The sequence below is a fragment of the Alkalimonas collagenimarina genome, assembly GCF_030717845.1.
GTDB classification, from domain to species: Bacteria; Pseudomonadota; Gammaproteobacteria; order Enterobacterales; family Alteromonadaceae; genus Alkalimonas; species Alkalimonas collagenimarina.
Genome location: NZ_JAUZVZ010000002.1, coordinates 115343 through 173013 on the forward strand (window position 1 = coordinate 115343; position 57671 = coordinate 173013).

Sequence of the window (57671 nt, forward strand, 5' to 3'; positions counted from 1 at the left end):
TTTTGGCAGATGGGCCAATCCATTATCGGTTTGTATCAAGCCAAGCAGTTGTTAGGGGTTGCTTGTGTAGTCAAAGCGGATTCTGGTTTGGGCGGTCACCGTTTCTGGCATTGGCGCTTGAAAATGTTACTGACAGCGGGTTTTGTATCGACCAAGCAGCTGCTTGAAAAGGAAGAAAAAATTCACGAAGCCATGCCGGCTAAAAATTACCATATGCTGGCTTTTATCGCGGTATTGCCCCGGCACCAGCAGTTGGGTTTAGGCCAGCATTTATTGCATGTGGTGGATCAGATGGTGGATGAAGACGAGGGCTCGGCTGGGGTGGGTGTTTTTGTGACGTTAGAAAAGTACTTGGCTTTTTTTAGTGAAGACGCTTATCGAGCGGTCACTGAGCTGACCTTTAACACGGTGCAAGGCAAATTGTTGTTTCGGCCCCGCCAAGAGATAGCAATAGCAGTGAATAATTAGGTCAACAAGTCCTGAATCAATCCGGCAATCGGTAGGCAGGCAGATCAAAAGCGGCATATTGCATGGCTGCCATGGTTAAAGTGGCCTGATAGCGGCTTTCACCATCGCTGCTGAAATCGACACTGTAATGTGTGACTAAGCGCCGCTTACCATTGATGCGTTCAATCCGATGTGCTTTGCGGCCACAATCGAGATACTGCAACTCATGTTTCTTGCATAAATGTCGAGCCAGCATGATTGCTCGTTCATCCTGCTTACGTTGTATCCAGAACACATAACAAATGGTCAATAAAAGAATAATGAGCCAGGTGGTCGCCATAAAACAAGGATCCGTTACTGCAGTGAAGGCAAATAGTACTGCGAAAGCAAGTGCTGGACAATCTCTTCATATCAAAAGTGATGGCAACATGCAGATGGGTTTAGTTCTGAGGCGAGCATCTTGAAGGCACTTGGCATCTTGCAGTATGTTATGATCATTCCAGTATGTGTGTATACCGTTATTGAGGAGAACTCATGTCAGACTCCGTAGCCTGGGTACTACAGGAAATGACTGCCGAGCTGAAAGCCTTAAACATGTGGAGCGCACAGCCGCCATCTGCTGAGGCCATGGCGAGCACTGCTCCATTTTGTTGTGATAGCATGGTATTTGAACAGTGGTTGCAGTTTGTACTGATCCCGCGGATGCAAGCTTTGCTGGATGGTGATTTACCACTACCCACCGATGTCAATATTTTACCGATGGCCGAATACGCCTTGGCCAATCGGCACGAAGATGTACGTTTACTGTTGTTTATTATAGGACGGTTTGATGCCTGCTTTCAGTCAAACTAATGCCGAATGCGCCACTGAGCCTGCTACTGCACTGTCTACTGAGCTAACCATCCTTTATCAGGATGCGTATTTGGTGGCGGTGGATAAGCCCGCAGGTATGCTGGTGCATCGTTCGTTTCTGGATAGACACGAAACCCGCTTTGTCATGCAGACATTGCGCGATCAAATTGGTCAGCATGTGTTTCCAGTCCATCGATTGGATCGGCCAACATCGGGCGTGTTGTTGTTTGCCCTCTCCAGTGAGGTGGCTCGATTGTTGAGTGAGCAAAATGCTCAGCAGCATTGGTTTAAAGGCTATCTGGCGGTGGTGCGGGGTTATGTTGAGCAGGCAGGGACACTGGATTACCCACTGAAAGAGCAACTGGATAAACTGGGCGATAAGTATGCTGATCCTGATAAGGCCGCTCAGCAGGCAATTACCGATTATCGTCCACTGGCTACAGTGGAGTTGCCCATTCCAGTCAGCCGTTATCCTGCAGCGCGCTACAGCTTGGTTGCTTTGTCGCCACGAACGGGTCGTAAGCACCAACTTAGGCGCCATCTGGCGCATTTGCGTCATCCGATTGTCGGCGATACCAGCCATGGTGATGGCAAACACAACCGCTTGTTTCGCGAACACTTGCATTGTCATCGCATGCTGCTGGTCGCTAAAGAGTTGCAATTTAATCACCCTATCACTGGTGAAGTGATAAACATCCGCTGTGCGCTGGATGAATTGCAGCCACTGTTTCAACAATTAGGCTGGTCGGTTGATGAGTCGATGATCCAATACGCATTTGAACAATTAGCCAAGGAGCAAGCATGAAGAAAATCGCCCTAGTGGTCGGTACTGTTTATGGTGGTGCGCAATATGTTGCCGAACAAGCCGATGCTGAGTTGCAGCAGCGCGGTTATGGCTGCCGTTTATTTTTAGACCCTAAGCTGGATGATGTACTGGCTTACAACGCAGATATTTGGCTGGTGATCACTTCGACCACAGGGCAGGGCGATATTCCAGATAATGTGCAGCCCTTTTTCCTCGAGGCCCGTGATCGCTTTCCATTGCTTACCGATAAGCATTATCTGGTGATTGGTTTGGGTGATAGCAGCTATGACACCTTCTGCGGTGCCGGTAAGCAATTTGTCGAACTGTTGCAGGAGCTGCAAGGCAAGCCATTGGCCGAACCATTATGGATTGATGCCTGTGAAACGCTGGAACCAGAAGGGATAGCACTGCCGTGGTTAGCGCAGCATTTGCCAGCTCAATAGTCTTGTAAGGCAAAAGACCAGCGATTGCTGGCCTTTTGTCAAAATGTTGCCTGGCTTACTTAGTCAATATTTCGCAGCAGGGCATTGATGCCCACTTTGGCGCGAGTTTGTGCATCAACCTTTTTCACGATAATGGCGGCATACAGGCTATGGCTGCCATCTTTGCTTGGTAGACTACCAGGCACTACCACAGCGCCAGCTGGTACCCGGCCATAAGTGACTTCGCCGGTTTCGCGGTCATAAATACGGGTGCTTTGGCTGATGTAGACGCCCATCGATAATACAGCGCCTTCTTCAACGATCACGCCTTCGACCACTTCTGAACGCGCGCCGATAAAGCAGTTGTCTTCAATGATGGTTGGGTTGGCTTGCAATGGCTCAAGGACACCACCAATGCCAACGCCGCCGGATAAATGTACATTTTTACCAATTTGGGCACAAGAACCTACTGTGGCCCAGGTATCGACCATGGTGCCTTCGCCAACATAAGCACCAATATTGACATACGACGGCATCAGGACGGCATTTTTGCCAATAAAGCTACCACGACGAACGGCCGCTGGTGGCACTACGCGCACACCCTCTTCAGCAAAACGGGCGGCATCGTAGCCTGCATATTTCATTGGTACCTTGTCATAAAACTGGGTTTCACCACCATTCATCACTTCATTGTCGTTGATACGGAATGACAATAAAACGGCCTTTTTAAGCCACTGGTGCACCACCCATTCGCCAGCCAGCTTTTCAGCTACCCGGGCCTGACCGCTATCAAGCAGAGCGAGTGCTTGCTCAATGGCATCACGGATTTCAGTTGAAACCGTGGCTGGAGTGATGGATGCACGTTGTTCAAATGCTTGTTCTATGATGGTTTTTAAGTCTGTCATCTTACGTATTTAGCCTTCTGTTACTTGAGTCAAATGCTCGATTAAAGTGCGTTTTAACTGACTTTGCTGGTCAAAATCCAGCGCGGTATCCTCTGCGGTTGAAACCATAAAGAAATCTTCTGCCCGTTCCCCTAAGGTAGTGATTTTGGCGGCATGAATTTGGATGGCGCATTGCTGGAATACATCACCAATACGAGCCAGTAAGCCTGGTGCATCAAGTGCAGCGATTTCTACCATGGTGCGGTTTTTACTGTTGCCTTGCAAAAAGCTGACTTTGGGTGGCACATTAAACTGACGCATCTGCCGTGAAATCCGGTTTTGCTGCCGGTGTTGTTCTGGTTTGCCCTGAATGTGTTGCTCTAATGCCCGCTTGATGCTTTGCACCCGCGATGGCGAGCTGACCGGCTGACCATTTTGTTCAAGGATGACAAAGGTATCCATGGCATAGCCGTCTTTGTTGGTCATGATTTGAGCATCAAAGATATCGACTTTTTTACTGTCGAGTGCGGCTACCATGCGGGCGAATAAATTGGGCTGATCCGGGGTATAAACGAACACCTGAGTACTGCCACGAATTGGTGCTTTGCTCACTAGAACCATCGGCTCTTTCGGCTGTTTATGCCGCAGAATATGCTCGCAATGCCAGACGATTTGCTTGGCATTGTAACGAATAAAATAGTCGGCCTTGATCCGGCTCCACAGATGTTGGATTTCGGTTTTGGTAAAGGTTTGTCTGAGCAGTAAGCGCATCGCTTCGGCTTGATTTTCCCGGATCTGATCGCGCATATCCATTGGCTTTTCGAGCCCACGGCGAAAAGCTTTCTGGGTGGCCAGATAAAGCTCTCGAAGCAATGAGCCTTTCCAGTCGTTCCACAAGTTGTCGTTGGTGGCACGAATATCCGCTAAGGTCAGACAATACAAATAATTGAGCCGGGTTTCATCCCGTACCTGTTCGGCAAACTCAGTCACCACTTGTGGATCGTAAATGTCTTTGCGCTGCGCGGTAACCGACATCAACAAATGATGCTCGACCAGCCAGGCAATTAGCTTGCTGTCGAAGTCGCTTAGCTTGTGTAGCCGGCAAAACTCACGCGCGTCCATGGAGCCAAGCTCGGAGTGATCACCGCCACGGCCCTTGGCAATATCGTGAAAGATACCGGCTAAAAACAGCAGTTCAGGTTTTTCCATGCGCCGGACAATGTCGGAGCAGAGCGGGAATTCATTATCATGCTCTGGCAGAGTATAGCGATAGAGGTTTTTCAGTAGCCGGTGGGTATGCTCATCGACGGTGTACGCATGAAATAAGTCGAATTGCATCTGGCCGACAATATTGCGCCACTGCGGTAAATACGCCGCCAGAATACCGTACTTATGCATCAGGGTGATGGAGGTATCCATGCCGCGTGGGTGACGCATTAGGGCCAGAAAAAGCCGGCGACAAGCTTCGTAATCCTGCAAGTCACCCATTAACCGACGACGCACCTGACGCAATAAACGTAAGGTTTCGGAGTGAATGCCGGTGATGTTGGAGTTATTGGCTATGTGCCAGAATAATTTGAGCAGGTTATCCCGCCTGGCAAACACGCTGTTATCCATTGCTTTGATCAAGTGGCCGTGCAGCTCGAAACTATCATCCAGCGCATGCACTTTGGCGCTTTGATGGTTATTAAGAATACTGCCCTCAAAGTGCTGCAGCAGCATTTCGTTTAACTCGCTGACTCGTTGCACCGTGCGGAAGAAACGTTTCATCATTCGTTCAACCGAGGCTTTACCATCATCGCCAAAACCAAGACGCTCAGCGGCGGCGGGTTGATAATCGAACAAAATACGGTTTTCGTTGCGACCGGCTTCCAGATGCAAGACAAAGCGCATTTGCCATAAATACGACTCACATTCCATCAACTCCTGGTATTCATCTTCAGTCAGATACTGATAGGCCACCAGCTCGCGCATGGTTCGGGTTTGGAAGTGTCGCTTCGCCACCCAGCCAATCGTCTGGATATCCCGTAAACCACCAGGATTCGCTTTGAGGTTGGGTTCCAGATTGTAGGCGGTACCATGGTACTGAGCATGTCGTTGTTGCTGCTCGTGTCGCTTGGCTTCAAAGAACAGCTGGCTACTCCAAAAGCTGTCTTCGGTAATGGCCTGCTGCAACTCTTGGTACAATACTTTATTACCCAGCAAGCGCCGCATTTCCATCAAGTTGGTGGCAATGGTAATGTCTTCTCGCCCAAGCCCAATGGTTTCATCCAGCGTGCGAACACTGTGGCCGACTTCGAGTTTCAAATCCCATAGCTGGGTGATAAAGGCAGATAACTTATCTTGCTGTTCAGGGGTAAGCTTACTCTGGTTAAGGATCAGCAAGTCTATGTCGGAGTATGGGTGTAACTCGCCGCGACCATAACCACCAACTGCTATAAGACAAAGGGTATCATCAAGGTGCAAGCCATGTTGTTGCCACAGCGTTTGCAGCAGCTGATCGATAAAACGAGCGCGCGCTTTGACCAGACTTTGCACCGATTGCTGTTCAAACGACATTTCAGACCAACGAGTAAACTCACTGATGTGTTTTTTATAACTGTCCAAACTAAAGCTGCTGGGCCAGTTTTTTTGAAAAGCAATGGCGTCGGTCATGGTCAGATCCCTGTTGGTTGGGTCTTAGTCGGCAGTGACGATGCGATCAATGGTGTCGTCGGAGCGTAAGGTCAGTATTTCACAGCCGGTATCGGTGACCAGTAAGGTGTGCTCATACTGCGCCGATAAACTGCGATCTTTAGTCACTACGGTCCAATCATCTTTCAATAACTTGCTGTGTCTGGCACCGGCATTAATCATCGGTTCAATGGTTAGGCACATGCCAGTGCGCAGTACTTCGCCTGTGCCTGCACGGCCATAATGCAGCACCTGAGGTTCTTCGTGAAATTCGGCGCCAATGCCATGGCCGCAGTACTCACGCACCACCGAGTAGCTGTGTTTTTCGGCATGCTGCTGGATAACCTGACCAATATCTCCTAAGCGGGCGCCATCTTTGACTTTTTTGATGCCCAGATACATGGCTTCCTGGGTGACTTTAATTAACCGCGCAGCCATGATACTGGGCTCTCCGATGACAAACATGCGCGAGGTATCACCATGGTAACCATCTTTAATGACGGTGATATCAATATTGATAATATCGCCTTTTTTCAGTGGTTTATCATTGGGTATGCCGTGACAAATAACATGATTGACCGAGGTGCAGATGGATTTTGGAAAGCCATGATAATTTAAAGGTGCAGGGATGGCTTGCTGCTCGTTGACAATGTAATCGTGGCAACGACTGTTTAATTCATCCGTCGTGACGCCAGCCTGTACATAGGGCTCAATCATTTCAAGAACTTCAGCAGCCAAGCGGCCTGCAACACGCATTTTCTCGATTTCTGCCGGGGTTTTGATGATGGGTGTCATCCAGTCTCTCTCTGTTTGAATGTCCAGCTGCAAAACAGCATAAATATTGTATTTTCCAGGTGGCTATGGTATAAAGCGCGCCGCAAATTAGCAAATAGCTTTGTGCTTTTCTTCAAAGTATTTCGTTATTGCTTATGCTGCGAAATGTCAAAAAATGACAAATAACACACATACATCGACACATACGCCGGGGTGCCTGCCAACATATGCAGGTCGGACTATGGGATGTATGGAGGCCTAACCCCCTAAATTACAGGTATTTAATCATGGCAAAAGTTTCAATGCGTGACATGCTCCAGGCGGGCGTACACTTCGGTCACCAGACCCGTTACTGGAACCCAAAAATGAAACCATTCATTTTTGGCGCGCGTAACAAAGTACATATCATCAACCTGGAAAAAACTGTTCCAATGATGAATGATGCACTGAGTTTCATTCAGCAAATTGCTTCGAAAAAAGGCAAAATTCTGTTTGTAGGTACCAAGCGTGCGGCTTCTGAAGCCATTAAAGAAGCAGCAAAAAGCTGTGATCAGTATTATGTTGATCACCGTTGGTTGGGCGGTATGCTGACCAACTGGAAAACAGTGCGTCAATCCATCAAGCGCTTAAAAGATCTGGAATCTCAAAGCCAGGACGGTACTTTTGACAAGCTGACCAAGAAAGAAGCGTTGGATCGTACCCGCGAAATGGACAAGCTTGAAAAGAGCTTGGGCGGTATCAAAGATATGGGCGGTCTGCCTGATGTATTGTTTGTAATCGATGCCGATCATGAACACATTGCCGTTAAAGAAGCCAACAACCTGGGTATTCCGGTAGTTGCTGTGGTTGATACTAACTCTGATCCTAAAGGGGTTGACCATATCATTCCTGGTAACGATGATGCGATCCGTGCCATTCAGTTGTATCTGTCTGCAGTAAGTCAGACAGTTATTGAAGGTCGTGATAAGACCATCGAAGTTCAGGCTGAAGCCGAAGGCTTTGTGGAAGCTGAGTAAGGTTTTTCATTCTACGCTAGTGGAATGATCGCCTGAATGAAACAGCAACAGAGGCTTCGGCCTCTGTTTGTTCAAACCGATTGATAACGAGGATGCTCTGATGGCTGTTACTGCTGCCTTAGTAAAAGAACTGCGCGATCGTACTGGCGCAGGTATGATGGATTGTAAAAAAGCTCTGCAGGAAACTGGTGGAGACGTCGAAGCGGCAATTGATGAAATGCGTAAAAGCGGCTTAGCCAAAGCGGCAAAAAAAGCCGGCCGTGTTGCTGCTGAAGGCACAATCATCACTCGCGTAGCCGATGGCTATGCTGTGGCGGTTGAATTTAACTGTGAAACGGACTTCGTTGCCCGTGATGCTAACTTCCTGGCATTTGCCAACAGCGTTGCTGATTTGGTTCATGCCAACAAACTGTTTGTCGTTGCTGACTTATTAGCCGCTGACCTGAACGGTAGCTCAGTCGATGAAACTCGCGCTGCGCTCGTGGCAAAAATTGGTGAAAACATCAATGTTCGCCGTATTGCTGTGGTGGAAGGTGACACCATCGGTCAGTACGTTCACTCTGGTCGTATTGGTGTGTTAGCTGTATTGACTGGCGGTAACGAAGACATTGCTAAAGACGTTGCTATGCACATTGCAGCGAACAACCCTGGTTTTGTGAAGCCAGATGATGTTCCTGCTGAAGTGGTAGAGCGTGAGCGTGCTATTCAGATCGATATCGCGGTAAACAGTGGCAAGCCACAAGAAATCGCTGAAAAAATGGTTGCTGGCCGTATGGCCAAGTTTACTGGTGAAGTAAGCTTAACCGGTCAACCTTTTGTCAAAGATCCTTCTGTGTCTGTTGGCGATTTCCTGAAACAAAACTCAGCCGATGCTGTGTCTTTTGTTCGTCTGGAAGTTGGTGAAGGCATCGAAAAGAAAGAAGAAGACTTTGCTGCTGAAGTAGCTGCGCAAATCGCTGCTGCTAAGAAGTAAATTTACGCTTTGAGCCTACGGGCAAAAAACGCTAGAATAACCGCGGCCAGAGGTCGCGGTTTTTTTATGCCCAAAAGTTGCCTTGTAGCAACAGACCAAAGCCATTGAAACTTGCCAGATCAATAAACCGGCCTGCTGAGCAAACCGAACAGCCAGATAAATGGAGCACACATGAACCCAAAACCCGCATACAGACGAATTTTACTGAAACTGAGTGGTGAAGCCCTGATGGGGGATGAAGGCTTTGGTATTGATCCCAAGGTACTGGATCGCATGGCTCAGGAAATTAAAGAAATTGTTGAGCTTGGCATTCAGGTTGGCATTGTCATTGGTGGGGGCAATATTTTTCGTGGTGAAGGCTTAGCCAAAGCCGGTATGAATCGTGTGGTTGGCGATCATATGGGTATGCTGGCGACTGTGATGAATGGTTTGGCCATGCGGGATGCGTTGCATCGCGCTTATGTCAATGCGCGCATGATGAGTGCAGTACCGCTTAACGGTGTCTGTGACAATTACAGCTGGGCAGAAGCCATTAGCTTGCTGAAGTCCGGTCGTGTCGTTATTTTCTCTGCCGGTACCGGCAATCCATTTTTCACCACCGACTCGGCAGCGTGTTTACGCGCCATTGAAATTGAAGCCGATGCGGTGCTCAAGGCAACCAAAGTAAACGGCGTTTACTCAGCTGACCCGGTGAAAGACCCGGCAGCTACCATGTACAACACTCTTAGTTACAGCGAAGTGCTTGAGAAAGAACTAAAGGTGATGGATTTGGCTGCTTTTACGCTGGCCAGAGATCACAGCATGCAAATCCGCGTATTCAATATGAATACAGCTGGAGCACTCAAGCGTGTGGTGATGGGAGAGTCCGAAGGAACTCTGATCGACCACGCGGAAAATTTACAGTAAACTACCTGCATAACCCTGCTGATTGCTTACAAGGATACCCAAGGTGATTAACGATATTATCAAAGACAGCAAAAACCGGATGGAAAAAAGTGTCGAAGCACTAAAGTCTCAACTATCCAAAATTCGAACTGGCCGGGCTCACCCAAGTATATTGGATAGCATCATGGTACCTTACTATGGTGCGGATACCCCATTGCGTCAGGTTGCCAATGTCTCTATTGAAGATGCTCGTACGCTCAGTCTTACTGTGTTTGACAAAAGCGTAGTTCCTGCAGTGGAAAAAGCCATCATCAACTCTGATCTTGGTTTGAACCCGATGAGTGCTGGTACCAATATCCGTATTCCATTGCCACCACTGACAGAAGAACGTCGTCGTGATTTAGTCAAAGTGGTGAAAGCGGAAGCGGAGCAAGGGCGAGTTTCAATTCGAAACATTCGTCGCGACGCCAATACTGATTTTAAATCGCTGTTAAAAGACAAAGACATTACAGAAGACGATGAACGTCGTGCGACCGATGAAATCCAGAAGCTCACCGATAGTTTTGTCAAACGCATTGATGAAGTGCTGGCAGATAAAGAAAAAGAACTGATGGAAGTTTGAGTTTGACTCAAACGTTTTAAACGCCGTGTTCTTGTTAACTCACGGCGTTTTTTATTGAAATAGGTTTTGCATGTCAGCACCAATAGAACTAGAGCCTTCTGCGTTACCTCAGCACGTTGCTATCATCATGGATGGCAATGGTCGTTGGGCTAAGCAGCAAGGCAGGCCTCGGGTGTGGGGTCATAAGAAAGGTGCTGATTCAGTACGCCGAAGTGTTCGCTTTTGTCGTGAACTAGGTATTCCCGCTCTAACTTTATTCGCGTTTAGCAGTGAAAACTGGCAACGACCTGCTGATGAGGTCAGCAGCTTAATGCAGCTCTTTAAGCTGATGTTGAAAAGTGAAGTGAAAAACCTGCACAAGAATCAGGTTCGCTTGCGGGTGATCGGCGATTTGTCTGCTTTTGATGAACCATTAATTGCACAAATCAAAGCTGCAGAACAACTGACGGCTCAGAATGAAGCATTGACACTGAATATCGCCGCGAATTATGGTGGACGTTGGGATATTGCTCAGGCTGCACGTCAAGTCGCGCTGCAGGTAAGTCAGGGCGAATTAGTGCCTGAACACATTGATGAGCAGCTGCTGGGTCGTTATATGCAGCTGTCTGACTTGCCGGAATTAGACTTACTGATCCGTACCGGAGGCGATGTTCGCATTAGCAACTTTTTGCTTTGGCAGGCCGCCTATGCTGAGTTGTGGTTCACCGAGACCTTATGGCCTGATTTTGATCAACAGGTTTTTGCTGAGGCCATTGCTGCTTTTACCAGCCGTGAGCGGCGCTTTGGTTGTACCTCAGAGCAGGTTTTCGCTTTGGCAAGTAGCCAGTTGAAAGGATAATAAATTTGTTAAAACAACGCATTATAACTGCTCTTGTACTAGCACCGCTGGCTTTACTGGCGGTCTTTTTTCTTCCATTACCCGGATTTTCGTTTTTTGTTGCTGCAGTCGTTCTGCTTGGTGCATGGGAGTGGAGCCGCTTTTGTCATTTAACGAGCCACACCAAACGCATGAGTTATGTCGCTATGACGGCTGCACTGATGGCTGTGCTTTATTTGCTATTACCACCGATTATCAACTGGCCATTAACGGACTCATGGTTGATTAAAACCGTTTTGTTGATGGGCTTTTTATGGTGGTTACTTGCTTCAGCATTGGTTTTGAGCTTTCCGCGTAGTAAAACATTCTGGGCACACAGTCTTTGGTTGCGTGCGGTGATGGGATGGTTAACGCTGATCCCTGCTTGGTTGGCGCTGATCCTTATTCGTAGTGTTGATAACATACATAATCCCTTTACTGGGGCCTATTTGATCTGTGGTTTGCTGGCGTTAGTGTGGGCGGCAGATATCGGTGGCTATCTGGTGGGTAAACCGCTTGGCAAAACGAAGTTACTGCCTAATGTCAGCCCGGGAAAGACGGTAGAAGGGATGCTAGGTGGTTTGGCTATGGTTTTACTTCTGGTGCTGTTACTTGCCGCCTGGCTCGGCTGGCCACCACAAACAGGGATACTTTTTGTGGCCGCGGCTGGATTGACGTTGCTGTCGGTGTTTGGTGATCTAACCGAGAGTATGCTGAAACGTGTCGCAGGGGTCAAAGATAGTGGCAGCATGCTACCTGGTCATGGCGGTATTCTTGATCGCATCGATAGCTTAACTGCGACAGCTCCATTGTATGCTTTGTTGGTTGCTATCCTTAGTGGCGCTTTCTAATGCAGCAACTGGTTATTTTAGGCGCAACAGGTTCTATCGGTCTGAGCACGTTAAAGGTCGTTAGTGAACATTCAGAGCGCTATCAGGTGCTGGCGCTAACGGCGGATACCAATGTTGCCGGTATGCTGGAGTTATGCAATCGTTTTCAGCCCAAGTATGTGGTGATGGCTAACGTCGAAGCTGCCGCTGAGTTACGACAACGATTACCTTCACATTTAAAGGGGATTGAGGTCTTATCAGGCCAAGCTGCCTTAGCTGAAATCGCTGGGCATGGCGATGCCGATATCGTGATGGCAGCCATTGTTGGCGCAGCAGGTTTATTGCCCACGTTGGCTGCTGTTCGCGCGGGTAAAACGGTGTTGTTAGCCAATAAAGAAGCATTAATTATGGCGGGTTCTCTGTTTATGCAAGAGGTTCGTCACTCAGGTGCGCGGCTACTTCCCGTTGACAGCGAACACAATGCCATTTTTCAATGCTTACCAGCATCGTTACAGCAGGCGGTGAGTAGGCATCAGTTGCAAACCGATAGTCTGTCGAGTCATAGCATTAGCAAATTGATGTTGACTGCCAGTGGTGGTCCATTCTTACAGCGGCCGTTGCATGAATTCGCTACGATTACTCCGGCCGAAGCTATTGCTCACCCCAATTGGGATATGGGGCAAAAAATATCCGTCGATAGCGCGACCATGATGAACAAGGGGTTGGAGTTTATTGAAGCTCACTGGTTGTTCCAATGCCCCGTCGATGCAATTGAGGTGGTTATCCATCCGCAAAGTGTCATCCACTCGATGGTGCAATACACTGATGGTTCGGTGATTGCTCAACTGGGTCAGCCAGATATGTGCACTCCCATTGCGTACGCCTTAGCCTATCCAGAGCGTATCAGTACCAGTGTCCCCGCGCTCGATTTTAGCCGTATGAGCGAACTGAGCTTTAGTGGTGCTGATAAAAAACGCTTCCCTAATTTGTATCTTGCCATCGAAGCTTGCCGTTATGGTCAGGCCGCAACGACAGCATTAAATGCAGCCAATGAAGTGGCCGTAGCGGCTTTTTTACAACATCGGCTCGCTTTTAATGATATTGCACGATTGAATGAGCAGGTGCTGGAAAAAATGGCCACTAACTCTGCAAAAGATTTAGAGCACATTCTTGCCATTGACGAGCAGGCTCGCCAATTGGCACAGCAGCAACTAGGAGCTTTATCGAAGTGAGTGCTTTAGTGTGGAACCTTTTCAGCTTTATTCTGGCGCTTGGTATTTTAATTACCGTGCATGAATTTGGGCACTTTTGGGTGGCTAGACGAAATGGTGTCCTGGTCAAACGTTTTTCTATTGGTTTTGGTAAGGCACTGTTCCGTTGGCGTGACCGGCAAGGCACGGAGTTTGTTATTGCGATGATCCCACTAGGCGGCTATGTGCGCATGCTGGATGATCGTTTTGACCCGGTGTTACCACAATTCAAGGACTTAGCCTTTAATCAAAAAAATGTACGACAGCGCATGGCGATTATAGCGGCTGGGCCTTTAGCGAATTTTTTGTTTGCTATCCTGGTTTTGTGGTTCATGTACATGATCGGTGTACCCGAGGCACGCCCTGTCATTGCAGATATTCGCGCAGGCTCGATTGCGGCGGAAGCCAGAGTTGGTGAGCAGCAGCAAATAGTAGCAGTCAATGGACGAACCGCTAGCGATGTCAGAGCGGTGAATTTGTTGCTGGTAGAGCAACTTGGTCGGAATGAAATTACGCTGCAGCTTGAGCACCGGCAAACTGGGCAGCAAACTGAAGCCACACTAAATACCACAACGTGGCAGTTTGATCCTGATCGGCAAACTATTTTTGATAGTTTGGGCATTGAACTGATGATGCCAAAAATATTGACCAGCTTGGCTCAAGTCGAAGCGAGTTCTCCTGCAGAAAATGCTGGCTTGTTGGCAGGCGATACTATTGTAGAAATTAACCAACAAATGATAAATAACTGGTCAGAGTTAACCGAATGGATACAAAATAACCCCGGTGAAGCACTTGACTTTAGCATTCTTCGCCAAGGTGAACGGCTAACCTTGACAGTTACACCCGGACAACGGCAAACTGCCGATGGTTTTAGCCAAGGCTATATCGGGATTGTTCCTGAAGTCAGTGATTGGCCAGAAGGCATACGGTATGTTCAGCGTCATAATCCACTGGCCGCATTGCAGGTCGGTGTCCATCAAACCTGGCAACTGACCCGACTCAGCTTTAGTATGATCGGCAAGTTTATTTTTGGCGATGTATCGGTTCGGCATTTAAGTGGCCCTATTTCTATAGCTCAGGGCGCTGGAACCACTGCCAGCATTGGTTTGATTGCTTTTTTGTCTTTTTTGGCATTGATCAGCGTTAATCTTGGCGTGATTAATTTATTACCGTTACCCATCCTTGATGGTGGGCATTTAATGTATATGGTTGTGGAACTAATACGAGGCAAACCGGTCTCTGAAAAGGCGCAGGAGATAGGTTTTCGTATTGGAGCCATGGTTCTGCTGTTATTGATGGGAATTGCGCTACTTAACGATATTTCTCGTTTATAATCACTAATCAAAAGTTGTTCACAGAATGATAATGAAACGATTAGCAGCTGCAATGCTGCTCGCTGGAATCAGTCACACCTTACATGCAGAAGAACCATTCACTGTACAAGATATTCAGGTGGAAGGCTTACAGCGAGTTGCGCTGGGTGCTGCATTAAATAATTTACCGTTCAGTGTCGGTGACTCTGTTACGGACTTCACCTTATCCCGAAGCATCAAATCTTTGTTTGCAGCAGGTCATTTTGACGATATTCGAGTGTATCGTGATGGCCAGACGGTGATTTTTCGCCTGAAAGAGCGGCCTACCATCAATGCCATCGAATTTGATGGCAACAAAGATCTAAAAGATGAACAGTTGAGCGAAAGTCTCACCGCACAACGTATTGAAGTGGGTGAGCCACTGGACCGTACTTTGCTTCGTAGTATCGAGAATGGCCTGACCGAGTTTTATCATGGCGTGGGCAAGTACCAGGCAGAAGTTGAAGTTGAGCTGGTGTATTTGCCGCGCAACCGGGTCAATGTCAAATTAAAGTTTGATGAAGGTGATGCTGCCTCTGTCCGTCAAATCAATATTGTCGGTAATGAAGTTTTCGATAATGAGACCTTGTTGTCTGTCATGGAGTCCCAGCAGGACATGCCATGGTGGCGCTTCATGTCTTCAGACCGTTACCAAAAACAAACGTTGCAAGGCGACTTCGAAAGTATTCAGAGTTATTACCTCGACCGGGGTTATTTGCGCTTTGCCATTGAGTCGAGTCAGGTATCGGTGAGCCCGGATAAAACATCCGTCTATGTCACCATGAATGTCGATGAAGGTGAGCAGTACAAAGTGACTGGTGTTCGGTATGCCGGCGATCTAATTGGTCAGGATGCATTGATTGAACGGTTGACTCCAATTCAACCCGGTGAGCTGTACAACGGAGCCTTGGTAACATTTACTGAAGAGAATATCGCCAGAATTTTAGCCCGCTTTGGTTATGCCAATTCGAAAGTCACCACCATTCCAGATATTGATGACGAAAATCGAGAGGTTGAGCTCACCATAAACGTTGATCCGGGCAAACGCATTTATGTGCGTCGTATCGATATTGCTGGCAATGCCAATACCAAAGACGAAGTATTTCGCCGTGAGTTGCGGCAATTGGAAGGTGGTTGGTTATCCAATGATGCTTTGGAATTATCGAAGCAACGGCTGCAACGTTTACCATACGTGGAACAAGTTGAGTTTGAAACCCGGGATGTTCCTGGTATCGAAGATCAGGTTGATATCAGCTTCAATGTGCGGGAGCAGCCGTCAGGCAGCTTTAATGCCGGGGTGTCTTACGGTAACTTCCAGGGCTTATCCTTTCAAATTGGTGTAGAACAAGCTAACTTTCTTGGCTCTGGTAATAGCGCTGGTGTGAATTTAAATACCAACAAATACCAGAAAACCATCTCATTTTCGTATACGGATCCTTATTTCACTCTGGATGGCGTGAGCTTGGGTGGACAGATATTTTACAGTGCTACCGATTACAGTAGTTTAGGATCTAACTTAGAAGCCTACAAACAGAAGCGCTACGGCATCGGCGGTACCATGGGTATTCCGATCAACGAAACCAACCGGCTAAATTTTGGTGCCACTATTAGCGTCAGTGATTTAAGTTTACTGCAGGATTATGATCAGTTGCGACATTTCAAAAATGTGCTGCTGGATGGCAATGATCCTGATGGACGTTTGAAGTACATCAACTATGAGTTGACGGCTGGTTGGGTGCAAAGCACCTTAAACCGAGGTTTATTTCCCACAGCAGGCCATTATTTTGGTTTAAATACCCGTATATCGACGCCAAACTCCGATTTAAAGTTTTTCAAAACCAACTTTGAAGCCAGAAAATACATTCCGCTTACTCGTAACCATGCGTGGTCGTTGATGGGTAAGGTGGAATTGGGCTATGGTAATGGCTATGGCAGTAGAAATGGTTATGATTATACATTGCCATTTAATGAAAACTTTACCGCTGGCGGTTATAATATGCGTGGTTTTGAGCACAGAATCATTGGCCCTCGTGCGGTCTTTCGAATTCCTGCTTCAATTCCAGGGTTACCTGACCCTATCGCTGGTGGCAATTCACCATTGCCTGGGGATCCCTTAACAGATCGTTATAGTGTATCGCAGCGCTCTATTGGCGGTAATGCCATGGCGGTCGCTACACTGGAACTGATTACACCAACGCCATTTTTAGGTGAGGACAATCGGAATTCGGTGCGTACCAGTGTCTTTGTCGATGCGGGTAATGTTTGGGATACCGAGTTTGACTTTGATCGCTACGCTGGCTTGACACAACAGCGTCAATTTCAGCGAGAGCCTACCTTGGTTGATTACTCCGATCCAACGTTGATCCGGGTTAGCACGGGTGTTTCCGTGCAATGGATTTCGCCAATGGGCCCTTTAACGTTCAGTTTGGCGAAAATAGTGAAGAAATATGAAGGTGACTTGCAAGAGAACTTCAGTTTTAATATTGGCACTACTTTTTAATGACAGCTACTAAAGGACGATAACCTTGAAAAACTTACTTATGAAAACCGCTGCAACTCTGGTATTTGGTGCTTTCTTAATGGGAGCTGCTACTGCCAGCGCCGCAAAAATTGCATTTGTTGATGTGCAGGCTGTTGCTAGCCAGCTGCCTCAAGCCCAACAAGTTCAGGAAACCATTATGGCTGAATTTGGCGAGCGAATTGAAGCTGTGGGTCAGTTAGAGCGCGATATCAACTTCAATGTGGAAAAAATTCGTCGTGATGGCCCTACCATGAGCGAATCTCAGCAACAAGAGCTGGCTCAGCAAATTCAGCAACAGCAACGTCAGTATGAAGAGCTGGCTCGCCCACTGGATGAGCAAATGCGTCAGCGTCAAGCTGAAGAGCGTAACAAGATTATGGCTTTAATTAAAAATGCTATTGATCAAGTTGCTGCAAGTGGTGATTACGATATCGTACTGAACTCTGGTGCTGCGGTGTATGCAAAAGATAGCTACGATATTTCTGATGTAGTCGTACGCCAGTTGACACGTGGTAACTAAATGAAACGTTTGACCGCACGACAACTAGCTCAGCATATTCATGCTGAGTTAGTTGGTTCTGAAACAATCGAAATCAGTAGTGTCGGTACCCTTGAACGTGCCACTGCAGATCAGATTAGCTTTTTAGCGAACCCAAAATTGCGACACTTGCTGGCAGATTGTCAAGCAGGTGTGATGTTATTAAAGCCAAGTGATCGCGAGCAATGGCAGGGAACTGCTTTAGTGGTCGAAGACCCCTATGTTGCTTTTGCTAAAATTGCACAATTACTGGATTCAACACCGGCACCAGCGCATGGTATTCATGCTTCGGCGCAGATTGATCCTACCGCGACTTTGGGTAAGGACGTGCACATTGGCGCTTACACGGTTGTGAGTGCAGGGGCAGTGCTAGGTGATGGCGTTCAGCTGGGGGCTCACTGTTTTATTGGCGAACAGGCAAAAATAGGCGCTCATAGTCGGATCCTGGCTCAGGCGACCGTGCATCATCGGGTTGAGATAGGGCAACGCTGTATTATTCATAGCAGTGCTGTGCTTGGAGCTGATGGCTTTGGCTTTGCTAATGAAGCAGGACGTTGGCTCAAGATCCCGCAAGTTGGGACTGTTATTATCGGTGATGATTGCGATATTGGCGCTCAAACCTGCATTGACCGTGGCGCTATTGAGAATACTGTGATCGGTAACAATGTCATTATTGATAATTTGTGTCAGATTGCCCATAACGTTCGAATTGGTGATCACACCGCCATAGCAGGTTGTACCACAGTCGCTGGAAGTGCCACTATAGGTCGTTATTGCATCATTGGTGGTGCTGCGGTCATTAATGGTCATATTGACATCTGTGATGGTGCCCAAGTCAGTGGTATGGCGATGTTAATGAAGCCGGTTACGGAAAAAGGCGTCTATACTTCAGGTATACCTGCGACCAACAATGCCGAATGGCGAAAAAATACAGCGCGCTTGCGGAAAATTGAACAGCTTTATCAGCGAGTTAAAGAGTTAGAGCAGCAAATGCAGGATCTGACTGAAATACCACTGTCAGATGGCAAGCAAGAATAATACATACAGAGGATTGACCTTGGCTAATTCGTTGAACACCCTGGAAGTCCAGGATATCATGGCATTGCTGCCTCACCGTTATCCATTTTTGCTGATTGATCGAGTGCTGGATTACACACCAGGTGACTCATTAACTGCCATTAAAAATGTCACCATCAATGAGCCTATTTTTACCGGACACTTCCCGCAGATGCCCATTTTCCCTGGTGTTTTAATTCTTGAGGCGATGGCGCAAGCTACGGGTATCCTTGGCTTTAAAACGGCCACAGAGCGAACAGAGAATGAGCTTTATTTGTTTGCTTCTATTGATAATGCGCGTTTTAAACGTCCGGTCGTTCCGGGCGATACCATGGTGCTGGAAGTCAAGTTTTTGAAAGAACGGCGCAATATGTGGAAGTTCTATGGTGAGGCCAAAGTAGCTGGCCAAGTAGTGTGTTGTGCTGAACTGATGTGTGCCAGGAGAGAATTATAACGTGATCCATCCATCTGCAGTGATCGAGCCTAGTGCTCAAATTGGCAACAATGTTACCGTAGGCCCCTTTAGCTACATTGGGCCTGATGTGGTCATAGGCGATGATTGCATTATTGAATCCAATGTGGTGATTAAAGGACCGAGCTTTATTGGTCGCGGTAATCACTTCTTTCAGTTCGCCAGTATAGGTGAAGCTTGTCAGGATAAAAAATACAACAATGAGCCGACTGAGCTGATTGTTGGCGATGGTAACGTATTTCGGGAAGGGTGTACTGTGCACCGTGGCACCATTCAGGATGAAGGCAAAACGGTCATTGGTAGCCACAACCTGTTTATGAACTACACGCATGTGGCACATGATTGTGTGATAGGCAATAACGTTATTTATGCTAACAATGCATCGACAGCGGGACATGTTCATGTCGGTGACTGGGTCATCTTAGGTGGCATGAGTGGCATTCATCAGTTTTGTCATATCGGCGCTCATAGTTTTATTGGTGGTGGTTCCATCGTGTTGAAAGATGTGCCTCCATTCGTCATGGCCAATGGTAGCCCGGCTGTGCCTGCTGGTATCAACTCTGAAGGGTTAAAGCGACGGGGTTTTACTGCAGAGTCAATATTACAAATTCGTCGTGCCTATAAGCAAATTTATCGAAAGGGGCTTACAGTGACAGAAGCTGTCGCCGCTTTAACGGAAGCAAGCACTGCAGATGCTGAAGTTCGTCGCTTGACGCAGTTTATTCAAAATTCTAGCCGTGGCATTATTCGCTAGTCTACTGCGAAGCTGTCTTTATAGGCAGCTTATTTAGTTTCAAGGTTTAGCGTTTCAGGGTTCAGAGATATGTCTGCCAACCACCACAGTAGCTCCCCATTAAAAGTTGCCATCATTGTCGGTGAACACTCCGGCGATATCCTTGCATCGGATCTGATGCAAGCACTAGTAAAACTGCGGCCAGACACTGAGTTTTTTGGCATTGGTGGCCCTCGCATGCAAGCGCTTGGTTTTCAGGCTTGGTTTGATATGGAAGAGCTAGCGGTTATGGGGCTGGTGGAAGTATTGGGCCGTTTACCACGCTTGCTCAGTATTCGTAAACAAGTGATCCAGAACGTTTTGGCTGCAAAGCCCGATGTGGTTATAGGCGTCGATGCGCCTGACTTTAATCTGCCTGTAGAGTTAAAACTAAAACAAGCTGGCTTAACTACAGTGCACTATGTCAGTCCATCGGTATGGGCGTGGCGTCAAAAGCGCATCCATAAAATTGCTGCGGCTACCGATCTGGTCCTGGCGCTGTTGCCCTTTGAAAAAGCCTTTTACGATCAGCATCAGGTTCCTTGCCGTTTTGTTGGCCATACCTTAGCGGATAAAATGCCATTGCGGCCTGATAAAGCAGCCAGCAAAGTTGAGCTCGAGTTAAAAGCGTCGCAAGTGCTGGCTTTGATGCCTGGCAGCCGGACCAATGAAATAAAACTATTAACCCCACACTTTTTAGCAGCAGCGGAGCAGTTGCAACAGAGCAAGCCAGATTTACAGCTTGTCTGTGCCATGGTAACTGAACAAAAAGCTCAGTTGTTCCAACAATTAAAAGCACAATATGCGCCAGAGCTTGATATCAAGCTGATCATTGGTCAGTCTCGACAGGTACTCACTGCGGCAGATGCTGTCTTTATTGCTTCTGGTACGGCAACGTTAGAAGCCATGCTAGCCAAGTGCCCGATGGTGGTTGCTTATAAAATGAATGCATTGACCTACCGGCTGGCCCGACTGCTGGTACATATCGATTATTTTAGTTTGCCCAACTTATTGGCCAATAAGGCGTTAGTGCCTGAATTGCTGCAAGATGATGTCAATGCAACTGAATTAGTGCAGCGTATGAAGCCGTTGTTAAACGATGACAGCGAGGCATTGCAACACCATTTTACCGAGTTGCACCAGGTATTACGCTGCAATGCCAGTGCTCAGGCGGCAGAAGCGGTAGTGGCACTTGTGGCAGAAAGGAGCGCGCATGCATCCTGAGTTTCAACGACCTAATGTTCAACTTATTTGTGGTGTCGATGAGGTTGGGCGGGGGCCTCTGGTTGGTGCAGTCGTCACAGCGGCAGTGATACTCCCAAGCCATCATTCGATTGTAGGCTTGGCTGACTCAAAAAAGCTAACACACAGCAAGCGTCTAAAGTTGGCGAGCGAGATAAAAGCGCAGGCATTGTCTTGGGCGCTGGGGCGCGCAGAAGTGGCAGAGATTGATCAGTTGAATATTTTGCATGCCACCATGCTGGCAATGCAGCGAGCGGTTGATGCTCTATCTATTGAGCCGGAGTGGGTGTTGGTGGATGGCAATCGTTGCCCGGAGTTTGCCATGCCAGCTACTGCTGTCGTCAAAGGCGATAGTCGGGTAGCTGAAATTAGCGCCGCTTCCATTCTGGCCAAAGTCGCGCGAGATGCTGAAATGGAACAATTGGATATCGCCTATCCTCAGTTTGGTTTTGCCAGCCATAAAGGCTATCCAACCGCCCAGCATCTGGCGGCTATCCGCCAACATGGTATCATTGCAGAACATCGTCGCAGTTTTAAACCGGTACAACAGATCATATTGGCCTCTGCATGACATCACCAGCCTTTATTCACCTTCGGGTCCACAGTGACTTCTCCATGATTGATGGAGTGGCTAAAGTTAAACCTATCCTAAAAGCAACACAGCAACAGGGTATGGCGGCTCTGGCACTGACCGATCAGATGAACCTCTGTGGGCTGGTCCGTTTTTATGGTGGCGCCATTGCTGCAGGGATTAAGCCGATTATTGGTGCTGACTTTTGGGTGCATGACGACACCTTTAGTCAGGATAGTGGCCGCATGGTTATACTAGCCGCAGACAACACCGGTTATCAGAATCTCACTTTGTTGATCTCTAAGGCTTACTTACGGGGTTATTTGCATGGCAAGCCGCAAATTGATCACCACTGGTTGGCAGAACATTCGGCTGGTCTTATCCTGCTGTCCGGGGGCAAGGATGGCTTAGTGGGCAAAGCGCTGCTTAAAAATAATCAGGCGGTGCTGAAGGGGCTCACCGCGTTTTACCAACAGCACTTTGCTGATCGCTTTTATTTGGAGTTAATCCGGACGGATCGCCCGGATGAAGAGCACTACATTCAATTAGCCGTTGAGCTAGCTGAGCGTGCTGAATTTCCTGTGGTTGCTACCAACGAAGTGGTGTTCTTATCAGCGGATGATTTTGCGGCTCATGAAATTCGAGTCGCTATTCATGATGGGTATACCCTGGATGATAAGCGCCGACCACAACATTATTCCGCTCAGCAATACTTACGCACTGAGCAGGAGATGCTGGAGCTGTTTCAGGATATTCCTGAAGCGTTGCAAAACACGGTAGAAATTGCCAAACGCTGCAATGTCACCATTCGATTGAATGAATACTTTCTGCCTGCGTTCCCAACTGGTGGCATGTCGGATGCCGACTTTCTGGTGCTTAAATCGCGCGAAGGACTCGAAGTTCGTTTAGAGCAGTTATTTCCTGATCCCTCTGTCCGTGTTGAAAAACGACCCGAGTATGACGAGCGTTTGCAGATAGAGCTGGATGTCATCAATCAGATGGGCTTTCCTGGCTACTTCTTGGTGGTGATGGAGTTTATTCAGTGGAGTAAAGATCATGGCATTCCAGTGGGGCCAGGTCGTGGTTCTGGTGCTGGCTCTTTGGTCGCCTATGCATTAAAAATTACTGATTTGGATCCGTTAGAGTTTGATTTACTGTTCGAGCGTTTTCTCAATCCTGAGCGGGTCTCCATGCCCGATTTCGACGTCGACTTTTGCATGGATCGTCGTGATGAGGTGATCGACCATGTTGCTGAGATGTACGGCCGTGAAGCGGTATCGCAAATCATCACCTTTGGTACCATGGCGGCGAAAGCAGTTATTCGTGACGTAGGCCGGGTACTGGGCCATCCGTATGGCTTTGTTGACCGTATTTCCAAATTGATCCCACCCACGCCGGGCATGACGCTGGAACAAGCCTTTAAAGAAGAGCCGCGCTTACCTGAGCTGTATGAGCAGGATGATGAAGTTCGTGACTTAATCGATATGGCGCGTCAGCTCGAAGGGGTCACTCGCAACGCCGGTAAACACGCGGGTGGGGTAGTGATTGCTCCGACTAAAATTACCGACTTCTCGCCGCTGTATTGCGATGACGAAGGCAATAACCCGGTCACCCAGTTTGATAAAAATGATGTTGAAACTGCTGGCTTGGTCAAGTTTGATTTTCTCGGCTTACGGACTTTGACTATACTGCAATGGGCTGTGGATATGGTCAATGCCAAGCGCCAGCACACCGATGAGCCCTTAGTCGATATCAATGCCATTCCACTGACTGACCAAAAGAGCTTTAAAACGCTGCTTAAAGCCGATACCACGGCAGTATTCCAGCTTGAATCACGCGGTATGAAAGACCTGATCCGGCGCTTAAAGCCCGATTGTTTTGAAGACATGATCGCTTTGGTGGCTCTATTTCGGCCGGGTCCGCTGCAGTCTGGCATGGTAGATAACTTCATCGACCGGAAACAAGGCCGTGAAGCGATTTCCTATCCGGATGCCACCTACCAGCACGATTCATTGCAGCCCATCTTAGAGCCGACCTATGGCATTATATTGTATCAAGAGCAGGTGATGCAGATTGCTCAGGTACTGGCGGGCTACACACTGGGTGGTGCTGACTTGTTGCGCCGGGCCATGGGTAAGAAAAAACCCGAAGAAATGGCCAAGCAGCGGGCGGTATTTGAAGAAGGCGCACGGCAAAATAATATTGATGGTGAACTGGCAATCAAGATCTTCGACTTGGTGGAAAAGTTTGCTGGTTATGGCTTTAACAAATCGCATTCAGCCGCCTATGCTTTGGTGTCCTACCAGACGCTGTGGATGAAGACGCATTTCCCGGCTGAGTTTATGGCGGCAGTAATGTCGGCTGATATGGACAATACCGATAAAATTGTCACGCTGGTCGATGAGTGCGAACGGATGAAATTAAACTTGCTACCACCTGATGTTAACGCAGGCTTGTACAAGTTTACGGTGGATGAGCAAGGTCGCATCATTTACGGTATAGGTGCCATTAAAGGCGTGGGTGAGGGGCCAGTGGCTGCCATTATTGAGGCGCGTGAGCAACAAGGGCCTTTCAGCGACTTATTTGATTTTTGCTACAAAGTCGATTTAAAAAAACTGGGTCGACGGGTCATTGAGAAGTTGATTCTGGCCGGTGCTATGGATCAGCTTGGTCCTCATCGGGCTGCATTAAAAGCCAGTTTAGATGATGCGGTACGAGCGGCTGAGCAACAAGCAAAAGCCGAACTGATTGGCCAGAATGATTTATTTGGCTCCTTAACTCCAGAACCTGAGCAGGCCATGCAATCCTTTAAGCAAGTTGCGCCTTGGCCAGATGAAGTGTGGTTGGAAGGAGAGCGCGAGACGCTAGGCTTGTATTTAACTGGTCATCCGATTAATCGCTACTTAGATGAGTTAAAGCATTATGTTGCGTATCGGCTGGTCGATTTACAGCCCACCCGATCGGAGCAGAGCACCACCGTCGCTGGTTTGGTGGTTTCGGTGCGGATTTTAGTGAATAAACGGGGCCGCCGTTGGGCCTTGCTGACGCTGGATGATAAGTCAGCCCGGGTGGATGTTCGGTTGTTTCCCGACCAGTTTGATGCCTTTGAAAGCATACTGCAAAAAGATCAGGTGGTGGTGGTGACCGGACAGGTACGATTTGATGATTTCAGTGGTGGCCTTACAATGACCGGCCGAGATATCGCTGAAATTACGGCCGTTCGAGAAAAATATCTAAAATCGCTGCAAATTACGTTAAAATCAGCAGATTGTGATACCAAGTATATTCAGCAGCTGCAGCAGGTATTGGCTGAGCATAAAGCGGGAACGGTACCTGTGTTGTTGCATTATAAGCGACCTGAAGGTCAGGTCAGTTTGCGCTTAGGAAGCGAATGGTGGATCACACCAACCGATGTGTTGTTGCATCAGCTCCGGCAATTAGCAACAATAGACTTAGAATTTCATAATTGAACCGAATTATAAAAGAAGGTTTGACGACTCATGATGTTAAATTACCTCGAATTTGAGCAGCCGATCGCGGAGCTGGAAGCAAAAATTGATGAGCTGCGTAATGTCAGTCGCAATGGCGACTTTGATCTGGGGCTGGAAGAAGAAGTCAATCGCCTGAAAGAAAAAAGCCTGGCACTCACCAAGAAAATTTTTGCTGAGTTGGGGGCCTGGCAAGTGGCGCAATTAGCACGTCATCCGCATCGTCCTTATACGCTGGATTACATTGAACATATGTTCACTGATTTTGACGAGCTGGCCGGTGATCGTACTTTTGCCAACGATGTTGCCATTGTTGGTGGTACTGCGCGTTTGGATGGTAAGCCAGTGATGATCATTGGCCATCAGAAAGGTCGTGATACCAAAGAAAAAGTACGTCGTAACTTTGGTATGCCCCGACCTGAAGGCTACCGCAAAGCGTTACGCTTAATGGAGATGGCTGAGCGCTTTAAAATGCCAATTATTACCTTTATCGATACCCCGGGTGCCTATCCTGGTATCGGCGCGGAAGAACGCGGTCAAAGTGAAGCCATTGCACGTAATTTAAAGGTGATGGCTGGCTTGAAGGTACCGGTGATCTGTACTGTAGTTGGTGAAGGTGGCTCTGGTGGCGCTTTAGCCATTGGCGTGGGCGATCGTGTCAACATGCTGCAATACAGTACCTACTCGGTGATTTCACCGGAGGGCTGTGCTTCCATCTTATGGAAAAGTGCCGATAAAGCTCCATTGGCAGCTGATGCCATGGGGATCACTGCGCCTCGTTTGAAAGAACTGGATTTAATCAACCGCGTGATTACTGAACCTTTAGGTGGAGCTCATCGTGCGCCTGAAGAAATGGCGCTGTCGTTAAAAAGCGTGATCCTGAATGATCTTGAGCAGTTGGAGACCTTGTCTGTGCAGGAGTTATTGGATAAACGGTACCAGCGACTGATGTCATTCGGCTACTGCTAACCTGCCAATGAAAACCCCTGAGCGAGACGAGCAGCTGCAGGACTATCTGGCTGCTTGTCTGCAAGCTCATCACCCGAAAAAGGTCGTGCTCGCCCTTAGCGGTGGTCTGGATTCGATGGTGTTGCTGCAATTGCTTTATCAGTTACAACAACAGGCACCATGGCAACTACTCGCTGTTCATATTCATCATGGTCTGCAGCCTGATGCAGATCAGTGGTTGTTATTTTGTCAGCAGCAATGTCAGCAACGGGGCATCAGTTTTGCCAGCCATCACCTGCAAATAAGTGGTCAGGACAATCTGGAAGCGCGGGCTCGGCATGCGCGTTATCAAGCACTCGAACCTTACTGTGATTCAGCAGATACCTTATTACTCACGGCTCACCATGCGGATGACCAGCTGGAAACTCTGTTACTGGCGCTGAAACGTGGCAGTGGCGTGGCGGGCTTGGCTGGTATTGCAACAAAGCGCCCCTTTGCTGACGGTGTATTAGTTAGACCGTTATTGCCATTCAGTCGTTTTGAGCTCGAACAGTATGCTCAACAGCATCAGCTAGACTGGGTGGAGGATGCCAGTAATCAGGATAGCCGATTCGATCGAAACTTTTTGCGGCAACAGATCCTGCCTTTACTGACAGAGCGATGGCCGGCATTCGCCCACACAGCGAGCAGAAGCATGGCCCATTGTGCCCAGGCCCATCAGCAATTACGTGCCATAACTGCTGATATGGCAAGCCAATGCATCCGCTCGAGTGGTGAATTACAATTATCTGCACTGGCTCGTTACCCGAAAGTACAACAAGATGCCATCATCCGTTACTGGCTGGCGCCGTATCAACTCAACCCAACTCAACGCTGGTTACAGACACTGCATCGTGACGTGATTGAAGCACGACAGGATGCATCACCAATATTGCAGCTTTCAGATTGGCATATTCGACGTTACAACGAGCAGTTGTATGTGCTGCAAAATAATACCGAACAACCTGTTGACAGGACATTGAGTTGGCAAGGGGAAGCTGAGCTGCAACTACCGGAAAGTCTGGGGATACTGCGCTTTAGTGTGAAACAACCGAAAGATAGTGCTGACTGGTTGCCGCTACAGTTAACAGAGGCGGGCGTGACGGTTTGTTTTGGCACCATGAGTGCCCGTTTTAAACCTGCTAATGTACCTCAGCATAAACCGCTGAAACAGTGGTGCCAGCTGTGGCAGATCCCTCCCTGGCAGCGGCAGAGATTGCCTTTGATTTTCCAGCAGGGCCAATTAGTGGCAGTAGCAGGATACGCAAGTGCTTGCCATGCAGAGCAGGCTACGGTGTGGCTGAACCATCAGCGATCTGATTGAGCTACTTACAGAACTCTGAAATAAACATCCAGAGGTTGTTAGGGGAGAGCTATCAGGCTCGGCGCACTCGGTTTTTACCTGCCTCTTTGGCGGCATACAAGGCTTTATCCGCTTGTTGAAATAATTCATTAGGGTTTTGATGTGGTTGCCACACAGCAATGCCAGCGCTGGCAGTGACCTGATAGTTTTGACAACGGTGATCGCGATTAATAGCTTTTACCAAACGGTGTGCTATCAGTTCTGTACTGGTCACATCATCGCCACTCAATATAACGGCAAATTCATCGCCGCCGAACCGGAATAAGCTATCGGTACAGCGTAAAGTTGAATGCATCGATTCAGCGATGGCAACTAAGATATCATCACCAGCGCTATGGCCATAATCATCATTCACTTGTTTAAAGTTATCCAGATCAAGCAGGATGACGGCACAACTTTGTTGCAAGCGATCTGCCAATCGAACGAACTTATCCAGGCTGTCATCAAAAAAACGACGGTTGCCTAACCCTGTCAGGGTATCTTTCATTGCCATTTGCTGTAAGCGTGTAACTACGAGTGCATTGCGAAGTGGATACAACCACTCAACTTCAAGTGTTTGCAGCTGCTTGCAGAGCAGGGGCGTGAAAGGCTGATCACTGCTGTATTGAATCTTGGCCAGACACTGCTCTTTCAACATGAGTAAACTGCGGTGTTGGTAACTTGCTTCTGATGAGCCTGGTGCATTAAATTCACCAATGGCGGTTTGTAACTCGACCCCACTAAGCGGCAGAATATTGCCAGCTGCCATGGAAAAGAATTGCAATTGCTCCCTGATGTCTAAGCTGGTTTGCAGTTGGGCTAGCAGGCTTTGGCTGTCATCAGTCGGCAAGGTACGCCAATACTCATCCGTAGCCACAGCCGCATAGCTTGGTGCTGTCGGTAAGGAAATCTCGGATAAAAAACAGAGGGTCATGGCAGCGTCCTTAATCATTCACTGATGAATTTTAAAGCAAAAACCATGCCTATTTGTTAATAGACTCATGAATCAAAGAGTTAATCCAGGTAGGTGGATGATTCAAGGATGTAGAATACGTTTGTGCGGTTTTTTTGACTCCTTACTTGCCAAAGCGCCCACTAGTCACTTTCCAAAAATTCTATAATGGTATCGAGTTGATGCATACCATCTTCGTAGCCAATATCGATCAATCGTCGGGTGAAGTCTTGTTCAAATAATAAATAACTCGCCAAGCTGGAGTCAGAGTGCTGACCAATACCCAGCATGCGAAATAAAGTACGCACGGCCAGCGGCAGTGATAAAAAGTGCTCACTGGCAATTTGATTAAAGTTTTGGCTGGGGTTTAGCAGCAAACTATCGATGGGCTTCAATTTGGTCTCAATACCATGTTGCTGCATCGTTGCTATGGTGCTGTTGATGCGCTGCATCCGCTCCAGATCGGAGTTCAATGTATCGGCAAACACTGTATCCAGCAGGTGACCGGCAATGGTTGCAAGCCCCGGGTGGTGTGGCAAGCGTTCACTCATATCATGGCTTCGGGGCTGTTCGAGGCCAATAATCAAAATTTTCTCAGCACCTAAGTGTATGGGGGCACTTAGCGGCGATAATTGATTGACTGAGCCATCGCCAAAATACTGTTGATGGATCCGCACCGAAGGGAACACCACTGGAATAGCGGCTGAAGCCAACAAGTGATGCAAGCCAAGCAATGTCCGCTGGCCACAGCGTTTAGCACGGCGCCACTCATTGGCACTGTCGGATTGAAAAAAGGTCATTGAATCGCCATTGCTATAGCTTGATGCTGTCACAGAGACACTCGATAAATAGCCGCCCATGATATTGCGATCCAGTCGTTTTAAGTCGAGGATTTTGCCTAGCAACCGCTGCAAAGGCGCGTTATCAAACAAACTGACGGGACGCTTATTGGCGTAATCTGCCTGAAAGGCGCTAAAAGCACCTCGAAGTAAATGTCTGAATACACGTGGGTAATCAGAATAATACACCTGATTGGTATGGAACTGTCGCCACACCCATTCGATTTTCTTTACCCCCAGGTGAAAACATGAGGCATAACAGGCAATGCCAGTGCCATTGATGGCTCCGGCCGATGTTCCACAAATAATATCAAACGGAATTTTACTGTTGCGGGGGTAGCGGCTGGCAATCGCTTTTAGCATACCGACCTGATACGCTGCTCTGGCTCCACCTCCTGTGAGTAACAAAGCAATTTTTTTTCGACCAGAGGGTACTGTCTGTCTCATTCAGCTGAACTTTTTTTGTTGCTATCGCTCTGTTGCTTAAGAGAAACTAAGCATACGCGAAGCCATTGATGTAAGATTCTTCTATTGTATGCGTAAGCGGACAATAGTGCGACCTGACTTTAGTCTGGTTGGCTTACTCATCAAATGCAACCCGCTTTTTTATTATTCATCAGAGGTCGACATGACAGAACATGAACCAACACCGGCACCTGCATCAGCACTCGGGCAGCATTATTATTATCTTGGGTTAGCTGCTGTCGTAGCCGTGATCCTGATTGCCAGCTGGCTGCTGTTTCGCAGCCCGCCAGCTGAGGATGTGGCTCCGTCGCCTGCAGTGGTGTTCGAGCCGGTACCCCAAGCTGAAACGATAACCCCGGTACCGGACGAACCGGAGTCTGTTGATGTGATTGAGAATGAAGCGACCGTTGAACCAGTTCCCGAGACAGACCTTGCAGTCGAAATCGTTCCCGTAGAGATCGAGCCAGTGGCGGTTGAGCCTGAAGTTGAGTTGCCCCTGCTGAATGAATCCGACGCTGAAGTACATTCAGCCTTACTGGATTTATCGTGGCGGCCGGGTTTGGCAGGTTTGTTTGTGCAAGAAGACATGATCCGCCGCTTTGTGGTACTGACGGATAATGTCAGTCGTGGACAAATCAGCAATGAACAGCAGGTGGTGCAGCAACCCGATCAGCCTTTTGTCGTCCAGGCAGATGGTGAGGAGTACCGTTTAGACCCGGCTGGCTATCAGCGCTATGAACCCTATTTAGCATTACTGGAAAGCGTGCCGGTAGCGACACAGGTTCAGTTGTTGCAGCAGTATCAACCGTTGTTTGAAGAAGCCTTTAATGAACTTGGCTATCCAGATACCAGTTTTTATAAGCGATTGATAGAAGCGATCGATTATGTACTGGATCAGCCAATTCGTGATGGTGTCTTCCTGCTGGAAAGGCCTTCGGTGATGTATCAGTTTGCGGATGCGGACTTGGAAGCCATGACGGATGTACAAAAGCAGTTAATACGGATGGGTCCAGATAACCAACAACGCTTGAGCGAATTATTGCAGCGGTTAAAAACTGAGCTGAAGAGTCAGCAGTCAAGCAACTAAGGTTGCAACCTCGGCAGGTTTTGCGCATAATGCGCGCCTGCCATCCTTATGGCACACTATGGTAACCCCATGGGTCCTCTCGCAATGCTAATAGGTGAACCCGGTCAGGTCCGGAAGGAAGCAGCCGCAGCTTATGACGCATGTGCCGGGATGTGGCTGGTGGGGTTGCCACCCACCCCACACCGAAGTAGTCAGCCAATTAAATTCTGGTTCTGGACGATTAATTCTGATTTTGTAAGAAATCGACCGCTTTACGCACCGCCTCTTCGACCTTCATTTGCATCTCAAAACGCTCGCTTTGTGGCAGATAAAATGCCATATCCACTTCGTAGCGGATATAGCGAGGCGGCAGCTGATTGAGTACGATGCAGCTCAGATCGGCCAGATAATCTGGATCTTTATCCTTGTCCAAGCCTTGCTCGCTAATGTGATCAATCACTAATTTTTCGTAATAGTTATGGATATCGTCATTCAGGGTCATAGTGGTTCTTCTTTGAATGTAAAGCATGAATTACTGTCACCAAGCATAATCGTCTTTGGCCAAAAAAACCACCACATTGGTAATGTGCTGCTGCATTGCTACAATACGGCATAATTCCCTCACGAATTTGGTAAAACATGCAAAAAAATCAAAAACCTTGTTATTACGGCGACTACTTGCAGCTGGATAAAATTCTGACGGCTCAAGCGCCAGAGAGTGCCCGTTATGATGCCGAGGCACACGATGAAACCCTGTTTATTATTGTGCATCAGGTGTATGAGCTCTGGTTTAAACAGATTTTGCATGAATTGAAAGCCGTACTGGACGTCTTTTCTGCCGAATCAGTAAAAGATGAGCAGCTAACAGGGATAGTGCATAAACTGAAACGTGTGATCAGTATTCAACATTTGCTCAACCAACAAATTGCCGTGATTGAAACCATGACACCGCAAGATTTTATGTCATTTCGTGATTATTTGGTGCCGGCCTCTGGTTTTCAGAGTGTGCAGTTCAAAATGCTGGAAATAGGCTTGGGGCTGAAGAGTGAGTACCGCATTGATTTTGATAAAAACTCATTTTATACCCGTTTAAATGAGCAAGACAGAACCTTTCTGGAAGGTCTGGAGCAACAACCTAGTTTATTTGAACGCATTGAAAAATGGCTGGAGCGGATGCCATTTTTAGAGCAGGGTGATTTTAGCTTTTGGCAGCTCTATCAACACGCCACTGATGCCATGCTGTCTCGTGACCAAGCCATCGTCGCTGGCATAGAGCACATTGCTGAGCCTGAACGCGAGCAGCAATTGAAGGAGATTGAAAAAACCCGGGTGAAGTTTGCTGCTTTATTGGACTCTGATCAGTATCTGGAGCTACAACAGCAAGGTTCGTTCCGGTTAAACCAGCGCGCCATGCTGGCCGCATTATTTATTAATTTGTATCAGGAAGAGCCGGTGTTTAATCTGCCCTTTCAGTTACTCACTTGCTTAACCGAAATTGACGAAAACCTGACCATTTGGCGATACAAGCATGCCATGATGGTACAGCGGATGCTGGGCATGAAGATGGGCACTGGCGGATCGTCCGGGCACGATTATTTAAAACGGACCACCGAAAAAAACCGTATCTTTACCGACTTATTTCATATGGCGACGTTTTTACTGCCGAAAGCCGATTTACCAGCCTTGCCGAAAGATCTGAAAAAGCGTTTAGGTTTTTATTTTGCTGGCGAGAGCTAAATCATTGAGTGTGAAAGCGGCTTTAAACAGTTGCAGATGCAGCTGGGTCAGAGCCGCCAGATCACGTTGATAACCACCACCAATTACAGCAGCAACAGGTATCTGGCGCTGCTGGCAGCTGGACAATACCAATAAGTCCCTCTGGAATAATGTATTAGTTGATAATTGAAAGTGGCCAAGCTCATCCTGTTGATGGCAATCTACTCCGGCATCGTAGATCACCAGCTCAGGTTGGAACCAGTTCAATAGACAATGCAGGGCTTGTTCAACCTGTTGTAAATAATCATCATCCTGAATGGTGGCTGGTAAAGACAGATCCCAGTCCGATTGTTGCTTGCGGTAGGGGAAGTTTTTCTCGCAGTGAACCGAACAAGTAATAATGGAGGGATCATCGGCTACCAGCAAGGCGGTCCCATCGCCTTGATGCACATCCAAATCGAAAATTACAATGCGTTTCACGCCTTGTTGTTGCAACGAGCGAGCAGCAAAGACCAAATCGTTGAATAAACAAAAACCAGATCCTTCAGCATAAAACGCATGATGATAGCCGCCACTCAAATGCAGTGCCATGCCTTGTTGCATGGCCAGTTGCGCGGTTAATAAAGTACCGCCCAGCGATGTCAGAGAGCGCTCAATCAGTTGAGCGGACCATGGAAAACCTATGCGTCGCATCGCTTTTGCGTCCAACTGGCCGCGACATAATTGGGTGATGTATTCGGGGCAGTGTGTGTGATGCAATTGACTGGGATGAATTGGGTCGGGCTGATGAAAGATCTCAGGAGGTGCTCCAATATCCTGCAGCCGCTGATACAGCCATTGATACTTACCGATTGGATAACGATGTCGTTCCGGCAGCTCAAGTAGGCTGTAGCAGGGGTGATACACCAGTGCGGGTGAATGCATCATGAGCGTTTTGCTTGTTCCAATTGCTGGATCTGCTGCTCCACGTCGGTAATGGCACGGCGACAGCGACCAAGTCGTACTTGCAGCGCTAAGGATTTTTGTACGGCGTCTGCCTCTGTTTGTGCCAGTCGTACCATATCTTCCAACCGTTGTTCGAATTCTTTGTATTCACTCAGTTGTTGATACAGTTCACGGCTGGAGCTGGTGATGGCCTGAACCAGCGATTTTGCTTTAAACCGGCCCGGCTTATAGCGAGCGCGGGTTGTTATATTGGCAAAGCCACGAGTCAGCGCACTGCACTGGGCGGCAATACGCTCCACCAGGTGGCGTTGATGCGCGGCTGACATCTGCGTTGCTGAATGTGTCAATTGCTGAAGATTATGCAAGGCAGCATCGACATAATCGGTTAAGTAGGGTGAATGGCAGCTAAATAAGGCACTATCAAACCAGTCGAGGGGCTTACCCGGCAATGGCTTGCGATCCAGCTCTTTGGCTTGTTGGCGTAAATGCTGTAACCGTTGTTGTAATTCTGCAAGTTGCGACATATCAGGGTTGCCTTATCTACAGTCAGCTAGTTCCAGGCTTGCCAGGCCAAACGCAAAGCAATGGCGACCACCACCATGACAAAAACCGGCCGGATAAAGCGGCTACCAAAACGGATCGCTGAGTGCGCGCCTATCCAGGCACCGAGCATAAGGCATAGCCCCATAGCTAATCCTAGCATGATATGGACATGCCCCAGCAGCAAAAAGACCACCAATGAAAAGCCATTGCTGATAAAGTTCATGGTACGGGCCACACCACAGGTCAGCAGTAGATTAATACGATACATCGCCATGGTCGACACCATCCAGAAAGCACCGGTACCCGGGCCTGCAACGCCATCGTAAAACCCCAGCACGAATCCTTGGCTTCGCTGCTGCCAAAAGAGCTTACGGCTTTTCTTTGGCAGCTCCAACTGGTCGTCAGGCACAATGCGATTGAACAAGGTGTAAATGGCCGCTAAAAGAATAATGACGGGCAAAAATTTCTCTAACGCTTCGCGGCTAAGCTGGTCTACCACCAGAGTGCCGATAACAGCGCCAATAGCGGTATAGAGTAAGCTTCGCTGCCAGAACTGTGGCTGAAATAGCTTTTTTCGGTAGTAGGTTAGCGAGGCAGTGAGGGAGCCAAAAGTTGCTGCCAGTTTATTGGTACCGAGCGCCACATGAGGTGGTAAACCTGCGGTCAGCAACGCAGGAATAGTGAGTAAACCACCACCGCCGGCAATGGCATCAATAAAGCCGGCCGCAAAGGCAACGGCACAAAGCACAAGAAGCAAGCTGGGGTCAATGGCGAGTTCAGCGAACAAGGTGATTCTCTTAATAATGAATATGGCGTTTAAAAGGCGGCAGGGCATCCAGCATGGCTTTGCCATAAGTTTTACTGACCAGCCGACGATCGAGAATCACAATCTGGCCGTGATCCTGCTCTTGTCGCAACAGTCTACCACAAGCCTGCACCAGTTTCTTTGCTGTTGCCGGTACGGTCAGTTGTAAAAAAGGATTGCCGCCACGCTTGGTCACGGCTTCACTCATCGCTTCTTCCAACGGGGATGTCGGGACGGCAAAGGGCAGCTTGGTGATCACCAGGTTGGTTAATAATGAACCGGGTAAATCAAGACCTTCAGAAAAACTCTGCGTGCCGAATAAAATACTGGTTTTACCAGCTTTTATCAGTTGCTGATGCTGGTCAAGTAAACTCTGTCGTGCGGCTTCACCTTGCACCAACAAAGAAAATCCTTTTTGACGCAGTGACTCAGCAACCTCTTGCATTTGCCAGTATGAAGCAAACAACACCAGACTGGCTTCACCCTCCGGCAAATAATCCGGTAATACCTGACAGAGCTCGGCAGTAAATGTTGGCGCTGTGGGCTCATGCTTCATCATGGGTAATATAACGGTACCTTGCTCAGCATAGCTAAAAGGTGAGCTCACTTGCAGGGTACGAACCCCTTCAAAGTCATCGAGTCCGAGCTCTTTAAGCGGGTAGCTAAAAGAGTTTAATGAGGTCAGTGTGGCTGAGCAGAGAATGCAGGCAAAGGCAGGACGAAACAGCAATCGATCCAATTGAGCTTGCAACAGCAAAGGGCTGGCAAAAGCAATCACCTGATGGTCGTTATCTTCCGCTTGTTCAACCCATCGGGCTTGATGCACCAGTTTATCCTGCGCTTGAGCATACAAATGCCATAGTGCCTGATGCTGGCCGAACCTTTGATCAAAGAAAGACAGTTCTTGCAAGGTTGTCGAGATTGCTTTGACGGGCAACAGCTGCTCGGTAATGGCCTCGCGTACTTGCTGATGTAGCTGTTCAAGCTTATTCAAAATATGCTGGCTTAGTTGTGCCAGAGACTCTGCTTTATCACTAATGACCAAGGGCAGAGCGGCATCAGTAAATCGATATTGCTTACTCCCTTCAAACCAGCTGCGGGCATAGCTGGGTACTTGCTGGCTGATGATGCTGTACTCACGACGAAAGTCGTCTATATGATCTTGCAGTTTCAGTAAGGTTTTTAGTGACGACTCCGGTAAATTCGCCTGCATCCGTTGGCTAAACTTAAGGGCTTTTTCCAGCCAGCCCTCTTGCTGTAACAGTGGGCAGCTGGCCGAAAAAAAACTGCGAGCGCTATCGACTAGATGATGTCCTTCATCAATAACATAAATACTGTCTTCAGGGGCTGGTAATTGGCTATTGCCAGCATCGAGATCGGCCAATAAAAACGCCTGATTGGTGACTAGTACATCCGAGTTGGTGATTTCGGCTCTGGCCAAATGAAAAGGGCATTGCTGATGGCGGCGATTGCTACGGTGGCAATGAAAGGGATCCGCTTGAATGTCTTGCCAAAGACTATCGGGCACCGCAAAGGGAAGGCTATCCCAATCACCCAGCCAGCTACGGTTGTGCCAGGCTTTCAGCAGCTTCTCTAGCAGTCGCATCGATTTGCTTTGAGCGGCAGGGAATAACTCTGGTTGCTGCAGTCGTTCCGTTAAGCGCTCTATGCAGGCGTAGCGCTGGCGGCCTTTGACCAGACAAAACTCAAACTCCAGCCCAGCATGACGCTGAAAAAAAGGCAGATCTTTGCTGACCAACTGTTCTTGCAGGGCAACGGTGGCTGTTGCAATAACTACTTTTTTATTTTCAGCCAAAGCATAAGGTATGGTTGCCAGCAAATAGGCCAGTGATTTACCAGTTCCTGTGCCGGCTTCGACCAGTGCAATGCGTTCGTGCCGGTGATAACTGCCTGCTATAGTATGAGCTATTTCAGCAATCAGCTTGTTTTGACCAGGACGAGTGCGATAATTCGGTAACGCACTTCGTAACTGGTGCTGAGCTTTGCGAATCTGTTGTTGGAGCTGAGCAGTAAGCATAGACGATGAGCTGGATGTATATACAGCTGCCTAGTCTATTTTAAATCATGCGCCAGTGCAATTAGGTAGTAAAGCATATATGGTAGTGCAGTTTTGAAGCGTAACCTGCTTCGTGTTCCATTTATCGCAAAAGTTCAGATTAATGGTTGACCTTAACTTTGCTAAATGTGTAACATCATGTGACACAAAGCCCTTGTGACGGTTTATGCAGGGTTGTTTTGTTGGATTTTGATTTTATTACTCGCTATCTGTCCACAATAATTTGGCTGTCGCAAAGTACGGCATCCAGGGAGACATAAACATGTATAAAAATAATAAGCTATCCAAAGCCGTGCGCCTCGCAATGGCTTTTGGTACTGTAGCTGCGGTTGCTTTTCCGAGCCACGCTATTGCCAATGTTGACGAAGAAGAAGCCGCTCCGGTTGAGCGTATTGAAGTAACTGGTTCACGTATTCGCCGTTTAGGTGAAATCGCACCGACACCAGTTACCGTGATTACTGGCGACTCCATTGTCGATTCTGGTGTCACTAACGTTGCTGATTTACTGCACCGTATGCCCAATACCTTGATTGGTCTGTCACCAGAAACCTCAAATAACACCATCTTCGCCAGTGGCTTGAACAACACTGACTTACGTGGTTTGGGTTCAAACCGTACCTTGGTACTGGTCAATGGTCGCCGTTTTGTTTCAGGTGCTCCGGGTAGCTCTGCAGTAGATTTAAACAACATCCCTACGGCCATGATCGACCGTATTGAAATCACGACCGGTGGTTCATCTGCTGTGTATGGTTCTGATGCTGTGGCTGGTGTTGTTAACATTATCACCAAAACATCTTATGATGGGGTGACTCTTGATGTCTCTACCACTCAAACCAGACAGAGTGGTGGTGAAGAAGAGTACGCCTCACTGACTTTTGGTGCTGATTTAGGTCGTGCCAGCTTCATTTCAAATTTAAGTTGGGCGCGCCAAAAGCAAATCTCTTTCATGGATCGCGATTTCTTACGCAATGCACCCATCGTCATCCGTAACCCTGATTTGATCTCTGGTGATCCAAATAGCCCATTAGCTGTGGTTTGGGGCTATGGCGAGCAAGTACTGGCGTCCTACACCAAGAGCGGTACTTTTTCCGCTGGTGGTACTCGTTACACTTTCTCTGACGACGGTTCGTTGCGTCCTCAGCAGCTGGGTCAACCTTTACCGCCATTAACCTCCGGCCGGGTCGATTACCTGGGTGGCGAAGGGTATAACTTTGCTGAAAACTCCTTCATGCGTACCCCACTTGATCGTATAAACTTCATCACCAACATGAGTTATGAGTTTAATGATGATCACCGTATGCAGGTTGAGTTTAACTTATCTAAAACCGATGCGTATGGCGAAAGTTCACCTGCGTTCCTTAACCTGATCACGCAAGGTGACAATGCCTTGTTGCCACAAGATGCCCGTGATCTGATCAGCCAGCAAAATGTCGGTGCTACCTATCCTAACGGTGCTGTTAGCATGGGTTACCTGGCATCAGACTTTGGTAACCGTCAGTATTCTCAAGACCGGACTTTAGCTCGTATTTCGATAGGTTTTGATGGTGCGATTAACGATAACTGGATGTACAATGCTTATTTGACTTCAGGTCATGTGCAGGCCGATACTGAATGGTATGGCGAAATGTATGAAGATCGTTTCTACGACGCGGTTGATGCCATTGAACTTGATGGCCAGGTTGTTTGTCGTGATGAAATTGCCCGGGCTCAAGGTTGTTTGCCGCTGAATATCTTTGGCCGTGGTATTTATGATGCAGATGCATACGACTGGGTTAGTACTGATGCTATCCGTCGCTCTTCTATCCAGCAGCACGTGGCTGGTGTATCGGTGAACGGTGATATCATGGAGCTGCCTGCAGGTTGGTTGGCAGCAGCATTCGCTGTGGAGTACCGTAAAGAAAAAGCGAAAACCTTACCAGATCCTGCGATGCGTGCTGGCTTGCTGTTTAACAACCAGTCTCAACCTCTAGATGGTGAGTTTGATGTTAAAGAAATCTCAGCAGAATTCTCAGTGCCATTGTTTGAAGGTTTGCCATTTATGGAAAGCCTGACGTTTGAAACTGCTGGCCGTGCCATGAACTATTCCACATCAGGTTCTGATACTGCCTGGAAAGTAGGCTTGAACTGGGAAGTGAATGATGAGCTGCGTATCCGTATCAATCGTTCTAAATCAGTACGTGCTCCTAACATTACTGAGTTATTCGCCCCACCGGGTCAGACTTTCGCCGGTATTACCGACCTTTGTGCGACCAGTCAGCGCGACGGTTTAAACCCGGATTATCGTGAAAATATTCTGAATAACTGTGCGGCTCAAGGTATCCCGACAGATTTTGAACCATCACCTGAGTGGTTTGGTTCAACTCGTCCTGGCTTTATCATTGGTAACACAGATCTGACGAATGAATCTGCCAAAGATATCACGATTGGCTTTGTCTACAACCCAAGCTTCGTTGACGACTTAAGTATCACGGTCGATTACTGGAAGTTTGACATGTCGAACATGATCCAGTCTTTCACGGCTAACAACCTGGTTCGTTACTGCTATCAGTCCAATTCAATTGACAATGTGTATTGTCCGCTTCTAGAGCGCGATCCGGAAACATTTGAAATTGTAAACTTCTTCCAGAAGCCAATTAACTCAGCATTAAGTACTACAGCTGGTGTTGATATTGAGACAAACTACCGTCTTTCTACCGATATTGGTGACTTTGGTATCCGCTGGATTGGTACTTACTTAGCTGAGCGTACCTTTAACCAAACTGGTTTTGCTGAAGATGAAATTGTACAAACGGGTGAGCAGGCACGTCCACGCTGGCGTAACCGTTTGATCAGCAGCTATTCGTACAAAGATGTATCGGCTGTGTTAACCATGACACACCGTAAAAACTCTGTAGTGAATAATCAGTGGACTCCAAATCAGAACAACTATAACGATGTTCCTTCTTACATCACGTGGGATTTAACAGGCCGTTATAATGTAAACGACGATTTGCAGGTACGGGCTGGTATTTTGAATATGTTTGACAAGGCGCCTCCTCGTCTTCCAAACATGTACAATAATGGTAACTACTACGATATGATGGGCCAACGCTTTACCTTAGGTGTGAACTACACCTTCTAAGCAAGCACTGTAATCAGTATCTAAAACCAGCGCTTACTAGCGCTGGTTTTTTTTGAGCTAACCATTCTAAACAGTCTTTTTATCCTATTCCTGCTTTCAGCTTCAAGTAACTCCTACGTGTTCAATTTTCTTCAACTTAGTTAAAAGTTCATTTGCATGAATACTTAAGTCAAGTTATTAAATGGCTTTGTGTACATTTTAATTTACATGCTGTTCTGCAAAGAAACAGCGGATAAGTTGCAGCTAACATCAGCTAAAGGGGCAGAAACCCTCAGGTTGAAGCATATCCCTCGCTTTTGTTGAGTCGTTTTTATATCGCTCTATAGCCTAATTTTGGTTGTACATCGTATTTGTATTGCAGCAGATGAAAAAATTGTTCCTTAAAATGAGTTGACCCTATGGAAAAAATACGTTTATTATCAAGCGTGACAAACGGGTGTATTCCCGTGTTCAACGGCCGGTCAGCTGCCGAAAAAGGCTGATAACCGCAAAAAATAGAATCACTTTTACCAGTGATCCAGGGAGAAATACATGTATACAAATAATAAACTAAGCAAAGCTGTGCGCTTGGCCATTGCTTTTAGTGCTGCCTCAGCGACTGCTTTTACTGCTCAGGTAGCAGCCGCTGACGAAGAAGACACGGTTCGCGTCGAGCGCATCGAAGTAACTGGTTCACGTATTCGCCGTACCGATCTTGAACAGTCTGTGCCTATTACGGTTATTGACCGTGATGCCATTGATTTATCTGGTCAGACATCTATTACTGATGTTATTCGTGGAACCGCATTTAACAGTGCTGGTTCTTTCCGTCCTCAATCAGGTAATGCTGCTCAAGGTACTTCTACTGTAAGCATGCGTGGTTTAGGTGCATCCCGTACCTTAGTTCTGATTGATGGCCGTCGTTTGCCAACATCACCTTCAACTGGTTCTGGTCAGGATTTGAACGCTATCCCATTGGCGGCAGTTGAGCGCATCGAAATTTTATCTGATGGTGCTTCTGCTGTTTATGGTTCTGATGCCATCGGTGGTGTAATCAACGTCATCACCCGTCGTGACTTCAATGGCGTTGAATTGCGCATTGGTGCGTCAGAGGTATCGTTGCCAAGAGAGGGTGGTGGTCGTGAAGAAGGTTCAGTTGTCTTCGGCTCATCAAATAATACCACTCGTATGGTTGGTGGCGTGTCTTGGAATAGCCGTGATATCATCTTTGAAAATGCTTATGATTGGGTCGTTCCAGGTAACTCTATCTACGGCAACAACTACACTGAAGCTAATAATTCTCAAGGCTTCCGTTCTATTCCCGATGGTTGTACTTCCCAAGACTTTATCTTAAATCCTGCTCAAAATAACAGTGCAGTGCTTGCGCCAGGTGAAGATCCAACAGTCTTAGATACGTTCCAACAGTGTGGGTATAATTTTAATGCCACCAACGCCAATGAAGCCTCTACCGCTAACCGTGGTTTGTTTGTAAAAGTTGAACACGAGATTAACCAAGACTGGACTATTTTTGCTAATGTAAATGCTGCCAAAACCAAGTCCTTTGGTCGTTATGCACCATCTTTGAATGATCCTGGCAGTCTGTTGCGTGCAAATAGCTGGAATAACCCGACGAACCCAGCTAACATTGATGCTGGTGGTGTCTATGATGCAGCTGCTGTAGATGGCAGCCGCGATGTACCGCGTGTTGACGCTGATGGTAATGTGACAAGTGCTTTCCCTAATGCAGGCGAAAATCGTGATCTGAAATACTGGCACCGTTTTGCATCAATTGGTGATCGTGATAGTTATGTAGATAACTATGCGACGGACTTGCTAGTTGGTGCTCAGGGCCGTGTTGGAGATATTGATCTAGACTTCGGTGTTCGCACTAGCAAGAGTAAATCTTTCGATATTGGTTACAACTATTTGCTGCGCTCAGCAGCTGACACTGCCGTGAACATAACCACGGAAGAAGTTGCTGCCGGTATGGCTGCTGACCCAAATTTTGTTTTCTACGATCTACGTGATCCACTAGGTTCACGCTACGACAGCAACCCAGATCAAGCTGGTGCTTATCAGCAGCTGATCAACGGTATGAACGTAACCATTTCTCGCGTTAGTCAGTTTGATCAACAAGAAGCGTTTGCTTCTGCAGCCTTTGATGTGTTCGAGATGAATGCTGGTATGGCGCAAATGGTTGTTGGTGCTGAGTATCGTAAAGAAACTTATGTCGATCAGTATGATGCATTGTCAGAAGCTGGTGTGGTAGGCGGCTCTGCTGGTAACTCCGCTGGTGGTTCACGTAACGTTAAATCGGCTTACTTCGAAGCTTTATTCCCGATTCTGGATAACTTGGAAGCGACCTTAGCAGGTCGTTACGATAATTACTCTGATTACGGTAGTGATTTTTCACCAAAAGTATCTTTGCGTTATGAACCAATGGATGCGCTAGTTCTCCGTGCTTCATATGGCAAGGGTTTCCGTGCTCCAACGCTTGATCAGATCACCATGGCACCATCTTCAGGGAATCCGGCAGTGGAAGATCCAGCCACCTGCTTGAACTTTGGTAATGATTTTGACTGCTCGGTTCAGGTGCGTCAACTTACTCAAGCCAACCCGGATCTTGAATCAGAGCAATCTACCCAGTATGCGCTAGGTGTTGCTTATCAGCCAACTGACTGGTTCAACTTTGCTGTTGATTATTACAACATTAAAATCGAAGATAGAATCGCGCTATTTGGTGCGGTCCAGTTAATTGCTTTGGAAGCAGCTGGCGATCCAATTCCTGCTGGTTTAGGTGTGACACGTGGCGGTAACCCGCAAGCAGTTCCTGCTGGTAGTCCAGCACTTCCTATTTTGGGTGTAAATGGCGGTTATGCCAACCAAGGGGACTGGGAGACATCTGGTCTTGATTTTAACTTCAGAACTAACTTCGATTTTGGTCAGTTTGGACGTTTGAATCAGAATCTGCAATTAAGCTATGCGTTGGAAAGTAAAGTAGATGGTGGACGTAATCTGGTTGGCGAGCGTAACCCTGGTATCCCAGGTTCTATGCCTCGTAGCCGTGGTACATTGAATAACGTTTATGCTTTCCATGACTTTGACTTCAGTTGGAACATCAACATGATTGAAGGTCAGAACCGTTATAATAATCTGGATACACAGCCTCGTTTGGGTACATGGATTACTCATGATTTGCAAGTTGGCTATAGCACTAGCTGGAATGGTAAGGTGACCATTGGTATGCTGAATGCCTTTGAGAAAAAACCTGAGCTGATTTCTGCAGGTGGTCGTAACTACAACTTTAACTTGTACGATGCATTTGGTCGCGTTTCTTATATTCGCTACTCGCAATCGTTCTAAGCTAATGTTGTAATTTAAAAAAGGCAGGGTTATCCTGCCTTTTTTTATGGGCATATGGTAGTGATCTATGGAGCACTGGAACAGCTATTGGCATCAAACAAAGAGTCTGAATAGCTTTGCGGAAGATGAGTCTTCACCCGGCTATAATGGGGCTGTATTAGACTATTGGCATCAGTTGTTTGCATCATTTCCAACTGGTAGTACCATCCTGGATGTAGCGACTGGTAATGGGGCTTTAGCTGTCTCTTTGGTGGACTTTTCCAACACAGTAAAAGCAAACTTTCAGGTTTTGGCTTCTGATCTTGCTGCTATTCAACCACTTAGCACCATTGCCGCACAACCGGATGTTCTCAAGCTATTACGTCAAGTTTGTTTCTATTCTGAAACACCTACTGAGCAGCTCCCCTTCGCTCAGAACAGCCTTGACGCTGTGATCAGCCAATTTGGTTTTGAATATTCGAAGCGAAAAGCAGCAATGCAGGAGGTTTTACGAGTTCTTAAACCCACGGGGTCTTTCAGCGCTATGATCCACCATAGAAGTTCTGTTTTGACGAAAGACTGTGAAAGCGGTCTGGCTTTTTACAGCGATGTTGCAGACTGTCATTTTTTTGCTGTCGCTACGGAGCTGCTTACGATAGCAGACAGTGAGCCGAAACAACTTAGCAGCCAGCAGCGTACACAATACCTCAATAAAAAGTTGTTTAAGTTGGCACAGGACTTACAAGGGATATGTGTCAATACGACTAAAGAATACTGGTGTCAGGATTTCCTGCAACGTGTCTCACCACTTTTTATGCAAGTTAAACCTGGACATCTGCAATTACTTAAGAGATTTCAACATGATATTTTGAGCCATGAGGCTCGTCTGAATGATCAGCTTGCATCTGCATGGTCTGAACAGGATGCAGAAGATTTTTCTGCTTGCGTTTTGCGAGCAGGACACCAAAGTAATATCTCCCCATTCTTATTGGACAATGACCTTTTTGGTTGGACATTAAAAATGACAAAGTGAATCCTTGTTCCCAAAAAAATTGTAATTAAATGTACAAAACATTTTTTTAGGTTGTAATTGTGATAAATTTGTTTTTTATTAAGGTTTAAGGGAGGAGAAATAATGAGGACGTTTTTTTTAACTATTGCTATGGCATGTGCTCTTGGAGCTTGTCAGTCGACAGGCACAGCTCACAATGCTAATAGTGAAGAAAATGTTGAAGTGGCATCAGCAGACGGACCTACCGTGTATTGCCGAAATGAACGGTCAACTGGTTCGAATTTGAGAACAAGAGTATGTCGGACCGCCGAACAAGTAGAGCAAGATCGCGATGAAGCTGAACGCATGCTACGCGATAATGTGGGGCAAGCTGCAAGCCCGCGAGCTAACGGGGGTTAGAACATATTTTGCAACGCTGCTCAGTCGGATCGGCATCCAGCCGATCCAGTTCTATCTTTGCTTCACAATCACAACAGATACCATATAATCCAATCTCCATCTGACTCAAAGCGGCCTGAATAGCTTCAAGCCGGACACTCACTTCTAGTAACCCCGGCGTTTGCCATTGCAGCAAAACCTCAGGCCAGCGGGCTATGGTGAGTTGCATCAATCTAAGCTCCAGTTGCTGGAACTCTACCCGGTTTTGCTGAGCCAAAAAATCCATGATCTGTTGCTGCAGCAGCTGTTGCTCATTGAGTAAGCGAGTGCGTAATTGGTTCAAGCGAATAGACATGATGTGCCCTGATACTTGCAATATAGGGTAGTTTTACCTAAGTTAGTTGGTCGGGTTGTGATGTACATCAAACAAGACTGCAGTCTTGATGCATTTTGACTGGGCATGGTTTGATTTACATACAGGGCCACCAAGCTAAGTCTTGCTTTCATCACTAAAGGGATAGTGCAACGAGTCAGGATCGGCTAAAATAAAGCGCTCTGACAGATGAACAATGAGGTATATTGTGGCGGATGAAAACTTCAAAGAAAGCTTTAGCTTAGTGCAATTCTCCCTATTTTTAGTGGTCTTTGTGCTGTTATTACTGCAAGCTCCAATCGTGCGTTGGCTGCAGGTCGCCATGGGCTAACCCGGGCTAAATACTACAAAACCGCCTTGGCGGCTTTCTCATGAAAACTAAAGCCATCCTGGTGGCAATGAATAAACAACAGGTTCCTAACTATGATGACAGTGGCGCTTTCAGAGCAACTCAAGCAGGTAATTAAAACGGTGCCTGATTATCCGAAACCGGGTATTTTATTTCGTGATGTAACTAGTCTGATGCAAGATGGCCCAGCGTTTGCCGTGGTGATCGATGCTTTGAAACATCATTTTGCCGATCATGGCATTACCAAGGTGGTCGGTACTGAGTCCAGAGGGTTTATTTTCGGTGCGCCTTTGGCCTATGCCTTGGGGGTTGCTTTTGTGCCCGTGCGCAAGAAAGGCAAGCTCCCACGGGAACGCATTCAGCAAAGTTATCAGCTGGAGTATGGTGAAGATATTCTTGAATTGCATCTCGATGCCATTCAGCAAGGCGACAAGGTGTTAATGGTCGATGATTTATTGGCCACGGGAGGCACCATTGAAGCGACCACCCAGCTTATCCGCCGTCTTGGTGGTGATGTAGCCCATGCCGCTTTTGTCATTGCGTTACCGGAACTAGGTGGTGTTGAGCGACTGGAGAAAATGGGCTTAGAGGTGTTATCCCTCGTGGACTACGACGGCCACTAAAGCGGAGTACGCATGAGTTATCAGGTACTGGCACGAAAATGGCGACCACAGCAATTTGCCCAATTGGTTGGACAGAGTCATGTCAAGTCAGCTTTGATCAATGCGTTGAACTCAGAGCGATTGCATCATGCGTATTTATTTACCGGCACCCGGGGGGTCGGGAAAACCACTATCGCCCGTATTTTTGCCAAAAGCCTGAACTGTGAAACCGGAGTAACCGCTGAGCCTTGTGGTGTTTGTAGCAGCTGTCAGGAAATTGAAGCTGGTCATTTTGTTGATTTACTGGAGATTGATGCAGCGTCCAGAACGAAGGTAGAAGATACCCGCGATCTGCTGGATAATGTGCAATACGCTCCGACTCGTGGTCGCTTCAAAGTGTACTTGATCGATGAAGTGCATATGCTGTCCCGCCATAGTTTCAATGCCTTGTTAAAGACATTGGAAGAACCCCCCCCGCATGTGAAGTTTTTACTGGCTACTACGGATCCGCAAAAGCTACCTATTACGGTATTATCGCGTTGCCTGCAATTCAGTTTAAAAGCCTTGTCTGAAACAGATATCAGCCAGCAGCTGGCCACCATTTTGCAGCAGGAGCAGATACCTGCTGAGGATGAAGCGCTTCGCTTGCTGGCTAAAGCAGCGCGGGGCAGTGTGCGTGATGCACTGAGTCTGACCGATCAAGCCATTGCTCAAACCAACAGCCAGATCACAGCCGATGCCATCCGCGACATGCTGGGCTTTTTACCGCAGCAATGGGGCCAGCTGTTGATGCAAAGTATTGTGCAACAAGATGTATCAGCCATGCGTCAGCAGCTTGAACAGCTTTTAGCACAACACAGTCAGCCGACTCAGTTGTTGGATGATTTACTGGCGCTGTTGCATTATGCGGCCATCTGTCAGTTTCAGCCTGATGCGGCCGAATTGGCGGGGCCACAAGCAGATTACGTTCGCCAGTTAGCACAAGAGCAAAGCGCGGAAAGCTTGCAGTTGTATTATCAATTACTGATTTCTGGTAAACGTGAGCTGGCTTTTGCTCCGGATGTTCGCGCTGGTTTGGAGATGGCGCTCCTTAGAGCCTTGTTATTTGTGCCTGCCGGCACCCCATTATCATGCGAGCCACCAACGGAACCAAAGCGAGTACCGAATGCGTTAGCTCAGCACGAGTCAGCTCAAAAAAAGCCAGCTCAGAATGAATCAGCGGCTACGTCAATAGCGCCAAAATCGATGCAGGTACAACCGACTCATGCTAAAGAAGCCCAAACGAGCCAGAGTATGGCGATGCGAGCGACTTCATCGACTGAGTCCAACGTGGAGGAAACCACAGGATCTCAAGCGGGCAATACATCGATCGGTGAGAGTCAATCACCATTAAACGTCACTAAGTCTAGGCCTGCTTTTTCTGAGCCCCCGGCTCAGCCAGACGCAGTACAACAGGACGTGAAACCCAGCCGTATTGATCCGATCACAGCAAGTATCATGGCGCGTCGGGGCGTCCAGGTTGAAGTGGCTGCGGCAGCCCAGCCATCTGAGGCTACAGCGTCAACAGCTATGCACATTTCGGTATCACCGCACGCTGCAGCAACAAAGTCTGAACAAGCACTATTGAATGATGTGGTCGATGAGCAGGTGTATGACGCTACAGGAGAGCAAAGCTCATCAAGTCCTCCGCCGTGGCCAGATATTGAGCAGACTGTTCGTGATGACACGACTGCTGATTCAGCACAATCGCTAAATCAGACACCTCAAGAGGTCGTCACGACGACAGCGTCAACTGAAGCGATTCGTGCAAAAAAGCCTGAGCGCCGACAGGCGCAGCAATTATTGGCGCAAGAACTTGATGCTGATGGCTTTGCCACTCGGTTCGCGGCAGAAATAGATGCATGGGCTCAGCAGATTGAGCAGGTGCAGGCCGGTGGTTTATACCGCTTGTACTTGATGCATGCCGTGCCGCAACAAGAACAAGAGGTGCTTCGTTTGACGGTGGCCAGCAGTCAGCAGCATTTGGAACGGCAGCCAGACTTTTTACCAAAATTGACCGAGCTGGTGTTGGCGGTATTTCCAACCGCAAGCCGACTCGAGATCCGCTACCAGCCTGAAGTGGCTGATTGCCCTATGTCTATCCAGCAGCAGCTTGATCAGGCTCGTTTTCGCTATGTACAACGGGTGATGGAGCAAGACCCTGTTTTGATCCAGTTGCAGCAACAATTGGCGGCCAATTGGGTGGAAGATAGTCTGGTGGTCAATTCATAATTTTTTGTGTATGCTGGCGCGGTTTAGCCAGTATTGTTTACCGGTACAAGTACCTTAGCCATGAATTTACGTAGGAGAACCGACCATGTTTAAAGGTGGTATGGGCAACATGATGAAGCAGGCGCAAGCCATGCAAGATAAAATGCAGAAAGTGCAGCAAGAGATTGCCAATATGGAAGTCACTGGTGAGTCTGGTGCTGGTATGGTCAAAGTGACCATGACCGGATCACATAGCGTTAAACGCGTGCACATTGACGATAGCCTGATGGATGATGATAAAGAGATGGTCGAAGATTTGGTGGCTGCCGCTATCAATGATGCTGTGCGTCGTGTTGAAGACACCAATCGTGAAATGATGGCACAAGTCACTGGCGGCATGCAGTTGCCACCGGGCTTTAAGATGCCGTTTTAAGCTAAGTTAGACAGGAATAGATATGACCGATGCTTTGCCGCTATTGCAGCAACTGATCGATGCGCTCAAGGCGTTGCCCGGTGTTGGGCCCAAGACTGCTCAGCGTATGGCGTTTCAACTGCTTGAGCGCAATCGGGATGGTGGTAAAGCACTTGGCGATGCGCTGCTAAAAGCGATGGAGCATATTGGTCATTGTGCACAGTGCCGGACTTTTAGTGAGACCGAGTTGTGCGCTATTTGCCGTGATGTCGAACGTGGGCAGTCCTCCTTGCTTTGTGTGGTCGGGTCGTCGGCTGACTTACAAGCTATTGAGCAAACTGGCCAGTTCGATGGCCGTTATTTTGTGTTGATGGGACAGTTATCGCCGTTGGACGGTATAGGGCCGGCGGAGCTGGGCTTGGATGTTCTGGAACAGCAACTCAATGCCGGGAACATCGAAGAAGTGATCCTGGCGACGAACCAGACCGTTGAAGGCGAAGCCACGGCTTTTTATATCGCCGAACTGTGTCATCGCCGTCAGATCACAGTTTCCCGTCTGGCTCAAGGTGTTCCCTTTGGCGGTGAATTGGAATATTTAGACGGTTCCACCTTGTCTTACGCCTTTAGCGGCCGAAAATCGTTCTAACGCTTGAAATCAGCCTCACACTTCCCCATATAGAAATCATCTTGATACAAAGCGAATCTGCCGGGTTCGCCTCGTATTCCATTTGTTATGTTTGACCCATGTTAAGAGGACTCGTTGACCATGTCTGAGACTGCCCAAAAGCAAACTCATGGCTTTCAAGCCGAAGTGAAGCAATTGCTTCAACTGATGATCCATTCCCTGTACTCCAATAAAGAAATTTTCCTGCGTGAGCTGGTATCTAATGCCTCTGATGCAGCGGACAAACTGCGCTTTCTAGCCTTATCAGATGCCAGTTTGTATGGGGATGATGGAGAGTTACGAGTTCGCCTGAGTCTGGATAAAGAGGCGAAAACAATCACCATCAGTGATAACGGCATCGGTATGACCGAGCAAGAGGTGATTGATAACCTCGGTACCATTGCCAAATCAGGCACCAAAGAGTTTTTCTCGCAATTATCGGGTGACCAAAACAAAGATGCCAACCTGATTGGTCAGTTTGGAGTTGGCTTTTACTCTGCTTTTATTGTGGCGGATAAAGTGACGGTTCGTACCTTGAAAGCCGGTGCAGCAGCTGAACAAGCAGTGGAGTGGGAATCAACCGGTGAAGGTGAGTACAGCCTGGCAACGGTAAAGAAAGAACAACGTGGAACCGATATCATTCTGCACTTACGTGATGATGAGCACGAGTTCCTTGAAGAGTACAAAGTTAAATCGATCATCACTAAGTATTCTGATCATATCAGCATTCCTGTTGAAATGTGGCAAGACGAACAGCCAGAGCAAAAGGGTGAAACGGAAGAAGACACTATTGCTGCTGTGCCTGGTCATTGGCAGGCTATCAACAAAGCAACGGCGCTGTGGACTCGTGATAAGTCGGATATTAGCGACGAAGAGTATCAGGAGTTCTATAAACATATTTCGCATGACTGGACCGAGCCGATGAGTTGGAGCCACAACAAAGTTGAAGGCACCAACAATTACACCAGCTTGCTGTATATTCCGAAAAAAGCGCCTTTCGATTTATGGAATCGGGATGCTCAACATGGCTTAAAATTGTATGTGCAGCGCGTTTTTATCATGGACGATGCTGAAGAGTTTATGCCCAGCTATTTGCGCTTCTTTAAAGGGTTGTTGGATTCCAGCGACTTACCCTTGAACGTATCGCGTGAAATTTTGCAAGATACCAAAGTAACACAGAGTCTGCGTAAAGGCTGTACCAACCGTGCTTTAAAAATGCTGGAAAAGCTGGCCAAAGACGGCGACAGCTATCAAGCGTTTTGGAATGAGTTTGGTCAGGTACTTAAAGAAGGCCCGGCTGAAGATTTTGCCAACAAAGACAAGATTGCCGGTTTACTAAGATTTGCTTCAACGCACAATGACGATGCGAGCCAGAATGTATCGCTGAGCGATTATCTCGGACGAATGAAAGAAGGTCAGGATGAGATCTTCTTCCTGGTGGCTGATAATTATGCTGCAGCGAAACATAGCCCGCATTTAGAGGTCTTCCGTAAAAAAGGCATTGAAGTCTTGTTGCTGTCAGATCGAATTGATGAATGGTTGATGCAGCACCTGACTGAATTTGAACAGAAGAAACTCCGCTCTGTTGCCAAAGGTGGGCTGGACTTATCGAAACTGGATGATGATGCCGATAAAGAAGCCCACAAAGCGTCTGAGGAGGCTTTTGCCAGCACCATTGAACGGTTCAAAGCGGCGCTTGGTGAGCAAGTTAAAGACGTGAAGGTCAGCCATCGTTTAACGGATAGCCCCGCTTGTGTGGTGACCGATGAGCACGATATGAGCACACAAATGATGAAGCTGATGGAGTCTGTTGGCCAGACTATCCCTGAAGTGAAACCTATCTTTGAAGTAAACCCAGACCATCTACTGGTGAAACATGTCGCGGATGAGCAGGACGAAAGCCGCTTTAAAGAGTGGGCTGAAGTGTTGTTAGAGCAAGCTTTATTGGCCGAGCGGGGCAGCCTGAAAAACCCGGCAACCTTTGTTGGCCGCTTGAATCAGTTGCTGTTATCACTGACTAAATAACAGATATTTCTGACATAAAAAAACGCGGGCATTGGTCTCGCGTTTTTTTATGCTGATGACTCTCTGCAAAATTAATCACCAAAACTGGTGGATTAGTTTTTCTCAACTATACTCAGCAAAAATCATAGCAGCATCAATAAGGTAAATATCATGAGTCAAGCATGGAAAAGACTATCCTTCGGGGTTCGGCTATCCGTCATTATGGTATCTATGCTGTTTGTTACCATCGTTGTGATTAGTAGCTTTTTTTACGTGCAGTATTCCAGCTCGCAACAAGCAACCATTATGGAAACGCTGGAAAGTCAGGGTGAAACCAGTGCCACCGCCATGAATCGATGGTTGGCGATGCGTCAGAATGATATGCGTTATCTGGCGACGGTTGAGGCAGCCAGGCAGCTTGATAAAAGAGTATTGCAAGGGCTACTGGTGGAGTTAGCTCAATTGCAGGGCAACTGGGATACCATTTTCGTAGTGATGCCAAATGGCCAGGGCTTTTTGGGGGTGAGTTATGACAATGGGAGTGCTCGTATCCTTTCGGATGATGAAGCGGAAGCCTTTATGGTGGCTGATCGTGATTGGTTTCGCCGTGCAATCCGGGGTGAGGATGTTTTCTCCGAGCCGGTGGTATCGCGGGCGACTGGCAATACTGTCAGCACCATTGCAATTCCGATCCGACAAAATAATCAGATTATTGCCGTGATGCGTGGTGCTGTGCAGTTGAATACCATTCATCAACAAGTCGCGGCTTTGCCCCGCACTGATTTCACGCAAATTTTCATGGTAAACAGACAGGGCATGGGGATTACGCCGTCGCCTTCCATTCCAGATCCTAATCGAGCGATAGATACGGAGGCATCTCGAGGTATTGCTGCTGAGCGAACCGGTAGTGGCAGATACATTGATGCTAATGGTCGTTATGTTTTGGGGTCTTACAACTACATTCCGATGCTTGGTTGGGGCTTGGTTTCTGAGGCTGATGAGTATGACGCTATGGAGCCGGTACGGACTGCCTTGTGGCAAATACTGGTCATCTCGTTGCTGGCGTTGGCAGCGGCTACGGTGATTACTTTGCTGGTGGTTCGTAGCATCATACGATTGCTTGGCGGAGAGCCGGATTACACCGCGGCTATGGTAAAAACAGTTGCGGCTGGTGATTTAAGCCAGACGATTAAGCTTAAATCGGGAGATACCAGCAGTTTACTGGCCGATATTGCTCAAATGCAACAGAGTCTACGTGCTATGTTGACGGAGGTCAGCCAATACGCTGAGCAGGTTGCCTCTTCTTCGACAGAGTTGGCGCAAATCAACGATGAAACCAATGGTGGCATTGAGCAACAACATGAGGAAATCAATAACTCTGCAACTGCCATGAATGAAATGACCACGACCTTGGAGGAAGTGGCGCGCAATACCCAAGAAGCAGCAGATGCTGCTGAGAGTGCCAACGAAGCGGCCAGACAAGGGCAGCAAGTTGTTGACACAACGATTGGCGATATGCAGCAGTTAATTAAGAATGTGCAGGATGCGGTGAATATCATTCATTCACTGAAAGCGGATAGTGATAGCATTGGCAATATACTGCAGGTCATTGGAAGTATTGCTGAGCAAACCAATTTGCTGGCATTGAATGCTGCTATTGAAGCAGCTAGAGCAGGTGAGTCTGGTCGGGGCTTTGCGGTTGTGGCTGATGAAGTGAGGAGCCTGGCCAGTAGAACCAAGGATTCGACCTTGGAAATCCAAACCATGATCGAGCGTTTGCAACAAGGTGCTGATAAAGCGGTGAGTGCATCTGAACAAAGTGCTGCAGGCACTCAACAAACGGCAGAGCGAGCGCAGCAGGCGGGTGATGCGCTTATGCAAGTGACACAGGCCATTGATTTGATCAATCAAACTGCGCAACATATTGCGAGTGCGACGGAAGAGCAAACGACGGTATCGCGTGATATTAATAAAAATATACATAAAATTAGTGATATTTCCTATCAGACTTCCGAAAATATGCAGCAATCGGTTATCGCCAGTGAAAACTTATCCAAATTAGCGGAGGAACTGCAGCGCATCGTTAGTCGCTTTAAAGTGTGATTACTGAGTGAGTCTGAGACCAAAGTTGTAGGCTGGATAATGATGCGTCTTTTATTATTAAAGGCGCATTATTTTTTGGTGTAGGTGTGCTTTCATAGTGGCTTCGACTAAAGGATAACGCAACTGATTTGAAATTGCTGCTGGCCGACAAACTTCTTGTTTCAGGATACGCATTGTGTAAAGATCCTGCCAATTCATTTTTATCGATAAAAAACACACGAGGGTGTTTCTATGCGTATTATTTTGTTGGGTGCCCCAGGTGCCGGTAAGGGGACTCAAGCTCAGTTTCTGATGAATAAGTTTGGTATTCCGCAAATTTCTACCGGTGATATGTTAAGAGCTGCGATTAAAGAAGGTTCGGAACTAGGATTGGCTGCCAAGAAAGTTATGGATGCCGGCCAGCTGGTGTCTGATGAGATTATTATTGGTCTGGTGAAAGAACGTATCACTAAGGCGGACTGCAGCAAAGGTTTCTTGTTGGATGGATTCCCTCGCACCATCCCACAAGCTGATGCCATGGATGAGCAGGGTATCGTCATTGATCATGTCATTGAGTTTGATGTACCGGATGATGTGATTGTCGAACGCATGGCGGGTCGTCGTGTGCATCCTGCATCGGGTCGGGTCTATCATGTCGTGTACAACCCACCAAAAGTAGAAGGTAAAGACGACGAAACCGGCGAAGAGCTGGTTATTCGGGTCGATGATACCGAAGAGACCGTGCGTAAGCGTCTGGGTATTTATCATGACCAGACCAAGCCTTTGGTTGGCTTTTACCAACAAGCAGCTGCGGCAGGTAAAACACATTATCATCATATTGACGGCACTCAGAAAGTTGAGGCGATTGCTGAACAGCTGAGTAAGTTGTTGGCCTGATTATGTTGTAGAATAAAAAAACGACACCTGAGATTTTGTCTTGGGTGTCGTTTTTTTATGGTTGGTCGTTACGGCCTACTTGTCTGCTGTTAGGAGTCATTGGCAATCATAGTGCGCAATGCGGTCAGTGCATCATCATAGTCTGGCTCATTTGCCAGTGATTTCACTAACTGGATGTAATTGATCTTACCGGCCGTGTCAATCAGAATCACCGTTCGTGCCAGCAATCCCATGTCTTTAATTAACAAACCATAATTACTGCCAAAGTCGCGCCAGACTGCATCAGATAAAACTTGCAACTGCTCCACCTCTTCTTGTTCACAGAATCGACGCTGAGCAAAAGGCAAATCAGTGCTAATGGTCAGCATCACCACCTCGGATGGCAGTTCGCTGACGGCATCATTGAAACGCTTGGTTTGCAATGAGCAGGTGCCGGTATCAATGCTGGGGACCACACTGATCAAGATAGGCTTGCCTTGAAAATCAGATAACGAAACGGCTTTAAACTGTTGGTCAACCACTTTGAAGTCAGGAGCTTGTTGGCCAATATCGATGGGATGACCTTGCAGCACCACTTGCTGCTGTCCTGCTCGCACGTCACTCAAGCGACTCGGTAACTGAGCGGTTAAATCAATGGCTTGAACGGAGAAGATACTGACACTGGCAAATAAGGCGGTAATGAGTGGTCGATGGAAGGTGGTCATGATCGTTTTCCTAAAATGGTTATAGATGGTTAGCCTACCATAGTTCGGTTAATTCACAGGATGGCTATTTCGTATTTGACAGTATAAACTATAAGCAATCATCCAACGAAATGAATGCATTATGACACCTGCGGTAGTAATCTGCGATGACTCGAACCTTGCCAGAAAACAAATGGCTCGTGTATTGCCTGATCACTGGCAAGCAGGTATTCATTTTGCTGCTCATGGCGCTGAAGCGTTAGAGATTCTCAAATCAAAAGCCATCGACTTGTTGTTTCTCGATTTAAATATGCCGGTGTTAGATGGCTATCAAGTGTTGGCTGCTTTGCAAGAACAAGCGGCTAACGTCAAGGTGATTGTGGTCTCTGGTGATGTGCAGCCAGAAGCCTATGAACGCGTGATGCAGATGGGAGCCGCTGATTTTATAAAAAAACCAGTGGATGCAGATAAAATCCGCTCTTTATTGGATACAGTCGCCGTCGATCACAAAACATCGCCTAAACAAGAGAGCGTAATACAGCGCGTCGCCCTGAGTGATCTTGAGGTCAATGCAGAATTACGTGATGTATTTCAAGAGATTACCAATGTAGCTATGGGCCAGGCGGGTGACTTGCTGGCTCGATTGCTCAATGTCTTTGTTAAGTTGCCAATTCCTAATGTCAATCTGATTGAAGTCAGCGAGCTTCACATGGCCTTGGCCTCTGTTGAGGATGAAAGTACCACCTCAGCGGTGTGTCAGGGATTTATTGGTGGCGGCGTTTCGGGCGAAGCGTTGTTGATCCTCACCGACTCCAGCTTTAAAGATATTGCCCGTTTGATGAATTATCATGGTAAGTTGACCCATCAAGTCGAGCTTGAGTTGTTGATGGACATTGCAAATATCCTGATTGGCTCGGTGCTAAAAGGGGTCGCAGGGCAGTTGGATATGACCTTTAGTCAGGGCCATCCTGTGGTTCTGGGCCAGCATGCAGCGGTCAGTGAACTGATCAAAGCGAACTCGGGGCGTTGGCGTAAAACATTGGCGATTGAAATTAGTTATGGTATCGAGAACTACAATATTAGTTGTGACTTACTGCTTTTGTTCACTGAAGACAGCTTGAAAACACTGAAACATAAAGTGGAGTTTTTACTGGAAGAGTAATTATGTCAGATGCACAGGTAGAAGTTTCAGAGATCCACTGGCTGATGGATATGTTCCAGACGGTTGATGTTGGGCTGGTGGTGCTGAATTGTGACTATCGCATTCAGGTATGGAATGGTTTTATGGAAAGCCATAGTGGTTTGACTCCTCGCCAAGTTCGTGAGCATTATCTTTTTGATTTGTTTCCTGAAGTGGATGAAGACTGGCTTCGCCGGAAGTGCGACCCTGTGTTGTTATTAAAAAACAGGGCATTTACTATTTGGGAACAACGCCCTTATATTTTCAAGTTCCGTAATTATCGGCCAATCACCGGCTCTGCTGAGTACATGTATCAGAACAGTACTATTTTCCCTCTGACGAATACACGCGGTGAAGTGACCCACCTTTGTTTGATTATCTACGATGTTACTGATGTAGCGGTCAGTCGGTTGGAACTAGAGTCAATGAATCATCGCCTGCATCAGCTATCGAAAACAGACTTCCTGACCCAATTGCATAACCGGGGTAGCTGGGAAAATACGCTGGTACAGGAGTTTAAACGGATCCAACGCCATCAGCATGTTAGTAGTTTGCTGATGATTGATATTGATCACTTTAAACGAGTCAATGATGATTTTGGCCATGCAGCTGGCGATGATGTTATCCGCGAAATTGCCAAACTGGTTAAAAAGAATTTGCGTGAAACCGATATTGCCGGGCGCTATGGTGGCGAAGAGTTTGCTGTTTTATTGGTAGACACTCCAGAAGAGCAGGCAGTATATTTTGCCGAGCGATTACGAAAATCTGTAGAGAATCTGAGCGTTCATCATCATGATGTGGTGATCCGTTGCACCGTGAGTATAGGCATTGCTCAGTCTGGCAAGTCACTGGTAAACCATCGTGCCTGGATTGAGCAAGCAGATAAAGCACTGTATGTCTCTAAAGCAAATGGTCGCAATCAACTCACTTTGGCGAGCCAGTTATCTGATAAAGAGTTTTAGTCTGCTGCGGGGCACCGGCTAAGCACGACAATGCTGCCATCCTCATTTTGTTGTTCCAGCGACACTTTGAATCCCCATAGGCGATGCAAATGCTTCATCACTTCGTCTGTGCTTTCTGGTGCCAATGGGATCCCTTGTTGTGGGATGTAGCGAAGTCTGAGAGAGCGATCACCTGAAATATCGACGTCGTATACCTGAATATTGGGCTCTAACTGACTTAAATTGTACTGGGCTGACAACATTTGACGTACGGTTTGATAGCCCTGTTGGTTATGGATAGCGGCAACCTCAAGGCTGGGATCTCGCGCATCATCGACAATAGCGAACAGGTGGAAGTCCCGCA

At 47.5% G+C, this 57671-nt stretch carries 51 protein-coding genes and 1 other RNA gene (2 of these 52 running past the window's edge); 38 read left to right on the top strand and 14 right to left on the bottom strand.

Features of this window, described 5'->3' with window-relative positions; all coding sequences use genetic code 11:
* Positions 1–468, top strand: the 3' portion of a protein-coding gene (locus Q3O60_RS01765) for a GNAT family N-acetyltransferase (RefSeq protein ID WP_305892179.1). 183 nt of this gene lie to the left of the window's left edge; the window shows 468 of its 651 coding nt (coding positions 184–651); its start codon lies off the left edge, out of view; the stop codon is at positions 466–468.
* 16 nt (positions 469–484) lie between these two features.
* Here Q3O60_RS01765 and Q3O60_RS01770 read toward each other — a convergent pair whose 3' ends face one another.
* Entirely contained in the window at positions 485–787 is a 303-nt protein-coding gene (locus tag Q3O60_RS01770; RefSeq protein WP_305892180.1) for a DUF3301 domain-containing protein, read from the bottom strand.
* Between the two features lie 194 nt (positions 788–981).
* Between Q3O60_RS01770 and Q3O60_RS01775 the strand changes: the two genes are divergently transcribed.
* The 3 genes from Q3O60_RS01775 to Q3O60_RS01785 are packed head-to-tail and all read left to right on the top strand — an operon-like array spanning position 982 to position 2547.
* A complete protein-coding gene (locus Q3O60_RS01775) occupies positions 982–1299 on the top strand; it encodes a YqcC family protein (RefSeq protein WP_305892181.1) in 318 nt (105 codons plus the stop codon).
* Positions 1277–2104 carry a tRNA pseudouridine(65) synthase TruC gene (truC, locus tag Q3O60_RS01780; protein WP_305892182.1) on the top strand — a complete coding sequence of 276 codons (828 nt, stop codon included), beginning with the start codon at positions 1277–1279 and terminating at the stop codon, positions 2102–2104. The genes Q3O60_RS01775 and truC overlap by 23 nt, the downstream gene beginning before the upstream one ends.
* Positions 2101–2547 carry a flavodoxin gene (locus Q3O60_RS01785; RefSeq protein ID WP_305892183.1) on the top strand — a complete coding sequence of 149 codons (447 nt, stop codon included), beginning with the start codon at positions 2101–2103 and terminating at the stop codon, positions 2545–2547. The genes truC and Q3O60_RS01785 overlap by 4 nt, the downstream gene beginning before the upstream one ends.
* A gap of 59 nt (positions 2548–2606) precedes the next feature.
* Here the strand turns inward: Q3O60_RS01785 and dapD are convergent, their stop codons facing one another.
* The 3 genes from dapD to map are packed head-to-tail and all read right to left on the bottom strand — an operon-like array spanning position 2607 to position 6878.
* Complete coding sequence (gene dapD, locus Q3O60_RS01790) at positions 2607–3431, bottom strand: 2,3,4,5-tetrahydropyridine-2,6-dicarboxylate N-succinyltransferase (RefSeq protein WP_305892184.1); 825 nt, start codon at positions 3429–3431, stop codon at positions 2607–2609.
* A 9-nt stretch (positions 3432–3440) separates the two neighbouring features.
* Positions 3441–6065 carry a [protein-PII] uridylyltransferase gene (glnD, locus tag Q3O60_RS01795; RefSeq protein WP_305892185.1) on the bottom strand — a complete coding sequence of 875 codons (2625 nt, stop codon included), beginning with the start codon at positions 6063–6065 and terminating at the stop codon, positions 3441–3443.
* Positions 6066–6089: 24 nt separating this feature from the next.
* Positions 6090–6878, bottom strand: a complete 789-nt coding sequence (gene map / locus Q3O60_RS01800) for a type I methionyl aminopeptidase (RefSeq protein ID WP_305892186.1) — start codon at positions 6876–6878, stop codon at positions 6090–6092.
* A 266-nt stretch (positions 6879–7144) separates the two neighbouring features.
* Between map and rpsB the strand changes: the two genes are divergently transcribed.
* From rpsB to tilS, 18 genes are all read left to right on the top strand, one after another.
* Positions 7145–7873: a 30S ribosomal protein S2 gene (gene rpsB / locus Q3O60_RS01805; protein ID WP_305892187.1), complete on the top strand. Its 729-nt coding sequence runs from the start codon at positions 7145–7147 to the stop codon at positions 7871–7873.
* Positions 7874–7973: 100 nt separating this feature from the next.
* Entirely contained in the window at positions 7974–8846 is an 873-nt protein-coding gene (gene tsf / locus Q3O60_RS01810) for a translation elongation factor Ts (RefSeq protein ID WP_305892188.1), read from the top strand.
* 171 nt (positions 8847–9017) lie between these two features.
* Complete coding sequence (gene pyrH / locus Q3O60_RS01815; RefSeq protein ID WP_305892189.1) at positions 9018–9752, top strand: UMP kinase; 735 nt, start codon at positions 9018–9020, stop codon at positions 9750–9752.
* Positions 9753–9795: 43 nt separating this feature from the next.
* Positions 9796–10353 (top strand): ribosome recycling factor, encoded by a 558-nt coding sequence (gene frr / locus Q3O60_RS01820; RefSeq protein WP_305892190.1) that lies wholly within the window; start codon positions 9796–9798, stop codon positions 10351–10353.
* Positions 10354–10423: 70 nt separating this feature from the next.
* Positions 10424–11191: a polyprenyl diphosphate synthase gene (gene uppS / locus Q3O60_RS01825; RefSeq protein ID WP_305892191.1), complete on the top strand. Its 768-nt coding sequence runs from the start codon at positions 10424–10426 to the stop codon at positions 11189–11191.
* A 5-nt stretch (positions 11192–11196) separates the two neighbouring features.
* Positions 11197–12060 (top strand): phosphatidate cytidylyltransferase, encoded by an 864-nt coding sequence (locus tag Q3O60_RS01830; RefSeq protein WP_305892192.1) that lies wholly within the window; start codon positions 11197–11199, stop codon positions 12058–12060.
* Positions 12060–13271, top strand: coding sequence for a 1-deoxy-D-xylulose-5-phosphate reductoisomerase (gene ispC, locus Q3O60_RS01835; RefSeq protein ID WP_305892193.1), 1212 nt, complete (start codon positions 12060–12062; stop codon positions 13269–13271). Before Q3O60_RS01830 ends, ispC begins: the two co-directional genes overlap by 1 nt.
* Positions 13268–14623 carry a sigma E protease regulator RseP gene (gene rseP / locus Q3O60_RS01840; RefSeq protein WP_305892194.1) on the top strand — a complete coding sequence of 452 codons (1356 nt, stop codon included), beginning with the start codon at positions 13268–13270 and terminating at the stop codon, positions 14621–14623. The genes ispC and rseP overlap by 4 nt, the downstream gene beginning before the upstream one ends.
* A 25-nt stretch (positions 14624–14648) precedes the next feature.
* Positions 14649–17141: an outer membrane protein assembly factor BamA gene (gene bamA, locus Q3O60_RS01845; RefSeq protein ID WP_369812612.1), complete on the top strand. Its 2493-nt coding sequence runs from the start codon at positions 14649–14651 to the stop codon at positions 17139–17141.
* Positions 17142–17166: 25 nt separating this feature from the next.
* Positions 17167–17682, top strand: coding sequence for an OmpH/Skp family outer membrane protein (locus Q3O60_RS01850; RefSeq protein ID WP_305892196.1), 516 nt, complete (start codon positions 17167–17169; stop codon positions 17680–17682).
* The gene (gene lpxD / locus Q3O60_RS01855) at positions 17683–18738 is read left to right on the top strand and encodes a UDP-3-O-(3-hydroxymyristoyl)glucosamine N-acyltransferase (protein ID WP_305892197.1); all 1056 of its coding nucleotides are present in this window, start codon (positions 17683–17685) and stop codon (positions 18736–18738) included. It begins immediately after the preceding gene.
* Positions 18739–18757: 19 nt separating this feature from the next.
* On the top strand, positions 18758–19210 hold the full coding sequence (gene fabZ / locus Q3O60_RS01860) for a 3-hydroxyacyl-ACP dehydratase FabZ (RefSeq protein ID WP_305892198.1): 453 nt from the start codon (positions 18758–18760) through the stop codon (positions 19208–19210).
* Between the two features lies 1 nt (position 19211).
* Positions 19212–19982, top strand: a complete 771-nt coding sequence (lpxA, locus tag Q3O60_RS01865) for an acyl-ACP--UDP-N-acetylglucosamine O-acyltransferase (RefSeq protein WP_305892199.1) — start codon at positions 19212–19214, stop codon at positions 19980–19982.
* 69 nt (positions 19983–20051) lie between these two features.
* Positions 20052–21224, top strand: coding sequence for a lipid-A-disaccharide synthase (gene lpxB, locus Q3O60_RS01870; RefSeq protein ID WP_305892200.1), 1173 nt, complete (start codon positions 20052–20054; stop codon positions 21222–21224).
* Positions 21214–21813, top strand: a complete 600-nt coding sequence (gene rnhB / locus Q3O60_RS01875; protein ID WP_305892201.1) for a ribonuclease HII — start codon at positions 21214–21216, stop codon at positions 21811–21813. Before lpxB ends, rnhB begins: the two co-directional genes overlap by 11 nt.
* Entirely contained in the window at positions 21810–25283 is a 3474-nt protein-coding gene (gene dnaE, locus Q3O60_RS01880; RefSeq protein ID WP_305892202.1) for a DNA polymerase III subunit alpha, read from the top strand. The genes rnhB and dnaE overlap by 4 nt, the downstream gene beginning before the upstream one ends.
* A 30-nt stretch (positions 25284–25313) precedes the next feature.
* The gene (gene accA / locus Q3O60_RS01885) at positions 25314–26270 is read left to right on the top strand and encodes an acetyl-CoA carboxylase carboxyl transferase subunit alpha (RefSeq protein ID WP_305892203.1); all 957 of its coding nucleotides are present in this window, start codon (positions 25314–25316) and stop codon (positions 26268–26270) included.
* A gap of 7 nt (positions 26271–26277) precedes the next feature.
* Complete coding sequence (gene tilS / locus Q3O60_RS01890) at positions 26278–27612, top strand: tRNA lysidine(34) synthetase TilS (protein ID WP_305892204.1); 1335 nt, start codon at positions 26278–26280, stop codon at positions 27610–27612.
* Between the two features lie 52 nt (positions 27613–27664).
* On the opposite strand, the gene Q3O60_RS01895 is transcribed toward tilS, so the two are convergent.
* Complete coding sequence (locus Q3O60_RS01895; RefSeq protein ID WP_305892205.1) at positions 27665–28564, bottom strand: GGDEF domain-containing protein; 900 nt, start codon at positions 28562–28564, stop codon at positions 27665–27667.
* 161 nt (positions 28565–28725) lie between these two features.
* Positions 28726–29868 carry a patatin-like phospholipase family protein gene (locus Q3O60_RS01900; protein ID WP_305892206.1) on the bottom strand — a complete coding sequence of 381 codons (1143 nt, stop codon included), beginning with the start codon at positions 29866–29868 and terminating at the stop codon, positions 28726–28728.
* A 181-nt stretch (positions 29869–30049) separates the two neighbouring features.
* On the opposite strand from Q3O60_RS01900, the gene Q3O60_RS01905 reads away from it, so the two are divergent.
* Together Q3O60_RS01905 and ffs are read left to right on the top strand one after the other, a co-directional pair.
* Positions 30050–30973 (top strand): DUF3014 domain-containing protein, encoded by a 924-nt coding sequence (locus tag Q3O60_RS01905; RefSeq protein ID WP_305892207.1) that lies wholly within the window; start codon positions 30050–30052, stop codon positions 30971–30973.
* A 68-nt stretch (positions 30974–31041) separates the two neighbouring features.
* Positions 31042–31138: signal recognition particle sRNA small type (gene ffs, locus Q3O60_RS01910), an RNA gene on the top strand.
* 55 nt (positions 31139–31193) lie between these two features.
* Here the strand turns inward: ffs and Q3O60_RS01915 are convergent.
* Positions 31194–31454 (bottom strand): late competence development ComFB family protein, encoded by a 261-nt coding sequence (locus Q3O60_RS01915; protein WP_305892208.1) that lies wholly within the window; start codon positions 31452–31454, stop codon positions 31194–31196.
* 137 nt (positions 31455–31591) lie between these two features.
* Between Q3O60_RS01915 and Q3O60_RS01920 the strand changes: the two genes are divergently transcribed.
* Complete coding sequence (locus tag Q3O60_RS01920; protein ID WP_305892209.1) at positions 31592–32689, top strand: tryptophan 2,3-dioxygenase family protein; 1098 nt, start codon at positions 31592–31594, stop codon at positions 32687–32689.
* Here the strand turns inward: Q3O60_RS01920 and Q3O60_RS01925 are convergent.
* Genes Q3O60_RS01925 through dinG form a run of 4 tightly spaced genes read right to left on the bottom strand, consistent with a single transcriptional unit; the run spans position 32660 to position 36999 of the window.
* Positions 32660–33595 carry a histone deacetylase family protein gene (locus Q3O60_RS01925; protein ID WP_369812613.1) on the bottom strand — a complete coding sequence of 312 codons (936 nt, stop codon included), beginning with the start codon at positions 33593–33595 and terminating at the stop codon, positions 32660–32662. The two genes, Q3O60_RS01920 and Q3O60_RS01925, sit on opposite strands and share 30 nt — an antisense overlap.
* Positions 33592–34137, bottom strand: a complete 546-nt coding sequence (gene priC / locus Q3O60_RS01930; protein ID WP_305892210.1) for a primosomal replication protein PriC — start codon at positions 34135–34137, stop codon at positions 33592–33594. Before priC ends, Q3O60_RS01925 begins: the two co-directional genes overlap by 4 nt.
* Before the next feature lie 26 nt (positions 34138–34163).
* On the bottom strand, positions 34164–34943 hold the full coding sequence (locus tag Q3O60_RS01935; protein ID WP_305892211.1) for a sulfite exporter TauE/SafE family protein: 780 nt from the start codon (positions 34941–34943) through the stop codon (positions 34164–34166).
* Positions 34944–34953: 10 nt separating this feature from the next.
* Positions 34954–36999 (bottom strand): ATP-dependent DNA helicase DinG, encoded by a 2046-nt coding sequence (gene dinG / locus Q3O60_RS01940; protein WP_305892212.1) that lies wholly within the window; start codon positions 36997–36999, stop codon positions 34954–34956.
* 301 nt (positions 37000–37300) lie between these two features.
* Here dinG and Q3O60_RS01945 point away from each other — a divergent pair, with 301 nt between their 5' ends.
* From Q3O60_RS01945 to Q3O60_RS01955, 3 genes are all read left to right on the top strand, one after another.
* On the top strand, positions 37301–40159 hold the full coding sequence (locus tag Q3O60_RS01945) for a TonB-dependent receptor plug domain-containing protein (protein WP_305892213.1): 2859 nt from the start codon (positions 37301–37303) through the stop codon (positions 40157–40159).
* A gap of 531 nt (positions 40160–40690) precedes the next feature.
* Positions 40691–43501: a TonB-dependent receptor plug domain-containing protein gene (locus Q3O60_RS01950; protein WP_305892214.1), complete on the top strand. Its 2811-nt coding sequence runs from the start codon at positions 40691–40693 to the stop codon at positions 43499–43501.
* Between the two features lie 67 nt (positions 43502–43568).
* On the top strand, positions 43569–44513 hold the full coding sequence (locus tag Q3O60_RS01955; RefSeq protein ID WP_305892215.1) for a class I SAM-dependent methyltransferase: 945 nt from the start codon (positions 43569–43571) through the stop codon (positions 44511–44513).
* A gap of 364 nt (positions 44514–44877) precedes the next feature.
* Here Q3O60_RS01955 and Q3O60_RS01960 read toward each other — a convergent pair whose 3' ends face one another.
* Positions 44878–45225 (bottom strand): TraR/DksA family transcriptional regulator, encoded by a 348-nt coding sequence (locus Q3O60_RS01960; protein ID WP_305892216.1) that lies wholly within the window; start codon positions 45223–45225, stop codon positions 44878–44880.
* 226 nt (positions 45226–45451) lie between these two features.
* On the opposite strand from Q3O60_RS01960, the gene Q3O60_RS01965 reads away from it, so the two are divergent.
* From Q3O60_RS01965 to adk, 8 genes are all read left to right on the top strand, one after another.
* Complete coding sequence (locus Q3O60_RS01965) at positions 45452–45574, top strand: hypothetical protein (RefSeq protein WP_305892217.1); 123 nt, start codon at positions 45452–45454, stop codon at positions 45572–45574.
* A gap of 95 nt (positions 45575–45669) precedes the next feature.
* Positions 45670–46215 (top strand): adenine phosphoribosyltransferase, encoded by a 546-nt coding sequence (gene apt, locus Q3O60_RS01970; protein ID WP_369812615.1) that lies wholly within the window; start codon positions 45670–45672, stop codon positions 46213–46215.
* Positions 46216–46227: 12 nt separating this feature from the next.
* The gene (gene dnaX / locus Q3O60_RS01975) at positions 46228–48465 is read left to right on the top strand and encodes a DNA polymerase III subunit gamma/tau (RefSeq protein ID WP_305892219.1); all 2238 of its coding nucleotides are present in this window, start codon (positions 46228–46230) and stop codon (positions 48463–48465) included.
* Positions 48466–48550: 85 nt separating this feature from the next.
* Positions 48551–48877 (top strand): YbaB/EbfC family nucleoid-associated protein, encoded by a 327-nt coding sequence (locus Q3O60_RS01980; RefSeq protein ID WP_305892220.1) that lies wholly within the window; start codon positions 48551–48553, stop codon positions 48875–48877.
* A 22-nt stretch (positions 48878–48899) separates the two neighbouring features.
* A complete protein-coding gene (recR, locus tag Q3O60_RS01985; protein ID WP_305892221.1) occupies positions 48900–49502 on the top strand; it encodes a recombination mediator RecR in 603 nt (200 codons plus the stop codon).
* Positions 49503–49622: 120 nt separating this feature from the next.
* On the top strand, positions 49623–51545 hold the full coding sequence (htpG, locus tag Q3O60_RS01990; RefSeq protein ID WP_305892222.1) for a molecular chaperone HtpG: 1923 nt from the start codon (positions 49623–49625) through the stop codon (positions 51543–51545).
* 150 nt (positions 51546–51695) lie between these two features.
* Positions 51696–53627 carry a methyl-accepting chemotaxis protein gene (locus Q3O60_RS01995; protein ID WP_305892223.1) on the top strand — a complete coding sequence of 644 codons (1932 nt, stop codon included), beginning with the start codon at positions 51696–51698 and terminating at the stop codon, positions 53625–53627.
* A 231-nt stretch (positions 53628–53858) separates the two neighbouring features.
* Positions 53859–54503, top strand: a complete 645-nt coding sequence (gene adk, locus Q3O60_RS02000) for an adenylate kinase (protein ID WP_305892224.1) — start codon at positions 53859–53861, stop codon at positions 54501–54503.
* Between the two features lie 89 nt (positions 54504–54592).
* Here the strand turns inward: adk and tpx are convergent, their stop codons facing one another.
* Complete coding sequence (gene tpx, locus Q3O60_RS02005) at positions 54593–55207, bottom strand: thiol peroxidase (RefSeq protein WP_305892225.1); 615 nt, start codon at positions 55205–55207, stop codon at positions 54593–54595.
* Between the two features lie 121 nt (positions 55208–55328).
* On the opposite strand from tpx, the gene Q3O60_RS02010 reads away from it, so the two are divergent.
* On the top strand, positions 55329–56348 hold the full coding sequence (locus Q3O60_RS02010) for a response regulator (protein ID WP_305892226.1): 1020 nt from the start codon (positions 55329–55331) through the stop codon (positions 56346–56348).
* A gap of 2 nt (positions 56349–56350) precedes the next feature.
* Positions 56351–57328 (top strand): sensor domain-containing diguanylate cyclase, encoded by a 978-nt coding sequence (locus Q3O60_RS02015; RefSeq protein ID WP_305892227.1) that lies wholly within the window; start codon positions 56351–56353, stop codon positions 57326–57328.
* On the opposite strand, the gene Q3O60_RS02020 is transcribed toward Q3O60_RS02015, so the two are convergent.
* On the bottom strand, positions 57325–57671 hold the final stretch of the coding sequence (locus tag Q3O60_RS02020) for a SpoVR family protein (RefSeq protein ID WP_305892228.1). Its footprint extends 1168 nt past the window's final position; the window shows 347 of its 1515 coding nt (coding positions 1169–1515); the start codon falls outside the window, past its right edge; it ends in the stop codon at positions 57325–57327. The two genes, Q3O60_RS02015 and Q3O60_RS02020, sit on opposite strands and share 4 nt — an antisense overlap.

Excerpts from the sequence above, each read along its gene's own strand:
- lpxD (WP_305892197.1), top strand. The coding sequence starts at position 17,683 with ATGAAACGTTTGACCGCACGACAACTAGCTCAGCATATTCATGCTGAG.
- truC (WP_305892182.1), top strand. The coding sequence starts at position 1,277 with ATGCCTGCTTTCAGTCAAACTAATGCCGAATGCGCCACTGAGCCTGCT.
- Q3O60_RS02010 (WP_305892226.1), top strand. The coding sequence starts at position 55,329 with ATGACACCTGCGGTAGTAATCTGCGATGACTCGAACCTTGCCAGAAAA.
- pyrH (WP_305892189.1), top strand. The coding sequence starts at position 9,018 with ATGAACCCAAAACCCGCATACAGACGAATTTTACTGAAACTGAGTGGT.
- htpG (WP_305892222.1), top strand. The coding sequence starts at position 49,623 with ATGTCTGAGACTGCCCAAAAGCAAACTCATGGCTTTCAAGCCGAAGTG.
- Q3O60_RS01905 (WP_305892207.1), top strand. The coding sequence starts at position 30,050 with ATGACAGAACATGAACCAACACCGGCACCTGCATCAGCACTCGGGCAG.
- Q3O60_RS01945 (WP_305892213.1), top strand. The coding sequence starts at position 37,301 with ATGTATAAAAATAATAAGCTATCCAAAGCCGTGCGCCTCGCAATGGCT.
- Q3O60_RS01900 (WP_305892206.1), bottom strand. The coding sequence starts at position 29,868 with ATGAGACAGACAGTACCCTCTGGTCGAAAAAAAATTGCTTTGTTACTC.
- recR (WP_305892221.1), top strand. The coding sequence starts at position 48,900 with ATGACCGATGCTTTGCCGCTATTGCAGCAACTGATCGATGCGCTCAAG.
- accA (WP_305892203.1), top strand. The coding sequence starts at position 25,314 with ATGATGTTAAATTACCTCGAATTTGAGCAGCCGATCGCGGAGCTGGAA.
- dinG (WP_305892212.1), bottom strand. The coding sequence starts at position 36,999 with ATGCTTACTGCTCAGCTCCAACAACAGATTCGCAAAGCTCAGCACCAG.
- Q3O60_RS01770 (WP_305892180.1), bottom strand. The coding sequence starts at position 787 with ATGGCGACCACCTGGCTCATTATTCTTTTATTGACCATTTGTTATGTG.
- tpx (WP_305892225.1), bottom strand. The coding sequence starts at position 55,207 with ATGACCACCTTCCATCGACCACTCATTACCGCCTTATTTGCCAGTGTC.
- Q3O60_RS02015 (WP_305892227.1), top strand. The coding sequence starts at position 56,351 with ATGTCAGATGCACAGGTAGAAGTTTCAGAGATCCACTGGCTGATGGAT.
- priC (WP_305892210.1), bottom strand. The coding sequence starts at position 34,137 with ATGTCGCAACTTGCAGAATTACAACAACGGTTACAGCATTTACGCCAA.
- Q3O60_RS01895 (WP_305892205.1), bottom strand. The coding sequence starts at position 28,564 with ATGACCCTCTGTTTTTTATCCGAGATTTCCTTACCGACAGCACCAAGC.
- dnaE (WP_305892202.1), top strand. The coding sequence starts at position 21,810 with ATGACATCACCAGCCTTTATTCACCTTCGGGTCCACAGTGACTTCTCC.
- glnD (WP_305892185.1), bottom strand. The coding sequence starts at position 6,065 with ATGACCGACGCCATTGCTTTTCAAAAAAACTGGCCCAGCAGCTTTAGT.
- Q3O60_RS01955 (WP_305892215.1), top strand. The coding sequence starts at position 43,569 with ATGGAGCACTGGAACAGCTATTGGCATCAAACAAAGAGTCTGAATAGC.
- Q3O60_RS01785 (WP_305892183.1), top strand. The coding sequence starts at position 2,101 with ATGAAGAAAATCGCCCTAGTGGTCGGTACTGTTTATGGTGGTGCGCAA.
- rnhB (WP_305892201.1), top strand. The coding sequence starts at position 21,214 with ATGCATCCTGAGTTTCAACGACCTAATGTTCAACTTATTTGTGGTGTC.
- Q3O60_RS01925 (WP_369812613.1), bottom strand. The coding sequence starts at position 33,595 with ATGATGCATTCACCCGCACTGGTGTATCACCCCTGCTACAGCCTACTT.
- uppS (WP_305892191.1), top strand. The coding sequence starts at position 10,424 with ATGTCAGCACCAATAGAACTAGAGCCTTCTGCGTTACCTCAGCACGTT.
- Q3O60_RS01775 (WP_305892181.1), top strand. The coding sequence starts at position 982 with ATGTCAGACTCCGTAGCCTGGGTACTACAGGAAATGACTGCCGAGCTG.
- Q3O60_RS01995 (WP_305892223.1), top strand. The coding sequence starts at position 51,696 with ATGAGTCAAGCATGGAAAAGACTATCCTTCGGGGTTCGGCTATCCGTC.
- rpsB (WP_305892187.1), top strand. The coding sequence starts at position 7,145 with ATGGCAAAAGTTTCAATGCGTGACATGCTCCAGGCGGGCGTACACTTC.
- map (WP_305892186.1), bottom strand. The coding sequence starts at position 6,878 with ATGACACCCATCATCAAAACCCCGGCAGAAATCGAGAAAATGCGTGTT.
- dapD (WP_305892184.1), bottom strand. The coding sequence starts at position 3,431 with ATGACAGACTTAAAAACCATCATAGAACAAGCATTTGAACAACGTGCA.
- apt (WP_369812615.1), top strand. The coding sequence starts at position 45,670 with ATGACAGTGGCGCTTTCAGAGCAACTCAAGCAGGTAATTAAAACGGTG.
- tilS (WP_305892204.1), top strand. The coding sequence starts at position 26,278 with ATGAAAACCCCTGAGCGAGACGAGCAGCTGCAGGACTATCTGGCTGCT.
- dnaX (WP_305892219.1), top strand. The coding sequence starts at position 46,228 with ATGAGTTATCAGGTACTGGCACGAAAATGGCGACCACAGCAATTTGCC.
- adk (WP_305892224.1), top strand. The coding sequence starts at position 53,859 with ATGCGTATTATTTTGTTGGGTGCCCCAGGTGCCGGTAAGGGGACTCAA.
- bamA (WP_369812612.1), top strand. The coding sequence starts at position 14,649 with ATGATAATGAAACGATTAGCAGCTGCAATGCTGCTCGCTGGAATCAGT.
- Q3O60_RS01980 (WP_305892220.1), top strand. The coding sequence starts at position 48,551 with ATGTTTAAAGGTGGTATGGGCAACATGATGAAGCAGGCGCAAGCCATG.
- Q3O60_RS01915 (WP_305892208.1), bottom strand. The coding sequence starts at position 31,454 with ATGACCCTGAATGACGATATCCATAACTATTACGAAAAATTAGTGATT.
- ispC (WP_305892193.1), top strand. The coding sequence starts at position 12,060 with ATGCAGCAACTGGTTATTTTAGGCGCAACAGGTTCTATCGGTCTGAGC.
- Q3O60_RS01960 (WP_305892216.1), bottom strand. The coding sequence starts at position 45,225 with ATGTCTATTCGCTTGAACCAATTACGCACTCGCTTACTCAATGAGCAA.
- Q3O60_RS01920 (WP_305892209.1), top strand. The coding sequence starts at position 31,592 with ATGCAAAAAAATCAAAAACCTTGTTATTACGGCGACTACTTGCAGCTG.
- lpxB (WP_305892200.1), top strand. The coding sequence starts at position 20,052 with ATGTCTGCCAACCACCACAGTAGCTCCCCATTAAAAGTTGCCATCATT.
- tsf (WP_305892188.1), top strand. The coding sequence starts at position 7,974 with ATGGCTGTTACTGCTGCCTTAGTAAAAGAACTGCGCGATCGTACTGGC.
- Q3O60_RS01950 (WP_305892214.1), top strand. The coding sequence starts at position 40,691 with ATGTATACAAATAATAAACTAAGCAAAGCTGTGCGCTTGGCCATTGCT.